Annotated in this window: 46 protein-coding genes and 13 pseudogenes (1 of these 59 only partly in view); 32 read left to right on the plus strand and 27 right to left on the minus strand. The window is 69.2% G+C overall.

Annotated features, from left to right (window positions below):
* Positions 1-500, minus strand: the 5' portion of a protein-coding gene (locus RBJ77_RS34245) for an MFS transporter (protein WP_372348535.1). Its footprint begins 856 nt before the window's first position; the window shows 500 of its 1,356 coding nt (coding positions 1-500); the start codon lies at positions 498-500; its stop codon lies beyond the left edge, outside the window.
* 124 nt (positions 501-624) lie between these two features.
* Here RBJ77_RS34245 and RBJ77_RS34250 point away from each other — a divergent pair, with 124 nt between their 5' ends.
* From RBJ77_RS34250 to RBJ77_RS34260, 3 genes are all read left to right on the plus strand, one after another.
* Positions 625-1,488, plus strand: a complete 864-nt coding sequence (locus RBJ77_RS34250) for a LysR family transcriptional regulator (protein ID WP_372348536.1) — start codon at positions 625-627, stop codon at positions 1,486-1,488.
* Positions 1,489-1,618: 130 nt separating this feature from the next.
* Positions 1,619-1,819, plus strand: a complete 201-nt coding sequence (locus RBJ77_RS34255) for a hypothetical protein (protein ID WP_372348537.1) — start codon at positions 1,619-1,621, stop codon at positions 1,817-1,819.
* Positions 1,816-2,136: a transcriptional regulator gene (locus tag RBJ77_RS34260; protein ID WP_372348538.1), complete on the plus strand. Its 321-nt coding sequence runs from the start codon at positions 1,816-1,818 to the stop codon at positions 2,134-2,136. The genes RBJ77_RS34255 and RBJ77_RS34260 overlap by 4 nt, the downstream gene beginning before the upstream one ends.
* A gap of 1,212 nt (positions 2,137-3,348) precedes the next feature.
* On the opposite strand, the gene RBJ77_RS34265 is transcribed toward RBJ77_RS34260, so the two are convergent.
* Both RBJ77_RS34265 and RBJ77_RS34270 read right to left on the minus strand, forming a co-directional pair.
* A complete protein-coding gene (locus RBJ77_RS34265) occupies positions 3,349-4,806 on the minus strand; it encodes a sensor histidine kinase (protein WP_372348629.1) in 1,458 nt (485 codons plus the stop codon).
* Positions 4,807-4,850: 44 nt separating this feature from the next.
* Positions 4,851-5,583, minus strand: a pseudogene (locus RBJ77_RS34270) (response regulator transcription factor).
* Between the two features lie 128 nt (positions 5,584-5,711).
* Between RBJ77_RS34270 and RBJ77_RS34275 the strand changes: the two are divergent.
* From RBJ77_RS34275 to RBJ77_RS34285, 3 genes are read left to right on the plus strand one after another with little or no spacing between them, the layout of a single operon-like run.
* Positions 5,712-7,082, plus strand: a complete 1,371-nt coding sequence (locus RBJ77_RS34275) for a ferric reductase-like transmembrane domain-containing protein (RefSeq protein WP_372348539.1) — start codon at positions 5,712-5,714, stop codon at positions 7,080-7,082.
* Between the two features lie 8 nt (positions 7,083-7,090).
* Positions 7,091-7,525, plus strand: a complete 435-nt coding sequence (locus tag RBJ77_RS34280; protein WP_372348540.1) for an FMN-binding protein — start codon at positions 7,091-7,093, stop codon at positions 7,523-7,525.
* Positions 7,518-8,345 (plus strand): FAD:protein FMN transferase, encoded by an 828-nt coding sequence (locus tag RBJ77_RS34285; RefSeq protein ID WP_372348541.1) that lies wholly within the window; start codon positions 7,518-7,520, stop codon positions 8,343-8,345. Before RBJ77_RS34280 ends, RBJ77_RS34285 begins: the two co-directional genes overlap by 8 nt.
* An 8-nt stretch (positions 8,346-8,353) precedes the next feature.
* Here RBJ77_RS34285 and RBJ77_RS34290 read toward each other — a convergent pair whose 3' ends face one another.
* The 7 genes from RBJ77_RS34290 to RBJ77_RS34320 form a co-directional block, all read right to left on the minus strand.
* Complete coding sequence (locus RBJ77_RS34290; RefSeq protein WP_372348542.1) at positions 8,354-9,643, minus strand: MFS transporter; 1,290 nt, start codon at positions 9,641-9,643, stop codon at positions 8,354-8,356.
* Between the two features lie 111 nt (positions 9,644-9,754).
* Positions 9,755-10,498, minus strand: coding sequence for a sulfite exporter TauE/SafE family protein (locus RBJ77_RS34295; protein WP_372348543.1), 744 nt, complete (start codon positions 10,496-10,498; stop codon positions 9,755-9,757).
* On the minus strand, positions 10,495-10,863 hold the full coding sequence (locus RBJ77_RS34300) for a rhodanese-like domain-containing protein (RefSeq protein ID WP_372348544.1): 369 nt from the start codon (positions 10,861-10,863) through the stop codon (positions 10,495-10,497). The genes RBJ77_RS34295 and RBJ77_RS34300 overlap by 4 nt, the downstream gene beginning before the upstream one ends.
* Positions 10,864-10,951: 88 nt before the next feature.
* Positions 10,952-12,310: a rhodanese-like domain-containing protein gene (locus RBJ77_RS34305; protein WP_372348545.1), complete on the minus strand. Its 1,359-nt coding sequence runs from the start codon at positions 12,308-12,310 to the stop codon at positions 10,952-10,954.
* A 229-nt stretch (positions 12,311-12,539) separates the two neighbouring features.
* Positions 12,540-12,806: a metal-sensitive transcriptional regulator gene (locus RBJ77_RS34310; protein ID WP_372348546.1), complete on the minus strand. Its 267-nt coding sequence runs from the start codon at positions 12,804-12,806 to the stop codon at positions 12,540-12,542.
* Between the two features lie 151 nt (positions 12,807-12,957).
* Positions 12,958-13,542 carry a rhodanese-like domain-containing protein gene (locus tag RBJ77_RS34315; RefSeq protein WP_372348547.1) on the minus strand — a complete coding sequence of 195 codons (585 nt, stop codon included), beginning with the start codon at positions 13,540-13,542 and terminating at the stop codon, positions 12,958-12,960.
* 103 nt (positions 13,543-13,645) lie between these two features.
* Complete coding sequence (locus RBJ77_RS34320; protein ID WP_372348548.1) at positions 13,646-15,034, minus strand: rhodanese-like domain-containing protein; 1,389 nt, start codon at positions 15,032-15,034, stop codon at positions 13,646-13,648.
* A 419-nt stretch (positions 15,035-15,453) separates the two neighbouring features.
* Between RBJ77_RS34320 and RBJ77_RS34325 the strand changes: the two genes are divergently transcribed.
* The 3 genes from RBJ77_RS34325 (at position 15,454) to RBJ77_RS34335 (ending at position 17,970) form a co-directional block, all read left to right on the plus strand.
* Positions 15,454-15,717 (plus strand): metal-sensitive transcriptional regulator, encoded by a 264-nt coding sequence (locus RBJ77_RS34325; RefSeq protein WP_255967599.1) that lies wholly within the window; start codon positions 15,454-15,456, stop codon positions 15,715-15,717.
* Between the two features lie 269 nt (positions 15,718-15,986).
* On the plus strand, positions 15,987-16,937 hold the full coding sequence (locus RBJ77_RS34330; protein ID WP_372348549.1) for a DMT family transporter: 951 nt from the start codon (positions 15,987-15,989) through the stop codon (positions 16,935-16,937).
* A gap of 82 nt (positions 16,938-17,019) precedes the next feature.
* A complete protein-coding gene (locus tag RBJ77_RS34335; RefSeq protein WP_372348550.1) occupies positions 17,020-17,970 on the plus strand; it encodes a LysR family transcriptional regulator in 951 nt (316 codons plus the stop codon).
* Positions 17,971-18,138: 168 nt separating this feature from the next.
* On the opposite strand, the gene RBJ77_RS34340 is transcribed toward RBJ77_RS34335, so the two are convergent.
* Complete coding sequence (locus RBJ77_RS34340; protein WP_255965978.1) at positions 18,139-18,318, minus strand: DUF6480 family protein; 180 nt, start codon at positions 18,316-18,318, stop codon at positions 18,139-18,141.
* Between the two features lie 223 nt (positions 18,319-18,541).
* Between RBJ77_RS34340 and RBJ77_RS34345 the strand changes: the two genes are divergently transcribed.
* Positions 18,542-19,357 carry an oxygenase MpaB family protein gene (locus tag RBJ77_RS34345; RefSeq protein ID WP_372348551.1) on the plus strand — a complete coding sequence of 272 codons (816 nt, stop codon included), beginning with the start codon at positions 18,542-18,544 and terminating at the stop codon, positions 19,355-19,357.
* A gap of 53 nt (positions 19,358-19,410) precedes the next feature.
* On the plus strand, positions 19,411-20,109 hold the full coding sequence (locus RBJ77_RS34350; protein ID WP_372348552.1) for an SDR family NAD(P)-dependent oxidoreductase: 699 nt from the start codon (positions 19,411-19,413) through the stop codon (positions 20,107-20,109).
* Here RBJ77_RS34350 and RBJ77_RS34355 read toward each other — a convergent pair.
* Together RBJ77_RS34355 and RBJ77_RS34360 are read right to left on the minus strand one after the other, a co-directional pair.
* A complete protein-coding gene (locus RBJ77_RS34355) occupies positions 20,098-20,682 on the minus strand; it encodes a lipocalin family protein (protein WP_372348553.1) in 585 nt (194 codons plus the stop codon). The two genes, RBJ77_RS34350 and RBJ77_RS34355, sit on opposite strands and share 12 nt — an antisense overlap.
* A 203-nt stretch (positions 20,683-20,885) precedes the next feature.
* A complete protein-coding gene (locus RBJ77_RS34360) occupies positions 20,886-22,223 on the minus strand; it encodes a nucleotide disphospho-sugar-binding domain-containing protein (RefSeq protein ID WP_372348554.1) in 1,338 nt (445 codons plus the stop codon).
* 143 nt (positions 22,224-22,366) lie between these two features.
* Between RBJ77_RS34360 and RBJ77_RS34365 the strand changes: the two genes are divergently transcribed.
* Positions 22,367-24,433 (plus strand): glycosyltransferase family 4 protein, encoded by a 2,067-nt coding sequence (locus tag RBJ77_RS34365; RefSeq protein ID WP_372348555.1) that lies wholly within the window; start codon positions 22,367-22,369, stop codon positions 24,431-24,433.
* Between the two features lie 625 nt (positions 24,434-25,058).
* Complete coding sequence (locus RBJ77_RS34370) at positions 25,059-25,859, plus strand: SDR family NAD(P)-dependent oxidoreductase (protein WP_372348556.1); 801 nt, start codon at positions 25,059-25,061, stop codon at positions 25,857-25,859.
* Between the two features lie 119 nt (positions 25,860-25,978).
* Here RBJ77_RS34370 and RBJ77_RS34375 read toward each other — a convergent pair whose 3' ends face one another.
* Positions 25,979-26,560 (minus strand): TetR family transcriptional regulator, encoded by a 582-nt coding sequence (locus RBJ77_RS34375; protein ID WP_372348557.1) that lies wholly within the window; start codon positions 26,558-26,560, stop codon positions 25,979-25,981.
* Positions 26,561-26,731: 171 nt separating this feature from the next.
* Between RBJ77_RS34375 and RBJ77_RS34380 the strand changes: the two genes are divergently transcribed.
* On the plus strand, positions 26,732-27,472 hold the full coding sequence (locus RBJ77_RS34380; RefSeq protein ID WP_372348558.1) for a hypothetical protein: 741 nt from the start codon (positions 26,732-26,734) through the stop codon (positions 27,470-27,472).
* Between the two features lie 357 nt (positions 27,473-27,829).
* Here the strand turns inward: RBJ77_RS34380 and RBJ77_RS34385 are convergent, their stop codons facing one another.
* Entirely contained in the window at positions 27,830-28,795 is a 966-nt protein-coding gene (locus tag RBJ77_RS34385; RefSeq protein ID WP_372348559.1) for a helix-turn-helix transcriptional regulator, read from the minus strand.
* Positions 28,796-28,887: 92 nt separating this feature from the next.
* Between RBJ77_RS34385 and RBJ77_RS34390 the strand changes: the two genes are divergently transcribed.
* Positions 28,888-29,256 (plus strand): VOC family protein, encoded by a 369-nt coding sequence (locus RBJ77_RS34390; protein WP_372348560.1) that lies wholly within the window; start codon positions 28,888-28,890, stop codon positions 29,254-29,256.
* Between the two features lie 212 nt (positions 29,257-29,468).
* Here RBJ77_RS34390 and RBJ77_RS34395 read toward each other — a convergent pair whose 3' ends face one another.
* On the minus strand, positions 29,469-30,197 hold the full coding sequence (locus tag RBJ77_RS34395; protein WP_372348561.1) for an SDR family oxidoreductase: 729 nt from the start codon (positions 30,195-30,197) through the stop codon (positions 29,469-29,471).
* Between the two features lie 75 nt (positions 30,198-30,272).
* Between RBJ77_RS34395 and RBJ77_RS34400 the strand changes: the two genes are divergently transcribed.
* The gene (locus RBJ77_RS34400; RefSeq protein WP_372348562.1) at positions 30,273-30,650 is read left to right on the plus strand and encodes a MerR family transcriptional regulator; all 378 of its coding nucleotides are present in this window, start codon (positions 30,273-30,275) and stop codon (positions 30,648-30,650) included.
* Between the two features lie 208 nt (positions 30,651-30,858).
* Here the strand turns inward: RBJ77_RS34400 and RBJ77_RS34405 are convergent, their stop codons facing one another.
* A complete protein-coding gene (locus RBJ77_RS34405; RefSeq protein WP_372348563.1) occupies positions 30,859-31,407 on the minus strand; it encodes a hypothetical protein in 549 nt (182 codons plus the stop codon).
* 1,243 nt (positions 31,408-32,650) lie between these two features.
* On the opposite strand from RBJ77_RS34405, the pseudogene RBJ77_RS34410 reads away from it, so the two are divergent.
* The 3 genes and pseudogenes from RBJ77_RS34410 (at position 32,651) to RBJ77_RS34420 (ending at position 36,730) form a co-directional block, all read left to right on the plus strand.
* A pseudogene (locus RBJ77_RS34410) lies at positions 32,651-33,075 on the plus strand (YsnF/AvaK domain-containing protein).
* A 400-nt stretch (positions 33,076-33,475) separates the two neighbouring features.
* Positions 33,476-33,700 carry a hypothetical protein gene (locus RBJ77_RS34415; RefSeq protein WP_372348564.1) on the plus strand — a complete coding sequence of 75 codons (225 nt, stop codon included), beginning with the start codon at positions 33,476-33,478 and terminating at the stop codon, positions 33,698-33,700.
* 2,823 nt (positions 33,701-36,523) lie between these two features.
* Positions 36,524-36,730 carry a hypothetical protein gene (locus tag RBJ77_RS34420; RefSeq protein WP_372348565.1) on the plus strand — a complete coding sequence of 69 codons (207 nt, stop codon included), beginning with the start codon at positions 36,524-36,526 and terminating at the stop codon, positions 36,728-36,730.
* Between the two features lie 157 nt (positions 36,731-36,887).
* Here the strand turns inward: RBJ77_RS34420 and RBJ77_RS34425 are convergent, their stop codons facing one another.
* The gene (locus tag RBJ77_RS34425; protein ID WP_372348566.1) at positions 36,888-37,202 is read right to left on the minus strand and encodes a hypothetical protein; all 315 of its coding nucleotides are present in this window, start codon (positions 37,200-37,202) and stop codon (positions 36,888-36,890) included.
* Between the two features lie 693 nt (positions 37,203-37,895).
* On the opposite strand from RBJ77_RS34425, the gene RBJ77_RS34430 reads away from it, so the two are divergent.
* From RBJ77_RS34430 to RBJ77_RS34440, 3 genes and pseudogenes are all read left to right on the plus strand, one after another.
* Positions 37,896-38,276 (plus strand): DUF6233 domain-containing protein, encoded by a 381-nt coding sequence (locus RBJ77_RS34430; protein ID WP_372348567.1) that lies wholly within the window; start codon positions 37,896-37,898, stop codon positions 38,274-38,276.
* Positions 38,277-38,758: 482 nt separating this feature from the next.
* Positions 38,759-38,920 carry a hypothetical protein gene (locus RBJ77_RS34435; protein WP_372348568.1) on the plus strand — a complete coding sequence of 54 codons (162 nt, stop codon included), beginning with the start codon at positions 38,759-38,761 and terminating at the stop codon, positions 38,918-38,920.
* 160 nt (positions 38,921-39,080) lie between these two features.
* A pseudogene (locus RBJ77_RS34440) lies at positions 39,081-39,380 on the plus strand (NUDIX domain-containing protein); the annotation flags it as partial.
* 78 nt (positions 39,381-39,458) lie between these two features.
* Here RBJ77_RS34440 and RBJ77_RS34445 read toward each other — a convergent pair.
* A complete protein-coding gene (locus RBJ77_RS34445; RefSeq protein WP_372348639.1) occupies positions 39,459-39,623 on the minus strand; it encodes a hypothetical protein in 165 nt (54 codons plus the stop codon).
* Between the two features lie 1,165 nt (positions 39,624-40,788).
* On the opposite strand from RBJ77_RS34445, the pseudogene RBJ77_RS34450 reads away from it, so the two are divergent.
* From RBJ77_RS34450 to RBJ77_RS34470, 5 genes and pseudogenes are all read left to right on the plus strand, one after another.
* Positions 40,789-41,577: pseudogene (locus RBJ77_RS34450) on the plus strand (helix-turn-helix transcriptional regulator).
* 32 nt (positions 41,578-41,609) lie between these two features.
* Entirely contained in the window at positions 41,610-41,885 is a 276-nt protein-coding gene (locus tag RBJ77_RS34455) for a DUF3291 domain-containing protein (protein WP_372346496.1), read from the plus strand.
* Between the two features lie 4 nt (positions 41,886-41,889).
* Positions 41,890-41,988, plus strand: a pseudogene (locus RBJ77_RS34460) (DUF3291 domain-containing protein); the annotation flags it as partial.
* A 237-nt stretch (positions 41,989-42,225) separates the two neighbouring features.
* Positions 42,226-43,405: pseudogene (locus RBJ77_RS34465) on the plus strand (PP2C family protein-serine/threonine phosphatase).
* A gap of 649 nt (positions 43,406-44,054) precedes the next feature.
* A pseudogene (locus RBJ77_RS34470) lies at positions 44,055-44,237 on the plus strand (MerR family transcriptional regulator); the annotation flags it as partial.
* Positions 44,238-44,335: 98 nt separating this feature from the next.
* On the opposite strand, the gene RBJ77_RS34475 reads toward RBJ77_RS34470, so the two are convergent.
* The 3 genes and pseudogenes from RBJ77_RS34475 to RBJ77_RS34485 all read right to left on the minus strand — a co-directional run.
* Complete coding sequence (locus RBJ77_RS34475; protein WP_372348569.1) at positions 44,336-44,791, minus strand: SpoIIE family protein phosphatase; 456 nt, start codon at positions 44,789-44,791, stop codon at positions 44,336-44,338.
* 1 nt (position 44,792) lies between these two features.
* On the minus strand, positions 44,793-45,377 hold the full coding sequence (locus tag RBJ77_RS34480; RefSeq protein ID WP_372348630.1) for a response regulator transcription factor: 585 nt from the start codon (positions 45,375-45,377) through the stop codon (positions 44,793-44,795).
* 303 nt (positions 45,378-45,680) lie between these two features.
* Positions 45,681-46,002, minus strand: a pseudogene (locus RBJ77_RS34485) (IS5/IS1182 family transposase); the annotation flags it as partial.
* A 1,697-nt stretch (positions 46,003-47,699) separates the two neighbouring features.
* On the opposite strand from RBJ77_RS34485, the gene RBJ77_RS34490 reads away from it, so the two are divergent.
* The 3 genes and pseudogenes from RBJ77_RS34490 to RBJ77_RS34500 all read left to right on the plus strand — a co-directional run bounded on the left by RBJ77_RS34490 (position 47,700) and on the right by RBJ77_RS34500 (position 49,731).
* Positions 47,700-48,014 carry a hypothetical protein gene (locus RBJ77_RS34490; protein ID WP_372348570.1) on the plus strand — a complete coding sequence of 105 codons (315 nt, stop codon included), beginning with the start codon at positions 47,700-47,702 and terminating at the stop codon, positions 48,012-48,014.
* Between the two features lie 259 nt (positions 48,015-48,273).
* A pseudogene (locus RBJ77_RS34495) lies at positions 48,274-48,613 on the plus strand (transposase); the annotation flags it as partial.
* 134 nt (positions 48,614-48,747) lie between these two features.
* A pseudogene (locus tag RBJ77_RS34500) lies at positions 48,748-49,731 on the plus strand (GNAT family N-acetyltransferase).
* Positions 49,732-49,770: 39 nt separating this feature from the next.
* On the opposite strand, the pseudogene RBJ77_RS34505 reads toward RBJ77_RS34500, so the two are convergent.
* The 4 genes and pseudogenes from RBJ77_RS34505 to RBJ77_RS34520 form a co-directional block, all read right to left on the minus strand.
* Positions 49,771-50,017 (minus strand): annotated as a pseudogene (locus RBJ77_RS34505) (IS5/IS1182 family transposase); the annotation flags it as partial.
* A 523-nt stretch (positions 50,018-50,540) separates the two neighbouring features.
* Positions 50,541-50,858: an SAM-dependent methyltransferase gene (locus RBJ77_RS34510; RefSeq protein ID WP_372348571.1), complete on the minus strand. Its 318-nt coding sequence runs from the start codon at positions 50,856-50,858 to the stop codon at positions 50,541-50,543.
* Positions 50,818-51,189: an SAM-dependent methyltransferase gene (locus tag RBJ77_RS34515; protein WP_372348572.1), complete on the minus strand. Its 372-nt coding sequence runs from the start codon at positions 51,187-51,189 to the stop codon at positions 50,818-50,820. The genes RBJ77_RS34510 and RBJ77_RS34515 overlap by 41 nt, the downstream gene beginning before the upstream one ends.
* A gap of 61 nt (positions 51,190-51,250) precedes the next feature.
* Positions 51,251-51,346 (minus strand): annotated as a pseudogene (locus RBJ77_RS34520) (SAM-dependent methyltransferase); the annotation flags it as partial.
* A 623-nt stretch (positions 51,347-51,969) separates the two neighbouring features.
* Between RBJ77_RS34520 and RBJ77_RS34525 the strand changes: the two are divergent.
* Positions 51,970-52,305 (plus strand): SsgA family sporulation/cell division regulator, encoded by a 336-nt coding sequence (locus tag RBJ77_RS34525; RefSeq protein ID WP_372348631.1) that lies wholly within the window; start codon positions 51,970-51,972, stop codon positions 52,303-52,305.
* 689 nt (positions 52,306-52,994) lie between these two features.
* Positions 52,995-53,773: pseudogene (locus tag RBJ77_RS34530) on the plus strand (SigB/SigF/SigG family RNA polymerase sigma factor).
* Between the two features lie 2,173 nt (positions 53,774-55,946).
* Here the strand turns inward: RBJ77_RS34530 and RBJ77_RS34535 are convergent.
* On the minus strand, positions 55,947-56,192 hold the full coding sequence (locus RBJ77_RS34535) for a hypothetical protein (RefSeq protein WP_372348573.1): 246 nt from the start codon (positions 56,190-56,192) through the stop codon (positions 55,947-55,949).
* Between the last annotated feature and the right edge of the window lie 209 nt (positions 56,193-56,401).

Raw genomic sequence — 56,401 nt, forward strand, 5'->3', positions numbered from 1 at the left:
ATGGCGTTGCGCAGGTTGTGTGGTCCGACGACCTCGTTGACGAAGGCCTGCCGGGCCGGTTCGTCGATGGCGGTCGCGGTGCCGAGCGCGCAGGCGATGAGGTAGACGTGCCATACGGTCACCTGGCCGCTGAGGGTGAAGCCGGCGAGGGCGGCAGCGGTGAGGCCCATGGCCGACTGGGTGATGAGCAGCACGCGGCGTTTGGGCCAGCGGTCCGCGATCCAGCCTCCGGTGAGACCGAACAGGAGCGTGGGCAGAAACTGCAGCGCCGTGGTGATGCCCACCGCGGTGGCGCTGTCGGTGAGGGTCAGTACGAGCCAGTCCTGCGCAATCCGCTGCACCCAGGTACCGGTGTTGACGAGGAGCCGGCCTGCGAAGAAGAAGCGGTAGTTCCGCTCCCGCAGCGAGCTGAACAGATGGCCGCGGCGCGGGTGGCGAGATCGATGTGTCGGGGAGGGGGCGGAGGGCAGCGGGTCGTCGGGACCGGGCTGGCGGTTCACGGGTCAGTCACCTCATGAAGTCGGTGTGCCCCCATCGTTACCGCCTGTGAGTCATTTCGAAATGGAATCCAAGCTATTACAGTGATTGCGTTCCTCAATGGGTGAGACGGACGGGGCAGGCCGCATGTACAGCGTTGAGCATCTGCGCACCTTCCTCGCGGTGGCGCAACTCCTGAGCTTCACCCGGGCCGCGTCACAGCTGGGCCTTGCGCAGCCCACTGTCAGCCAGCACGTCCGCAAACTCGAAGACGCCGCAGGCCGGCCCCTGTTGGTACGCGACACGCGCAGCGTCGCGCTGACCGACGACGGTGAGGCGATGGCGGACTTCGCCCGGACGATCATCTCCGCCCACGAGCGAGCGGTCGACTACTTCACCGGCTCAGGGCTGAGCGGACGACTGCGCTTCGGCGTCACTGACGACATCGCCCTCACTCAAGTCCCCACCGTCCTGCGCGACTTCCGCAAGCTTCACCCGGGCATCGACCTGGCGCTGACGGTCGCCCAGGGGCCGGCGTTGCAGCGCCGCATCGAGTCGGGGCACCTCGACATCGCGCTCGTCAAGGCCGAACCGGGGGAGGGGAAGGGGCGCCTGGTCCGCCGTGACCGGCTCATCTGGGCGTCCGTCCCCGGCATCGAGGTGACACCGGACCGTCCCGTCCCGCTGATCGTCTACCAGGCCCCCAGCCTCAGCCGTGCACTCGCCGCCCGCGCACTCGACGCCGTCGGCCGACGCTATCGGGTCACGTGCACCGTGCAGGGGGTCAATGGTGTCCTCGCTGCGGTTCGCGCCGGACTCGGCATCGCCATCTTCACGCACAGTCTGGCCCCGGGCGACCTCGCCGAACTCCCGCCCGGTGCGGGCCTTCCGGAACTCGGCGAGATCGACCAGGTGCTCCTCACGAACCCCCGTGCGCGGACCGAACCGGTCGAGGCATTGGCGAACGCGATCCTGTCCAGGGCGAATCCGATGCGGGGGATGGGGCACTGACTGACCGTGCCGGAGAGTTCCTCCTGCGACGACTGGATCTCCCCCTCGGCATTGATGGCCGCCGCCCGACTCTCCGATCAACAGCACGGAGCAGAACCCGAGCGGGCTCGCTCGCCGCGCAAGGACCGGGGTGGCCCTGCGGTTCGACGTGCTGCCGAAGCGGGCGACCGTGCCGCTCGCCGTCGGCCTGCCCGTGCTGCTGCTGGGGGCACCGTTCGCGTTCCGCGTCACCGGACGTCCGGTGTGCCTCATCGCGGCCTCCCTGATCAGTGCCGCCATGTCCGTCGGCTGCCACGGTGCCTTCGTCCGCCTGCACCGGAAGACCTCGTGAGCGCCGAATCCCGCGACCCTCTGGAGGGCTTTGACACCACCATCCACGCCCCGAACCGGCTGCGCATCTGTGCCCTCCTGGACACCGCGGGCGAGGCGGAGTTCGGCTTGGTCCAAAAGCAACTCGACGTCTCCGGCTCAGCGTTGAGCAAACATGTCACCGCGCTGATGGACGCAGGCTACGCCGGGCAGCGCAGAGCGGTCCGCGACACCCGACAGCGCGTGTGGCTTCACCTGACCCGGCGAGGCCAGGATGCCTACCACGGGCACGTTGCGGCGCTGCGGGCGATCGTGGGGCCGTCGGATCCGGCACTTTGACCATCCATGGGTTCAGGAAGGGCCCTGGAAGAGGGACTGCCGCGGGGGGCGGACCTGGCGGAGGTAGCCCAGCGGGGTGGTGTTCAGGTGACTGCGGAAGGCGTATTGCAGGGATACGCGAGAGCGCATTGTTCGGGAAGGTGTTGAGCACACGCGCGGCCAGGAGCTGGGAGGCCGACGACGCGATCAACGGCACGTCGCGGACCGCCGGTTCGGCCAGCATGTGGTCGCGTAGGTAAGCGATGGTCTGTCGCAGATGGCGGCCTGCGGCGGGGGAGACCGGGCGGTCTCCGGTCAGCCGGACATGCTGGGAGCCGGTGCCAGGGAGGACGGCGGCAACTTGGTCCAGCAGTGTGGGGTCGAACATGATGAGGTTGTAGCGGGCGTGCTGGATGACACCCCTGTAACCCTCGCTTCCCGCGTGCACGTTCCCCAGACAGACCTTGCCGATGGGGCGGGCGTCGTGACTCATGTCGTAGTCGAACTCGAGCCGGTCGATGCTCGTCGATCCGACGCTGTACCGGGAAACCTGTGCCCTGGTGTGCTCGGCGGTGCCGCCGATCCGCATCTTCGTGTACGCCCTGCTGAGGAATTCCTCGGTGAGCGCGAGGTCCTCGCTGTCGAATCGAAGCGTGCTCATGTCTGTCCTCGTTCGTATGGCACCCCACAACTCCGCTGCTTATGTGCCTCTTTCGTGCCGCGGAGTGGTGCGCGCCTGGCAGACGAGTTCTCTCCCGTGCACGTTACCGGCCCTGGGAGATCGCACGCCGAGGCTTCGCAATCTGGATGTTCCCTGCCCTGATCTGCCCAGGACGCCTCTTCGTTTGGCGTGCTGTGCGACGAGACGGGCTGCGAAAGGGTCTACGTGGACGAACCCGCAGTCCGCTGAGGTGGTGCTGGGAGAGATGGCCATGATGACGGTGCAGAATGCCGAAGATACGTGTCTTGCGGATGCCTTGTTCTCCACCCGAGAGGCTCACGAGCGCGTCCAGAAGCTGCTTGTGTGGGTTCGGGAGGCGAGCGAGCGAGCCCGCGAGATGCAGGAGGAGGTCCGGCGACTGCAGGAGGAGGCACGCATGCGGGCCGAATCTCAGGCGGAGTCCGCTGTGGAGATGCTCGCGCGTGCCCTGAGAATGCAGGAGCACTTGCGCCCCTTGTGGGCACCGCAATAGTGGCTCGAACCCTGTTCGGGGGTATGGACCTGGAGAGGCGTCATCGCCTGCCGTGCGGCGCAGGTCCCCCCTTGCCGGCCTGGTCGTCCGAACAGGCACCGTCGGCCAGGCGCACGGTGAAGGTGGTGGCGCCCGGCTCGGTCGTCACGGTCACCGTTCCGCCGTGCGCGGTGGCGACGGCGTCGACGATCGAGAGGCCGAGGCCCGTTCCACCACCGTGTTCGCCGCGCGGACCGTCTCCGTGCACGAAGCGTTCGAAGAGGTTCTCGCGCAGGTCGGCCGGGATGCCGGGGCCATTGTCCGTGACGGTCAGCCGTACTCCGCCGTCACCTGATGCGGCCCGGACGGTGATGTCGGTGCCGGGCGGCGTGTGCAGGCGCGCGTTGGCGAGGAGATTCGCGAGGAGCTGCTGGAGGCGGTGCGCGTCGCCGCACATCGTGATCGGTTCCTCGGGCAGCTCCAGGGACCAGTGGTGACCGGGGCCTGCCGCGCGGGCGTCGGCGACGGCGTCCAGGACGAGCCGGGTGAGGTCCACCTGCTCGCGTTCCAGCGGGCGGCCCGCGTCGAGGCGGGCGAGCAGGAGCAGGTCGTCGACCATCGCGCCCATCCGGGTCGACTCGGCGGCGATGCGCTCCAGGGCACGGGTGATGTCCGGCGGGACGGGGCCCGGGTGCAGCAGGGCGAGTTCGGCGTGGCCGCGCACCGAGGCGACGGGGGTGCGCAGCTCGTGGCTGGCGTCGGCGGAGAAGCTGCGCAACCGCTCCTCGCTGCGGTGGCGCTGGGTGAGGGCGTTCTCGACGTGGCCCAGCATGCGGTTGAGGGCGTGGGTGACCTGGTCGACCTCTCGGCTGCGCGGAGGGGTGTCGGGAGCGCGCGCGGGCAGCGCTACTTCGCCGCTGCCCAGCGGGAGTTCGCTGACCCGGGTCGCCGTGGAGGCGATCCGGCTGAGCGGGCGCAGCGACCAGCGCACCCACAGGGCGCCGGCCACCCCGGCACCGATCAGCACCAGGCCGAGGACGATCGCGGCCACGAGTTCGAGGCGGTGCACGGCGGCCTCGACGGGCTCCAGCGGGAACCCGGTGAGCAGGACGTCGCCGTCGCGTCCCGGCCAGGCCGCGACGCGGTAGTCGCCGAGCGAGGAGAGCTCGACGCTGTGCCCCGTACCGTTCGGAGGCAGAGCGGCGAGAGCGCGCGCGTCCGCGGTGGACAGATCCACCGTCAGGGCGCTGCTGGAGCTGTCGGCGTGGACCACGGCGGCGTTGGTGACGGCGCCGTCCACGAGGCGGACGCCGAGGGTGCCCGTGGCCTGTCGGCGGGTGTCGCCGTGTTCGTCGCCGTCGTGGTCGTCGTGGGCCGTACGGCTGTGTTCGAGGCTCGCCGCGAACACGCTGCCGGTGTCGGACAGTTGCTGGTCGAGGCGGCCGGTGAGGAATCCGCCGAGTTCCAGGACCGCCGTGCCCCCGACGGCGGCGCAGCCGACGGTGAGCAGGACGAGCATCCCCGCGGTGAGCCGGGCGCGCAGCGTGTGCAGGCGCGGCCGTTTCACCGGTCCACCGGCTTCAGGACGTATCCGGCGCCGCGCACCGTGTGGATCATGGGGGGGGCGGCCCGCGTCGATCTTCTTGCGCAGATACGAGATGTACAGCTCCACGACGTGCGCCTGACCGCCGAAGTCGTAGGACCAGACGAGGTCGAGGAGCTGGGTCTTGCTCAGGACGCGGCGCGGGTGGCGCATGAGGCAGCGCAGCAGCTGGAACTCGGTGGGGGAGAGATCGATCGGGGCGTTGTCGCGGGTGACCTCGTGGGCGTCCTCGTCCATCTCCAGGTCGCCGACGACCAGCATGGACGCAGCTGCCCGTTCCCTGGTCATGCCCGCCCGGCGCAGCAGGCCGCGCACCCGTGCGACGAGCTCACCGAGGCTGAACGGCTTGGTCACGTAGTCGTCGCCACCTGCGGTGATTCCGGCGATGCGGTCCTCGACGGTGTCCCGGGCGGTGAGGAACAGCACGCACACGTGCGGCTGCTCGGCCCGCAGGTCACGCAGCACGGACAGTCCGTCGCGGTCGGGCAACATGATGTCCAGGACGACGGCGTCGGGCCGGAAGTCGCGGGCTTCGCGCACGGCGGCCCTGGCCGTCGCCGCGGAGCGCACCTCCCAGCCCTCGTAGCGCAGGGCGCCGGTGACGACCTCGGCGAGGTCGGGTTCGTCGTCGACGACGAGGACGCGCACAGGCGTGCCGTCGGGGCGGGTCAGGGCCGCGGGGCGTTGGTTCATGGCCCTTCCAGAGTCTCCCGGATTTCTCTGAGTTTCCTGTGAAGGCGGCCTCAGGCGCGGGACCTCAGAGCCGGTTCAGAGGTTGCCGCACCACAGTGGGCAGCTCGAACGCGCAGGAGGAGCCGCACATGACCACCACCACGCACGGTCCACCACCGGCGCGGCACCGTACGCCCGCTCCGCGACGGAAACGGTCTCCCGCCGTGCCGCTGCAGGCCGCGGCCTGGGCGGGCGGCCTGGCGGTGCTGGCGCTGTGGTGGGCGGACACCGGATCCGTGGTCGGCGTGGCCGGCTGGCTGACCGGGGCGGGCCGCATCACCGGTCTCGTCTGTGGCTACACGTGTGCTCTGCTGGTCGCTCTGATGGCGCGGGTGCCGTGGCTGGAGAACGGGGTGGGCAGCGACCGCACCGCTCGCTGGCACGCCGCCGCGGGCCGTTGGACGATCGGCCTTCTCGTCGCCCACATCGTGCTCATCACCCTCGGCTACGCGGCGCAGGCGCGAGTGGGCCCGCTGCCCGAGTTGAGCACGATCGTGTTCGACCTGCCGGAGATGCTCAAGGGCGCGGCGGGGGGCGCGGTGCTGCTCGCCGTGGGCTACACCTCGGTGCGCGCGGTACGGCGCCGCATGCGCTACGAAACCTGGTACTACCTGCACCTGCTCACCTATGCCGCGGTGTTCCTCGCCTTCTCCCACCAGGTGGCGCTCGGCGCCGACTTCGTGGCCGGGGCCACCGCCCGCACGGCGTGGTACGTGCTGTACCTCTCGGTGGCCTGCCTGGTGCTCTGGTTCCGGGTGCTGATGCCCGTGCGGCTCAATCTGCGACACCGACTGCGCGTCGAGGTCGTCGTGCGGGAAGCGCCGGACGTCCACTCGGTGTGGATCCGAGGGCGACGTCTGGACGAACTCGGCGCCGAGCCGGGGCAGTTCCTGCGCTGGCGGTTCCTGTCCCCGGGTATGTGGTACGCCTCGCATCCCTACTCCCTCTCGGCGGTGTCGAGGGGCGACCTGCTGCGCGTCACGGTCAAGGCACTCGGGGACCACAGCGGTGCCGTCGCCACCTTGCCGAGCGGTACGCGGGTGTGGGCGGAAGGCCCGTACGGGGCCCTGACCGCCGGACGACGCCGGCGGGGCAAGGTGCTCCTCGTCGCGGGCGGTACCGGCATCACCCCACTGCGCACACTGTTCGAGACGCTGCCTGCCGCGCCCGGCAGTCTCACTCTGCTCTACCGGGCACGTACCGCGGAGGAGTTGGCGCTGCGCGGCGAACTGGAGTCGATCGCGGCCGGCCGCGGGGCTCGGCTCCTGTATGCGCTCAACGGTCCGGACCACACGCGTTCCCCGTTCACGGCGGACCGGCTGCGGACGCTGCTGCCCGACATCGCCCGGCACGACGTGTACCTGTGCGGGCCACCCGGCATGGCGAACGCCGCGTACGACGCCCTGCGCGCGGCAGGCGTCCCAGGCACGCGCATCCACCACGAATCCTTCGAACTGTGAGCCCCGCCATGCGTTCCCACTCCGTCCGCCGCACCGTACTGACCTGCGTGGCGACCGTGACCGTGCCGGTCCTCGCCCTGTCCCTCAAACCGCACCACGTGACCCACGCCGTGCCCACCCCGTCCACGGCACCGGCGACGGGCGGCACCGGCAGCAGCTCCGCCGGTAAGCGCACGATCACCGGCTCCACCGTCCAGACCCGCTACGGGCCCGTCCAGGTCGAGGTCACTCTCGACGGATCCAGGATCACCGCCGCACGCGCCGTACGAGCGCCTGACGGCGACCCGCGCAGCCGGCAGATCAACGCCTCCGCGATACCGGTACTCGTCCAGGAGACCCTGGACGCCCAGAGCGCCCACGTCGACACAGTCTCCGGAGCCACCTACACCAGCGAGGGCTACACCAACTCCCTCCAGAGTGCCCTGGATCAAGCGCATGGCTGACCCCACGGGACTCCACCGGGTCGTCCACACCATGGGCACGGTCTTCTCCCTCACCCTGCGCGACGAGCCAACCCCTCTTCTGCGCAGTGCACTTGATGACGTCGAGAGCCTGCTGCACCACGTCGACGCGGTCTTCTCCCCGTTCCGGCCGGACAGTGCCGTCTGCCGGATCCGGCGGGGCGAACCAGTACCGCACCGGTGGGACGGCGAGGTGCAGCAGGTGCTGACGATGTGCGCCGACGCCGAGCGTCGCTCCGGAGGCTGGTTCTCGTCGCGGCACTCCGGGGCCTTCGACCCCTCCGGTCTCGTCAAGGGATGGGCGGTGGAACGCGCGGCCCGTCTGCTGCGGTCCGCAGGCGCCGAGCGCCTCTGCCTCAATGGCGGCGGAGACGTCCAACTGCACGGCGGCCCCTGGCGTGTGGGCATCAGCCATCCGCTGGCGCCGGGCAGACTCGCGGCGCGCGTCAAGTCCGTCGCGGGCCCGCTCGCCGTCGCCACGTCGGGTCCGGCCGAGCGCGGCTGTCACATCGTCGACCCGCACACGGGCGAACCCCCGAGCTACGGGCTCGCCTCCCTCACGGTGGTGTCCACCTCCCTCACCGAGGCGGATGTCGCCGCGACATCCGCGTATGCCATGGGAGGTGACGCTCGTGCCTGGTTGGAGGAGTTGCCGGGTGTGACGGCCTTCGCGGTCGAGACGGACGGTTCGACTTGGATGACGCGTCACGCCCCTGGCAGCTTTCAGGTGCAACGCCGATGGGACCGTGCAGCGTCTTCTGCTGTCACCATGCCCGTCCCGTTCCGGCGATGGCCACGCTGACGTGGCGTTCACTCCGCGTGCGGCATCTTGTGGGGTGGGGTGCGGTCGGTGATCCAGCGGGCGGCGAGGAGGCCCGAGGCGGCGGTGAGTGCGGCGGCGGTGATGACGGTGGCGCTGAGTCCGAGCGTGTCGGCGAGGACGCCCGCGACGAGGGCGCCTGCCGCGTAGCCGATGTCGCGCCAGAGGCGGTAGGTGCCGAGGGCGTTGACGCGCCAGGTGGGGTGGGCGTGGTCGGAGACGCAGGCGATGAGTGCGGGGTAGACCATGGCGGTGCCGAGGCCGAGGGCGACGGCCGACAGGATGCCCGCGAGCAGGGGTTGGTCCAGGAGGGCGAGGGCGAGGACGAAGCCGGCGGCCTGGACGAGCATGCCGGTGACGATCAGGGGTTTGCGGCCGATGCGGTCGGCCAGGTGGCCGGTGGGGATCTGGCCGATGCCCCACAGGATGGGGTAGAGGCCCTTGATGAGGCCGACGGCGGCCAGCCCGAGGCCGTGGTCGGTGAAGAGCAGGGGGAAGACGCCCCAGGTGAGTCCGTCGTTGAGGTTGTTGACGAGGCCGGCCTGGCTGGCGCCGCGCAGTGAGCGGTCCCGCCAGGAGGTGCGGGCGAACGTTGCCGCCAGGCCGGGCTTTTCCCCGGTGGGCAGGGGCTTGGGGTGCTGGGCGAGTTCGAGGGCCACGTGGGCGGCGGTGTCCCGGACGGCGAGGGACAGGGCGAGTCCGGCGACGACGAAGACGACGCCGAGGAGTTCCGGGACGGGGCGCAGGCCGTAGCCGGTGGCGAGGTAGCCGGTGAGCAGGGCGGTGACGCCGACCGCGGTGTAGCCGGCGGCTTCGTTGAGTCCGGTGGCGAGTCCCCGTCGGGCGGGACCGACCAGGTCGATCTTCATGTTGACGGTCATCGACCAGGCCAGACCCTGGTTGAGGCCGAGCAGGACGTTCGCGGCGACGATCCAGCCCCACGAGGGCGCCCAGGCGAGCATGAAGGGGACGGGGACGCCGATCAGCCAGCCCGTGAGGAGGAGTCGCCTGCGGCGGAAGCGGGCCGTCAGGGCTCCGGCGGCGAGGTTGGTCAGGGCCTTGGTGGCTCCGAAGGCGATGATGAACGAGAAGACCGCCAGGTCGCTGGTCAGGCCGAAGACGTCGGTGCCGATGAGCGGCACGGTGGTGCGTTCCAGGCCCACCAGACCGCCGACGGCGATGTTGACGACGACGAGGAGGGTGAACTGGAGCCAGTTCTCCCGCAGTCCGAGGCGCACGGCGGTTGCGGCGGGCCGTGTGGTGTGTGCGTTCGTGGTCATGCGTGGGTGTCCTTGAACGGTGCGGGTGTGGCTGCGGTGCGGTAGGTCCTGGCCCGGCCGGCTCAGGGCCGGACCAGGACGGCGCCGGTGGCAGCGGACCCCTGGAGGAGGTCAGACGAACGCGTCGACGAGCATCAGACCGGCGACCGCGAGGAGCACGTAGGCGAAGATCCGCCGGAGCGTGTCGCCGGTGAGCCGTTGTGCGTGGCGTTTGCCGTCCCAGGCTCCGAGGATCGCGGCCGCGGTGAACGGCGCGATGACGGCCCAGTCCAGGTCCACGGCGGTTCCGGCGCGGGCGCCGAGGGCGGCCAGCGAGTTGATGGTGATGACGAGGAGACTGGTGCCGACCGCCCTGCGCATGGGCAGGCGCAGCACGCGGACCAGGGCGGGGACGGCGAGGAAGCCGCCACCTACGCCCAACAGTCCGGTGATCGCGCCGAGTCCCGCTCCGGCGGCGCCCGCCTTGACGGTGCGCACCTCGCCGACGTCCGGGGTGTGTGCGGGCCGCAGCATGCCCATGGCGGCGACCGAGGCGACCACCGCGAAGGCGACGGTCAGCGCCGCCTGCGGCAGGTGACCGGCGGCCGCCCCGGTGAGCATGGCGGGGGCGACGCCGGCCGCCGCGAACAGCAGGCCGGTCCGCCAGGCCACGTTGCCGTCCCGGGCGTGTCCGGCGAGCGCGGTCACGGACGTCACGGTGACGATGATCAGGCTGGCGGTGATCGCTTCCGCCGGGCGCAGACCGAGCAGGTAGGTCAGGGCGGGGACCGCCAGGACACTGCCGCCACCGCCGAGTCCACCGAGGGCAAGTCCGACGACGGCGCCGGCGACGAGCGCGAGGATGAGGGCGCTCACGCCACCGAGCCGTTGTTTCCGCGAGTGTCGACGACCGGGTGCCCGGCCGCCGCCCATGCCTTCATGCCGCCCTTGACGTCCACGGCGTCCAGCCCGCGCGCGGAGAGCAGTTGGGCGGCCTTCTGCGAGCGGTTGCCGCTGCGACAGATCACTATCAGCGGCCGCCCCTGGGCGGCCTGCGGCAGGGCGGAGTTCGCGGCCAGGCCGGACAGGGGTGCGTACACGGCGCCGGGCGCGTGCCCGGCGCTCCACTCACCCCGCTCGCGTACGTCGAGCAGGACGGCTGGGGCGCCGTCGCCCTGGGTGCGCCGGTGGGCCTCTTCCACGCTGATGCGCTGTGTGGTGTTCCGGGAGAACAGGGACATCACAGAACCTTTCGATGAAGCGGTGTTACTGATGAGGGGCACTCGTCGGCTGGGTGCGCAGCGGTGCCGGGCCGCCGGGGTGGACCGGTCAGTCGGTGACGACGGTCAGACCTGCGGCGGTGGCGGCGTCGAACCCGTCGTCGACGGCCACCACGTCACGGCCGGCGGCGTCGAGCAGGGAGGCCGCGATCCCGGCGCGCATACCGCCGGCGCAGTGCACCCACACGGTGCCGGCGGGCACTTCGTCGAGGCGCTTGTGCAGCTCGTGGACCGGGATGTGGACGGAGCCCTCGATGTGTCCGGCGGCCCGCTCCGAGTCGCGTCGCACGTCGAGTACGACGGTCCGGGCGGTGTCCCGTCCGGCGAGCCCGGCGAAGGTGGAGCGCGGGAAGGACGCGAGCTCGGTACCCTCGGGCACCCAGGCGCGCGGGGTGCCGGTCGCCGCGGCGGCGGGCCGGTCGATGCCGACTCGGACCAACTCGCGCTGGGCCGCGGCCAGTTGCTCAGGTGACTCGGCGAGCAGGGTCACCGGCTTGCCCCACGGGATCATCCAGGCGAGGTAGGTGGCGATCTTGCCGTCCGCCTCGAAGTTGAACGACCCGGCGACGTGTCCCTCGGCGAAGGCGACCCGGTTGCGCAGGTCCACGACCCACTCGCCGGCCGCCAGCCGGGAGGCGATCTCGGCGGCGTCCGCGACGGCCGGGGGCGTCAGGTCCACCGGGTCGGGGCCGGAGGCGTTGACCGGGCCCATGTGCGCGTAGTAGGCGGGGACGTCCTCCAGCCCGGCCAGGAGCTCGGCGACGAAGGTGTCGACATCGGTGGTGAGCGCCGTATTGGCGGTCTTCTCCCGGCCGATGGTGGTGTCGTCGCCCTCGGCCTGGGCGGAGGAGCAGAAGCTGCCGAAGCCGTGCGTGGGCAGGACGGCCGTCTCGTCGGGGAGCTCGGCCGCCAGCCGGTGCGCGGAGGCGTGCTGGGCGCGGGCCAGCTGCTCGGTGAGGCGGGGTTCGACCAGATCGGGGCGGCCCACCGTGCCGATGAGCAGCGAACCGCCGGTGAACGCGGCCACCGGTGTGCCCTGCTCGGCGAGCACGTACGCGGTGTGGTGCGGGGTGTGCCCGGGGGTGGCCACCGCCCGTAGTTCGATGCCTTCTTCGACCGTGATCGTGTCGCCGTCGGACACCGGGGTCCGGGCGAACGACACGTGGGCCCCGGCGGGCACCAGGTAGAGGGCGCCGGTGATCCGGGCGAGCTCCAGACCTCCGGTGACGTAGTCGTTGTGGATGTGGGTCTCCACCACGTGGGTGATCCGCACACCGCGTCGGGCGGCCGCCGCCAGCACCTGGTCGATGTCGCGCGGCGGGTCCACGGCCACGGCCGCCCGCTCGCCGCCGGCGAGGTAGTGGCGGTTGCCGAGTCCCTCGAGCTCGATGGTGTCGACGAAGAACACGTGCTTGCTCCTTTGCTGGGAATTACCCCCGGGGGTATCTGTCCACCAAGGTAACAGGAATACCCCCGGGGGTATTCTGTTCGAGTGTGTGAGAACTCGCACCAACGCCGGCCGAACCCGTGCAGGACCGGCGGCGAACCACTGGCGGGCGGGCCGAGCGAGCGCACCGCGCCGCGGGCAGCAGCGCCCCGTGACACACATCCGCCGTGCGCCACAGCCGCCCGCAGGCTCACGCCAGGGAGAGGAACAGCCCCTCCAGTTCCTTTTCCGTCATGGACGGGGACGTCGCGCGCCCGTCCGCGCGACACTGGCGCATGCCGCTTGCGACGATCTTGAATCCGGCCCGGTCGAGGGCGCGGGAGACAGCGGCGAGCTGGGTGACGACGTCCGCGCAGTCGCGGCCGTCCTCGACCATGGTGATGACTCCCGCGAGCTGGCCCTGGGCACGGCGCAGCCGGTTGAGGACTGCGCTCACCGCCTCTTCCTGCACCTTCACCGGGCTTCTCCATCGTGCGTGATGACGTGTGGCGTGCGGCCCCCGGCGACGTGTGTCAGGGGTGCATGCTCAGCTCCCGGCGCTTCTGCGGACCCAAGGCGGCGGCGGTGCGCGTCCGGCGCCGGCCCGGAGGCGGCGAGGACGAGGGCGATCACGACCGTTCCCGCAGGGAGGCGACCACCGTGCGGATGTCGGTGCGCGGGCCGCGGTTGTAGGGCAGCTTGGAGAGCATCATGCCCATCGCGCAGGTGTTGCTGAGCGCGGCGAACGTCAGCCCGGCGCCGATCGCGGTACCGATCAGGTGCACGCCGGGGACGAAGAAGCCCACGACACCGGTGACCAGCACGACCGAGCCGGCGATCAGACGGACCTGGCGCTCCAGCTCCCAGCGCTGCGGGCCACGGTTGACCGGGGCACCGGCCGCTTCCCAGGCCGTCATGCCGCCGTCCAGGACACGCAGGTTCGGCAGGCCCACCTCGGCGAGCGCCTGCTCGGCCTGCGAGGCGCGGGCACCGGAGCGACAGATCAGCACGACGTCCTCGTCGAGGTGCCGGCGCAGCTCCGCACGGTGCTCACGCAGGGTGTCCAGCGGCACGTTGTAGGCGCCGGGGACGTGGCTGGTCTGGAACTCGCCCGGGGTGCGCACGTCCAGCAGGCGGGGGGTGTTTCCGTTGTCGATCAGGTGCTGGAGGGCGGTGGGGGTGAAGGAGGCGGTGCGGGCGGTGTCGGTCGTCATGAGAGCTCCTTGGAGGGAAGGCGAGGAAGGCACGGAAAGGGGGAGGGGAGTGGTGCGGCCGGTGGACCCGCGCGGGCGCACCGGCAGGTCGTGACGTACCGGGTCAGGCGGCGGCGGGGGTGGTGAGCAGGGCCCAGGCGGCCCAGCCGCCGAGGACGTCGGAGACGTCCTCGAAGCCCTCGTGTCGCAGCAGGCTGGCGGCGATGGAGGAGCGATGACCACCCGCGCAGTGCAGGACCAGCGGCCGGTCGCGCGGGATCTCGTCCAGCCGGTGCGGCAGCTCGCCGAGGCTGATGTGCAGGGCGCCCTCGATGAACCCGTTCTCGCCGCGTTCGCCGCAGTTGCGGACGTCGACGACGACCGGCGGGTTGGCGCCGCCCAGCTCGGCGCGGAGCTGGGCCGCGGTCAGGCGGCTGGCCGCGGCGACCTCGTCGGCCATCGACTCCAGTGCCTCGTCGGGGGAGGCCAGGTAGCCGGCCGTGCGGTCGAAGCCGATCCGGGCGAGCCGGGTGACGATCTCCACCTCGCGGTCCTCCGGTGCGACGACCAGCACCTGGGCGCCCAGCGGGAGCACCGTGCCGGCCTGCTCCGCGAACCGGCCGTCCGCCGGAACGTTGACCGCGCCGCGCAGATGCCCTGCGGCGAACTCCTGCGGGTCACGGGCGTCGACCACCACCGCGCCCGCCTCCCGCCGTGCGGCGAAGTCCGCAACGCTGAGCGCCCGGGGCGCGTTCTCCGGGTCGAACAGCTCCCGCTGCCGACGGTTGAGGTCCGCGTCGTAGGCGAAGTAACCCGGAGCCGCGGACTGACCGGCGGTGACGATGGCCACGAAGTCCTCACGGCTCATCGGGGCACACGCGTAGTTGGTGGCGCGCTGCTCACCGATCGTGGACTGACGCTCGGTGGAGAGGTTCTTGCCGCAGGACGAACCGGCGCCGTGGGCGGGGAAGACCCGCACGTCGTCGGGCAGCCCCATCAGCTTGTTCTGCACACTGTCGTGCAGCATCGCGCCGAGCTCGTCAGCGGTGACCCCGACCGAGGCCAGCAGGTCGGGACGGCCCACGTCGCCGATGAACAGCGCATCGCCGGTCAGCACGCCGTACGGCACGGCATCGTCGGCGTGCTCGTACACCAGCACGCTGATCGACTCCGGGGTGTGACCCGGCGTTTCCATGATCTTCAGAGTGACGTCGCCGAGGCTGATCGTGTCGCCGTCGGCCAGCTTCCCAATCGCGTACTCGGTCTCGGCGCGCCGCCCGTAGCCGATCCACGCGCCGGTACGGTCGGCCATCTCCAGGTGTCCGGCGACGAAGTCCGCGTGGAAGTGGGTGTTGATGACACCGACCACGGTGAGCCCGCGGGCTTCGGCATCCGCGAGGTACTCGGACACGTCCCGGCGGGGGTCGACGACCACGGCCTGACCGGTGGACTCGTCGGCGATCATGTATGACGCCTGCGACAGGCACTCGAGGTAGTACTGCGAGAAGAACACGGAAACCTCCGTAAAGCGTTGGACGGTATACCCCTGGGGGTATGTCTGAGGGCGTGAGGCACCCCTCCCGAGAGGTGGGGTGCGGGCGGCGGCTGCAGGGAGTCGGGGTGAGCGGGGTCGACGCCTCAGGTGTCGCCACGGATCGGGCTGGGGTTCCGCCTCGCCGCGACGTTCACCGCGTCGGGAGTTGCTGCGATACCCCCTGGGGTATTACGTGGACGACCGTAAATGGCTCCCGTCGTCGCTGTCAAATACCCCCGGGGGTATTCACGAAGGTGGTGGGCAGGTCGACGGCAGGGCGTCCCGGGTGAGGGTCGGCTGCCAGTTGGCACTCGCTCGGCCGCGGCGGCGCGACAGCTGGGACTTATACCCCATGGGGTATTCTGGGGCTTCTTGTCCAGGAGTGGAGGAGGGTTTCGATGCAGGTGGACGAAGAATCGATGCAGCCCGTCCTGAACCGTCTGCGGCGGGCGCAAGGGCAGTTGACCGCCGTGATCACGATGATCGAGGCGGGTCGTGACTGCAAGGACGTCGTGACGCAACTCGCGGCGGTCTCCCGGGCGTTGGACAGGGCCGGCTTCAAAATCGTGGCCAGCGGAATGCGTCAGTGCCTTGCCGGGGACTCCGACACTCCGCCCATGTCTCAGGACGAACTGGAAAAGCTCTTCCTCGCCCTCGCCTGATCCCGGCCACCACAGCGGCAGAGCCGGTGCGTGGTTCAGCCGTGGCGTCACCCATGGCGGGTCGTCAACGCGAAGGCGGCGTGGTCAGGCCCTTTACTCCCTCAAGCCGCCCGCAGGAAGGTGACCTGCTGGCCCAGGCTCCAGCTGGTCGACGGCAACGAGGACGCCATGCTCGCTCTGGAAGGGAGGCACCGCCTTTAAGAGAAGCTTTCGAATCTGCCAACAAATACTAACTGGAACTTTCGTTACGGAAGAGGCACCGTGAACGGGTGAGCAAACCTCGATTCTTCTCCCCCCACCTCTTGGCACTGGCCGGGACCGTGCTGCTATGGGCCTCGGCGTTTCCGGCGATTCGTGTGGGGCTCGATGGGCTCGGCCTGGCAGCGCTGTCGTTCCTACGCCTGGCCGTAGCGGCTGTGGTCCTGCTGGTCGTCGCGCCCTTCGCCGGAGTACGGATACCGCGCAGGCGCGACCTGCCGTTGATCGCCGCGTGCGGACTGACCGGCATGACCGCGTACCAAGTGCTCCTGAACTGGGGCGAGACCCACGTCGAAGCCGGCACTGCCAGCTTGTTGATCGGGGCGACGCCCGTCTTCAGCGTGCTGCTCGCCAGCGCATTCCTGGCGGAACCACTCACCCGCAACATCGTCGTCGGCAGCCTCGTCGCCATCACCGGCACGGCGGTGGTCACCCTGGCCGACGGGGTGTCCGGCTTCACCGGTGCGGCCTTGGTCGTGCTGGCAGCGGCTGTCGTCCAGGCCGTCTACCACTTCTCCACCAAACCGCTGTTGCGCCACTACACGGGTTTGGAGGTGGCCACCTACGCAATGGTGGCGGGGACGGTGTTCGCTCTGCCGCTGGTGCCCACCACTATCAGCGCCGCGGCGCGAGCCCCGGCATCGGCACTGGGAGCGGTGCTCTTCTTGGGGCTGCTCCCCTCCGCGCTGGGGTTCGTCATCTGGGGCTATGCGGTCGCGCGGCTGTCGCTGGCGGCATCCACAGCAGCGCTCTACCTCGTACCGCCGGTTGCCCTGGTCATTTCATTTGTCTGGCTGGGTGAAGTTCCCCACCTGATCGAACTCCTCGGCGGCGCGATCACCATTGGCGGGGTGGTTCTGATCAACCGTCGCACCCCTGCACCCGCAGACCCGGCATCGAATCGGAACTCTCCTCGCAGCGAAGAGCCTCTGGAGAACGACGTCTTCATCGGTCGTCGATAGAAACGCGGCGAACGCGCTGAGCAGCGCCCCTCGCGGGATTCGGTCACAATTCCCTGTGTACTCGCACCCATAGGAATCATTCATGCTCGATGTTCGACGGCTGCGCATCCTGCAGCATCTCGCCGTCTACAAAACGGTCGCGGCGGCGGCCGAGGCGTTGCAACTGACAGCGCCGGCAGTCTCCCAGCAACTCGCCTCACTCGAACGCGAGGCGGGGATGCCGGTGGTGGAGAAGAACGGACGCACCCTCCGCCTGACCCCGGCAGGCGAACTGCTCGTCAAACACGCCGACGTCATCCTTGGTGACCTCGCCGCAGCCGAAGCCGACCTCGCCGCCCTCAAGGGCGGCCGCCGCGGCCTCATCCGAGTGGCGTCCTTCGCCTCCGCCGCCCGCACCCTGATGCCCCTGGTGTACCGGCTGATCGCCGAGCACGCCGACGAGCAGGCGCGAACCCTCGCCGTGCAACTGACCGTCCAAGAGCCTGACTTGGCGATCGCGGCACTGGGCAAACGCCAGACCGACGTTGCGCTGGCCCACAGCTACACCATCCTGCCGCGTGACTTCCCCGCCAGCAGCCGCCATGACGTCCTGATGGACGACCCGGTCGTGCTCTGCCTGCACCCGGATCACGCCCAGCAACTGGGACTAGCTCCCGGGCAGACGGCGGACCTCACCCGGTTCTCCCGCGAGCCCTGGCTCACCCCAGCTCCCGAAACCTCCTGCTACGACATGATCCAGCGCGCCTGCGGTAGCGCGGGCTTCGTTCCCGACATCCGGGTACGCAGCGACGATTTCGCCGTCTTGGCCGCTCTCACCGCGGCTGGCGCCGGAGTGGCCCTCGCGCCCCGTCTCGCTCTTCCCGAACACCATGGACTCAGCCTGCACCCCCTGGTCAGCCCCGTCACCCGCACCCTCTTCACCGTCATCCGGAACGGCACGGAGCGCCGGCCCGATGTGCACCTGCTGCGGACGCTCATGGAGCAGGCAGCCTCCCGACTTCCTGGCTCCGCACACTCTCCGGAAGAAGCCTGACCGGAGCCGCCGGTCACCGCCCGCTCCACTTTGATGCGGCCCGCGCGAGGAAGCAGGCAAGCGCAGCGGGAGGCACCGGCCGCCGCACGAGTAAGCAGGCAAGCGCAGCGGGCGGCACCGGCCGAACCTTCGTAGCGGCCACGACCGCTCGAAGCCGGGGCACCGAGGTCACAGGCCCCAGATGCGTGCCACGAAGAAGGCGGCGACGAGTACCGAACCGGCCACGATCAGCCACAACCACCAGGAGGGATGTTCCCAGACCCCACCGTCGGCCCGCTGCTGGTGTGCCTCGGCCGTTGAGCCCTCCACGGGCGGTGTCTCCGTGGGCGGGATGAGTGAATCGGTCATGCTTCAACGGTCCTCCTCCTCCAGGGCGGCCGCATGTCGAGGAGAAAGATTGGGGTCACCGCAACCGACAACCGGGAATCTGCCGAACACCTGGTGTCCGGGTTGCGCGCGACCTCGGTTCTCGCGCCGCCGCCAGATGAACCGACACAGGGGTGCCGCGATGGGGGACCTTGCGTCGCGTGTACGGGAGCCGTTGGAGCCGCTGCGTCAACGGGCGGGAAAGATGCTGTTCGCCCGTGTCGCCGGTCCCGACGGCCCCCGCAACCGCGCGCTGATCCACGAAACGCCCGGCCCCAGATGGTTCCCGTGCGACAGCCCGATCCGCGCCGTGCACGCCGACAGCGCCATGTTCATCGGCGGTCTGTCAGCGCTGCTGCTGCAGACCCTGCATCCCGCCGCCATGGCGGCCGTCGCCACGCACTCCGGATTCCGCGGCGACCCGTGGGGACGCCTGCACCGGACGAGCACCTTCCTGGCCACCACGACCTTCGGCCCTGCCGAGACCGCCCAGTCGGCCTGCGACCGAGTGAACGCGGTGCACGAACGCATCCGGGGGGTGACGGACCGCGGCGTCGCCTATCGCGCATCCGACCCACATCTGCTGGAGTGGATCCACATCGCCGAAGTGGATTCCTTCCTGCGAGCGCACCAGCGTTTCGCCTCCCGTCGCCTGACGGTGCGGGAATGCGACGAGTACGTGCGTCAGATGGCGCGCATCGCCCGGGCGCTCGGTGTGCCCACGCCCCCTGAGTCGACCGGCGACCTCCGCGCCCGCCTCGCCGCCTACCGCCCCGAACTGCGCGCCACGCCGGAGGCGCTGGAAACCGCGCGCTACCTGCTGTTGAGCCCTCCGCTGCCTGCCCCTGCCCTGCCGCTGTACGCCGCTTTGGCCTCCAACGCGGTTGCCCTGCTGCCCCGTTGGGCGACCGCGGAACTTCGCCTCCCGCGCTGGGAGCCCGCCGAGCGCTGGGCGGTCCAGCCGGCCGGCCGCCTCACCACGGCCCTCATCCGATGGGCGATGCACGATCCCGCCGGCTAGCCGACGGGGATCGGCCCGATTCGATACGCACGATGCGCGGAAGGGCGTCCGAGATGGATGTCGACGGAGCACGCATTCTCCTGCCCGGAGCCACCGGGGAGGTCGGCAGAGCGCTGGCGCACCGCCTGTACAGCGCTGGTGCCACCTTGCACCTTGCCGGCCGAAACGAAACAGAACTGCGGGCGCTCCAAGGCCGACTTCCAGGAACCGGCGCGAGCAGCTTCGATGCCTACGACCTGGACTCCTGCGCCGCCCTGACCCGCCGGGCAGCCCAGCGGATGGGCGGCCTCGACGCGGTGGTGAGCTGCATCGGAGTCCCTGCCTTCGGCGCCGCGGACACCATCAGCGAGGCCGTCGCCGAACACCTGATGACCGTCAACGCGCTCGCCCCCATGGCCTTTCTGCGCGCCGCACTTCCGCTGGTAACAGCAGGCGGGGTCCTCGCGGCCGTCACGGGCGTGGTCGCTGAGAATCCGCCTCCGAAGATGGCCGACTACGCTGCCGCGAAAGCCGCCCTCGCCGCCTGGCTGCACGCGGTGCGCAAAGAGCAGCGGCGGCATGTCGCAGTCGTCGATCTCTGCCTGCCGCATCTCGACACCGGCTTCGCCGGCCGCGCGGTCGCGGGGCAGCCGCCCAAGCTGCCCCGCGGCCTCGCGGTCCCGGCGGCGGTGGATCTGATCATGAGAGAGCTGACCGGTCCGGAAACCGTTGCGCGGGCGAGCGGCCCGGCACGCCGGGAATCAGCAGAATGAGGCGGTGGGCACGGTCGCGGCGTCCTGCCGGGTCACGAGGAAGTCGCACGCGTCGAGCCCCGAAGCGTCGATGGAGGCGAGGATCGCGGACCGCTGCCCGGCCGGCAGCTCCGGAGTGCGGGACAGCACGAAGCCGGACTTGCGGTCGCTGTCCGTGATCACGGCCCAGCGGTAGTCGGGGTCGAGGCCGGTCACGATGTAGTTGGCGTCTTCGCTGTGGCGGTAGGAGCCGCCGGTCTTCACGAAACTGACGTTCAGTCGGGCGCCGGAACTGTCAAGGGCCTTGGCTTCTCCGGTTACGCCGCTGGCCTTGCCCAGCCACGTCGTGCAGCTGTTGCGGACGCCGACGGCCCCCGATGCTGTGAGCGTGTAGACCGCGTGCACGTTCTTGGCGCACTGGATCTCAAAGAGCCGCGGAACGGCGGCGATCTGGTACCAGGTCCCCTGATAGCGGCTGACGTCGACCTGGCCGACAGGCGGGGGCGGCTGCGGAGCCGCGTGGGCGGCCGGGGCGGCGAGCGCGATGCCGAGCAGCGCGGCGGGCAGAGCGGTGGCGTATCGGGAGAGCGGCACGAATGTCCCTTCGTGGACTGATGACAGGTGATGGCTGCTGGTCGTTCCGACGGGCGTGAGCCGCGCTGCCGGCCGGACCTTGCAAGCGCACCGTTCGACACCCCTTCCGCGCAGGGCACCGGTTCGGATTCAGTGCATTCACTGCTATTTCTCGCATCCGTAGTAAAGAGGGCAGACCACGGATGGTCCGGCAGAGCGGCGGCTCAGTGCACCGGGGCGGGCCGGTTCATCGTGGCCAGCAGGTGGGCGGCGGCGTAGTGGGGGCCGCGTGCGCCGAGTTCGGACGCCCACCGCGCCATGTTGGGGCGGACGGTGGCATGCAGGGCTGCCAGTGCCGTCGGCACGTCCTGCGGCGCCAGGCGGTTCGGGTCCCGTACGACTCCGACCCCGGCCCGCTCCGCGTCGCGCGCGATGGCGAACTGGTCGCTGGAGAACGGCAGGACGAGTGCCGGGACCCCGGAGCGCAGGCACTCGGTGAACGAGTTGTTGCCGCCGTGATGGACCATGGCGTCCACGTGGGGGAGCAGGGCCTGCTGGGGGACGGACGGCGCGAGGACGACGCGGTCACCGGCCAGATCGGCGAGGGCGGCCGTGCGTTCGCCCGCCGCCACGACGACAGCTGTACGGTCGTCGTGGCGCACAGCCCCGGAGACCACCGTCCGCAAGACATCGTCGCGGGCCGCCAGGAACGTGCCGAGGGCGACGAGGACGACCTTGTCGGCCCTGCCGCGGAGCCGGCGCAGCCGCCGCGACCACTGACCGTCAAGCTGCTCGGCCGGGTCGGCCATGTGTCCCGCGTACACGTGTCGCGGGCCTGCTTGCGGCTCGGGCAGCCACGGCAGGTGCGGATAGGAGTACACGACGGCGTCGGGTGACGTCAGCGCGAACGCACGGCCCACCGCAGGCGCGTGCGGAGCCTTGTCACGGACGAACTCCTCGAACAGCGCGGTGAACGCACGGTCGTTGTCCCTCGCCACCGCCGTCAGATCCGCGAGCAGCCGCGTATCGGGGCGCAGGGCGGCAGGCCAGTCGTAGGGAACGCCGAACCAACTGTCCGTGCCCCCGAGAACGTAGGTCGGATGCCCCGGGCAGAACGTCGCGTACCGGGCTCGCAGACAGTGCAGGGCGAGGGTCGCCGCGTAGCTGAGCTGGTCCACCACGTACCAGTCGGGGCGCAGACGCTCATCCAGAACGCGCAGCTCCCCGAAGACGGTGTCCGGGTCGGCCAGCATGTCGGCCCGGCGGTGACGGGCCTGCGTCGTCAGAGCGGCGACCGCGCCGCGCCGGGTGGCGTCGAAGAACTCGCCCAGCCGAGCCGCTTCCACCGCGTCCTGCTCCGTGGCTTCCGCGACGCCCGTGTTGGCGTTGCGGGTCACGGCCAGGGGCACGAAACGCACGCCGGCCTGCTCCGCCATGCCCGCGAACGCCGGCGAACAGGCGAAGTGCACCTCTGCGCCGCGGGCCCGCAGCGCAGCCGCCAGAACCGACAGCGGCCGGGCGTGCGAGAAGAAGGGAGGACTGATGATCACAATGCGCGGCATGACCATCCTTCACTCCAGGTCCGACGGCCGGATGCACGGAGTGCCACGGGGCCCGTCGGCGTCGATGCCCCGTCACCAGCTGCATCCGGGTGAAGCCCCCTGAGAGAACTCGCAGCGTCGTCCATCCGCATGAAGGAGACTGCGTGTCGACCTCAGCCCAGCCGTGCGAACCCGCCTCTGGAACGCTGTGCCCGGAAGGCCGGGATCCGCTGGTCAGCGCGCGCCACGCCTTCTTCCGCGGCACGCGACGGCACGGTCCGGCCACCCGCACGGACCGGCACCGGACCGGCGATCTGCAGCGGCTGCTCGACGCCGAGTACGCGCCCCGCTCGCGCCTCACGCCGGCCGGACCGGCCACCGCGCTCAGCACCGAGGACATCACCGTCGCGCGCCTGCGCCATCTGTGCCGCCTCGCCGTTCCGCTCACTCCCGGGGCGCTCCTCGCCCACGACCTGGGCGGGACACGGCTCACCGCGGTCCTGGCCGAGATGTGGCCGGAGACCGTACGCGGCTACGGCAAACCGCACGCCGAATTGGTACTGCGCCATCATCTGCTGACGCGGGCGGAACCGGATGCCGCCCGCATCGCGTTCCTGCTGGACTGCGCGGAATCGGCGGGCCTGCACCCCCTGACCGCGGCCGAAGCGTCAGCCCGGTCCACCGCGGACGACCGCCCCACGCGGCACGCCCTCTGGCGCTACCTCCACCGCTTGTCCGACGGCCCCCGCCATCTCCCCGCGGCCGCACACGCGAACGACCCCTACGAGCAACTCCTCCTGGCCCCACCCACCGCACTGACAGCCGATCCGTGGCCCGCGCGCGGCATCGTCGTCGCCCAGACCATGCTCCAGGGCGACCTCGACGCGCCCGGTCAAGGACTCAGCGGTGGCCTGTCCGTGCTCCTGGGCGGGCTCGGCGACCGGCTCGCCGAGAACGAGCACATCGGTCAGGTGCTGACCGTGGTGACCGCAGGCCACGACGGCCTGGCACGCGACCCTCGTCTCCTGTATGAGCGCGGCCCGGACCACTGGGTGCTGCGTCTGCCGGTCGACACGGCCACCACACCCCCGCAGGACGTGTGGCCGGCCCACCGCACGGCGCTCAGTTGGTGGGCGACCCGCCTGTTGGGCGTCCTGCCCCGCCGCGTGGACGTCCTGCACGTGCGCTACGCCGACGACAGCAGCCTGGCCCTTGCCCACGCGGCCGAACGGACGGGAGCCCGCCTATTGTTCACCGCCACCCCGGACCCTCATCGAACGGTCGCGCACAAGCACGCCGACACCGATGCGCGGGACCCGGAGCGCGCGCACCTGCTCCGGAGCGATCTGCACCGCATCTTCTGCGCCGACCGCCTCGTGGACCGTGCCGACGAGGTGATCGGCATCCCGGGCCCCTCCGGAACCCAGGACCTCCTCCACCATTTCCCCGTCCTCGAGGACCGCTACGGGCCCACCGGGCCCGCCGCCCCGCCCGAGGGAATCGCTCCGTACGTGCCCGCGCCGGACGAGAACGCGCTGCGGCAGCGGATGCTGGACGACCTGTTCGCCGACGGCAGTCGCGGCGACACGCTGTCGCCGGACGACCGTGGCCTGCCGCTGATGCTGTGCGTGGGACGCCTCCACCCCGTCAAACAGCAGGATCTGCTGGTCCGCACCTGGCTGACGACGGAACTGTGGCGCACGACCACGCTGGTCGTCGTCGGCGGCAGCGACGAACAGCCCTCCGAGCACGAGCGATCGATGCACGCCACGGTCCGCTCCCTGCTCACCGGCCAGGACGCGGCGGCCGCGCGCCTGGCGATGGTCCCCGCGATGCCGAACGGCAGCGTCAGACGCCTGGAGCGGGCCCTCGCCGACACGGACAACGGCATCGCCGCCTGGTACGTGTGCCCGAGCGCCAAGGAAGAGTTCGGGATCGCGATCCTGGAGGCGATGGAGGCGGGTCTGCCGGTCGCGGGACCGCGCCGCGGCGGAGTGGCGCACTATCTGCGTGACGGCGTTAACGGCATCCTGCTGGACACGTCCTCCTCCTCCGCTCTGGCCCGCGGACTCCACCGGATCAAGTCCTTGCCGGAGACTCGACGGAGCCACATCGCCCGCGCCGCACACCACACCGCCACGACCCGCTACGCGCTCGGGGACATGGCCGACGCCCTCGCCACGGAATACCTGGCGACGGCCAAGGCGAGGCACACCGACAACGACGAGTGACCGGACCACGAGCAGCGGCCTGCACACCACCATCTACGCGCTCCTTGGCCTGAGGGCTTTGCCGTTCGCCATCGGCCTCTCCGGCAAACGCAGCCTCGAGGTGTCCTGAAGCCGGATACGTATCCCGAGGAGCGCACACGTTGCCCTACGGGACGGACGCGGCCGACACACCTGGAGGAATGAAAGACACAAACCTATGGACATGCAGTTGCACGGCTGACGGGCTCTCGTCACCGGTTAGAGCGCCGCACCCGGCCGGGCGATCGCCGATGCGCCCGCCCGAACCTGCTGCCTGCCCTGCACACGAGGTCAGACTGCCCGGAGCCCGGAGCCCGGAGCCCGGAGCCCGGAGCCCGGATCCGGTCCATGTCCCGGCCCGCGACGATCCGCAGGCGGGGCCGAGCGGGACCGCACTGGCCTCTCCGGCCCGCCCCGCAATCAACCCGCCCTCGCCCCGTAGCCCCCAGCTGGCGCGGTTACGGCGAGGACACCCCTCGAATCCACCACCTCGACACAGCGGGAATCTCGCCCGCTCGCGCAAGAAGTCTACCGGTGTATACTTAACTGTATAGGCACACTTCCCGGACGCCGAGGCGCGGGGGAGTCAAGGAGAAAGACACAGAACATGAACCTCAATCTGACCGGAAAGCGCGCGCTCGTCACCGGTGCGAGTCTCGGACTCGGTGAGGCCACCTCGAAGCTGCTGGCGGCCGAGGGTGCCACCGTCGTGATCCACGGACGCGACAAGGAGCGCACCGAGCGGGTCGCGCGGGAGATCCGTGAGGTCGGCGGCAGCGCCACCACGGTCCTCGGTGATCTGGCCGACGACGACAGCGCCGCCGAGGTCGCCCGTGCCGCCCTCGACGGCGGTCCGGTCGACATCCTGGTCAACAACGCCGGTTTCTATCGGCACCTGTCCTGGACCGAAGCCACCCCCGACGAGTGGCGTAACACCTACAACGTCAACGTCGTCTCCGGCGTGCGAATGATCCAGCACCTCGTCCCGGCGATGCGCGAGCGCGGCTGGGGCCGGGTCATCACCATCGGCGGAGGCCTCGCCTCCCAGCCGATGAACACCCACCCTCAGTACAACGCCACTCTGGCAGCCCGCCACAACCTGGCCGTCTCCCTGGCCCGTGACTTGAAGGGCACCGGCGTCACTTCCAACATCGTCTCCCCGGGCGCCATCCTGGTCGAGGCCACGAAGGAACTCGTCACCCACATCGGACCCGAGCGCGGCTGGGGCGACACCTGGGAAGAGATCCGCCCGAACGCCGTCGAGGCGCTGATCCCCAACGACCAGGAGCGTTTCGGCGAGCCGGACGAGATCGCCGCCGCCGTCGCCTACCTGTGCAGCGACTACGCCCAGTACGTCAGCGGCGCCACCATCCGCGTCGACGGCGGCCTCATTCGTTCCGCGTTCTGAGCAAGCCGCGGCGAGACAGGGACGGACGACCGGACAGGGCGGGGCGAGCGCCGAGAGGTGCTCGCCCCGCCCTGTCCGGTCGTGTGAGCCGGGCCGATCCGACTCCCGGGCTCAGTCGGCTACGTGGCGGACTCCTGGGTAAGAGGTTCGAGCATCGCCGCCAGCAACTCGGCGACCTCGTCGTCATCGGCAGCGGCGAGCGCGGTCGTGCCGACGACGGTCCGCATCAGCCAGGTCCCGGCGACCAGAGCCAGGCCGAGCTGGGCCCGCACCTCCGCCCCGGGTCCTGCGAGCAGTCCCGCCAGTCGGGCGCCCACATGCGCCTCCACGCCCTTGCGCAGGGCGTCCGTTGCCTCCGGGTCCGACACCGAGCGCAGCATCAGCAGGAACGGGTCCAGGTCCTCGGAATCCGTCCCGGTGCGCTCCGCCAGGGTGTGCGCCATCGCCCGGGACAGCTCCCGACGCTCTTCCCCGACCACCGTTGGCGGCTTGAAGGCCCGGTCCACCGCCTCCGCGAACAACCGCTCCTTCGAACCGAAGTAGCGGTTGATCATCATCGCCGTCACCCCGGCCCGCTCAGCGATCTGCCGGACTCCCGCCCTGGCGTAACCGTGCTCGGTGAACTCCACCACCGCCGCGGCGAGAATGGCCTCCCGCGTCGCGGCACCATCACGCTTACGACCGGCCTGAACAGCACTCATGCGCAGGAGCATATCGGGGCTCCCAACCATGACACGGGCTCGGCCACCCGACCCGCGCGAGACTTGGACAGCGCCACATGGGACGGCCCGCCGCACCACGGCGGTGAGCGCGACGGATCGAGGACCGCACTGTATGCCCAACTCCGGTGCGCAGGCAGCATGATGGCCACCATGCGAAGTGGAATCGGCGAGCGGTTGCGGCGGCTGTGGTCGTGGCGCGCGGGCAGTGCGTCAACGAGCCTGACGAACAAGGCCAGGGTCACCACTTCCGGCGAGCCGTGGGACGCGCATCCCTTCAGTATCGGCTTGCCCACCTCCACTGACGAGGTCCAGGCCAAAGCGGCAGGCACCGACGGGCCTCAAGTCAGCGGAGAAGGTGGCCGGGACGAGGAGACGCATCAACTGGCCATGCCGTCGTACCGCCCGGCCGTCGTGGTCTTCTCGACCAGGGGACCGGGACACGTGCAGCTACGCTTCGTAGGGTTGAAGGGGCGCTCTTCGCGTCTCTACCGGCTGTCGGGCGACGGGACCCCCATCACCGCGCGGATTCCGCTGCCGGTAGGGGCCAAGACGATCAGGTTCCGAGTGACCACTGCCGGCGGCCGAAACGCATGGACGGCATCTACGTCACCCCTGCGTGCAGTCCCGCGCTTCCAGGAGGAGATCAACGGGACCGGCTCAGACCTCGTCCACTTCCGAGGCGGACCCGGTCCAGGCGTGCTGCACTATGCAGGCCCGAACCGGATCCAGTTGGAAGCGTTGGACGGCAGCCTTGTCTACAGGGGCTCGGTGGTAGAGGGGCGGGCCGGGGAGCATGCCTTCCAGTGGCCGGGCCGCGGCTACTACCAGGTGCGCTCCTCCGGTGCGTGGAGTCTGTCCATCGCGTGCCCGAAGACGGACCACTGCGATTGATCACGAAGAGCTGACCAGCGAGAGGCTTGACGCAGGGACGATGCGGATCACCCCAGGTGGGTGTTCTGGGCGGGCCATGATCCGCGACCACACCTCCTACGAACACCGTTCCCCGCTCCTGCCGCGGCTTGACGACGGCTATGGGGAAGTCGTTCAGCCTCGGCGCTCGGTGAGACGGGCGAGTGGTACCGACCTTGTGGAGGGTGGACGGCTGCACCTAGATGCCTGCCCTCTATGAAGCCTGGCGTGGCTATTGCAAGGCGGACCCAGGGGACACAGCTGCGGTTGATTCGAGTGAGGATTCACTGTCCCGCCGCATCGCACTTGATTGAGCGGGACTGCCTTAGCTGTTGCGGGTCAGGACGTTGGTGACGGCGCATAGTGGTGGGCAAGGTTGGTGACGAGGTCGCTGAGGTGAGCCCTGGCTTCGGATGGGCCGTGCACAGTGATGGCGCTCCCGAACGGCAGCAGTTCTCGCACGTCTTCCAGGTGCAGGAAGCGGATCATTACCTTGTGGCCGGTCGCGGAGTCTTCATGGTCGTCCCGGACGAGTCGTTGGCCAAAGATCCGTTGCGCTCGCTCGATCTGGGTCTGGTCGATGGTGGCGCTGACCTCTATCGCGTGGTTGTGTTCCCACTGATCAATGAGCGTTGCGGCGACGGTGGCCAGGGTCTGGCTCTCGCGGATCCGTCGTGGCTGGTCGACTTCCTTCCACGTCGTGATCCGTTCGAGTCGGTACATCCGTGGCACTCGGGCACAGTCGGCGACGAGGTACCAGTTGCCGGCCTTGGCGAACAGCCCATAGGGATCCACGACCAGGTCGCGTGGGCCTGACGCGCGTGAGCTGTCGTACTCGATCCGTAGCCGGCGACCTCGCCGCAGTGGACCGATCAGCGAAGCCGGAGCCGTGCCGGAAGCTCGTGCCTGACGCCAGGGACGACTGTCCACGTGCACCACGTCGGTGAGCGGCAGGAGCTCATGAACTCGACGTGGCCGTGTAGCGGCGATCTTGGAGAGCGCTCGCCGGCTTTCGACCGATGCGTTGAGCTCCGCACGTTGCTTCTCATCCAGCCCAGTGAGCGACAGGTGATCGCGCTCGCCCGGCGTCAGTCGCGTGAGGTCGAGCCCGGACCCGGGCAGCATGGCCACCCCTCCGAGGCGGCCCCGTTGTGCGGTCACCGGCAGACCGGCGTCGCGGAGCCAGTTCAGGTCCCGGGTGACGGTTCGAAGGGACACCCCCAGCGCCGAGGCAAGTTCCTGTGTTGTCACGGCATTCCTCGATGCGAGGAGCAGCATCAGGGAGAAGAAGCGATCTGGGGTCACACTCCAAGTCTTCCAAGAATTGCGACACGATGCGGCGCATATCCCGGTCAGGCTGATGGATGAGTACCCACGACCTGCGAGAAGGAACAACCATGACCACGTCCGTCCTGTCCATCGTCTACGTGAACGACGCTCCCGCCGCAGCTCGTTTCTACGGCGACCTCCTCGGCATGAGCCCCTCGTTCGAGACTCCGGGATACATCACCTTCGACCTCGGGCCCGGGGCTGGCCTCGCTCTGTGGTCCGGCCAGTTCGAGGATCTGTCACCGGACATCCCGCGCACCAGTGAGGTGTGCCTGGCCGTCCACGAGGGTGGGCCCGACGAGGTCGATGCGATCTTCAAAGAGTGGCAGTCCAAGGGCGTCACGATCCTCCAGGAGCCACGTGATGCCGGGTTCGGGCCGACCTTTCTCGCAGCCGATTCTGACGGGAACCGTATCCGCGTGGCGCCGCGGGACTGAAGGCCGCAATGCTGCAGGCGCGCACGATTGGTGTCGCGCCTGCCGTCCTCGTCTGACGTCGAGGAGAGCGTCACCAACCTCGATCCCCCGCACACCCAGCCGCCGACGCGAGGCCACAATGTGGAAATCTATAAAGGCTGATGAAGCCTCAGCCGAGCTCAGCCGACGAGCCTCAGACGCATCCGACCGAAGTCAGTGCGGTCCGAGGGCCTTCAGGTCGTCGTCAGTGCTGCCAGAGCGCGGTCCATCGCGGCGTTGAACTCCTCCGGTGCCAGCGTCAGCCGGGATTTGACGTCCCGGCTCCACTGGTCGGCGAGGACCTCGGCGGCGCCCGCCTCGACGCCGTCGAGTGCCGCGTCGGCCAGGTCCGACGGCGCGATCTTGTCCACGGGCCAGCCCGCGGCCATGTCGGTGTCGGCCAGGCCGAGGTGCACCGCTGTCACGAGCGTGCCCTGCTCTGCGAGCTCCAGGCGGACGCCGTTGGTCATGGCCCAGGCGGCGGCCTTGGTCAAGTGGTAGGCATTGGCGCCCTTGCCTCCGAACCATGACATGGCGGAGAGGACATTGACGACGGCGCCCCCGCCGTTCCTGGCGAGCGCCGGCGCGAAGTCCCGGATCATTTCCAGGTGGCCGAACACGTTGGTCTCCAGCTCGTGGCGTACCGCGTCGAGCGAACCGGTCACCAGGTCGGTTCCTGTCTGGATTCCGGCGTTGTTGATCAGCAGTGAGATGTCCGGGGCAGCCTCGGCGGCGGCCCGCACGGATGCGGGGTCGGTGATGTCAAGAGGCAGTACTTCGACGCCGGGAAGATCCACGGTCTGCGGTCGGCGGGCTGTCGCGTAGACCTTGCGGGCGCCCCGTTCGAGCAGGCGCTGGGTGAAGGCGCGGCCCAGGCCGCGGTTGGCTCCGGTGACAAGGGCAACCGAGTTGTTGATGTCCATGCCCGGTACGCTAAAACCTGACGTTGACGTCAGAGGCAAGTGCTGATCGTCAGGGGCGGGGTGGGAGGAAGCGTTATGAGCGTCACCGAGGTCGCGGCAGAGCGGCTGATCCGCATCGGCGAGGTGGCACGAAGCGCCGGTGTCTCCGTACGCGCCGTGCGCTACTACGAGCAGCAGGGCCTGCTCACCCCGGAGCGCAGCCCGTCCGGCCAGCGCCTCTACCGGCAGGACGCCATCGCCCGGGTCCGCTTCTTCCAGCAGATGTTCGCCGCCGGCCTGACCAGCCGAAGGATCACCGAACTCCTTCCGTGCTGGGACTCCGGACACACCGACGCCGAACAACGCGCCATGCTGCGCGCCGAGCGCGACCGCATTCAGGCCAAGGCGGACGAACTGCAGGCCGCCCTGGACCGCCTCGACGAGGTCATCGCGATCACGGACACGCACCCGTAGCTGTAGTCAGACGGACGGCACCAGGCGTCTGTGACGGGAGTGCCAGGTGTGCCGATCTTCGTCGCCCGCCATCTGCGGTTGCGGGATCTCCAGCGGGATCGAGGAGGGGCTGAATTGGATGGAACCCTCCAACGGCGTCATTCCCGTGATCGCCTACGGCAACGGCGGAGAGTCGTCCGCAATGCCATCGCAAGGCACGGCGTCCGCGTCAGCCAGTGATCCAGCGAATGATGCCCAACGTGATGGCGGTCAGCGCGATCAACGAGCCCAGGACGGTCAGGGTGATGGTTACGGCCTCGAACTTGCTCGTCTTGTCGGCGTCGATCCTCTTCGTGAGGTCCTCCAGCGAACTCAGGCGACTGTCCAGCTTGTTCACCGAGAAGAGCTCTTTGAGATGAGACATCTCCTTGATGAGTTCTGCGTTGTCCGCTGTCTCTTTCGTGATCTTTGAACTGAGGGCCTGCTCGCTGGCGGCGCGCTCGTCGAGGACCTTGAGGAGGTGGTCGCGCATCTCCGGGTCGGTGACGGTGTTCACGACCTCCTGGCGGAAGTCCCGCACTTGTTCGGTGGGGCGCAGCGCATTGATGCGCTCCAGGATAAGGGCTTTGAGTTCAAGGAGCGTTGGCAGGATGCCGACCTGGATGTGCGCGCTCTGTTGCGTGTTGAGGACCCCGATGACCTTGCCGGATTGCGCGGTCATCTCGACGTTCAGGACGCCGAACGACTCCGGGTGATCGATGGCATGATTGATCGTCACCAATGAAGCCTGCAGTTCGGACAGGGACTGAGTCTCCAGCTGTTCCCGGTGAGGTTCAGCTTTCTGAGGCGAGGCTCGAACACGCCCTTTGTTATGGCTTCTGTTGATCGTTCGCCGCCGCGCTCGCACGCCTCCTCCGATGCCCACGATTCCCCCTGCTGGTCGGTTCTGCGGTGGCCACTGGTACTGCGCGCCTCACTCCCGGCTCTCTTCCAGGAATTCCTGAACTCCATTCCTGCTCTGCGTGGGAATGGGGCTCCACTTCGGGCTGGGCCACCGAGCAGTGCGGCGCCCGCCGGCTAACCGGCACCGCTCGACCTGTTCGCCCCGGGGGCTGGGGCTGCCCCGGACGGAAGGTGACTGACAGCGACCATCGCGACCACGAAGTGGCAAACGCCAACCATTCATCCGAATGGCGGTCACGGGTGTGCTTGACCTGCATTCGCCCTCGCCCCATTGCAGGGCGCCGCCGACGGCGCCCGAGCAGGTCGCGGTGCTACGGAGAGTGAAGCCACTGGTTGCGTGCCTCGCCGCGGCGCCGCGCGATGGATACGAGGCACATGGCCACTCGGCGGCCGACAGCCGCCCCATGTCCCGGAGGGAGTGGTCACGCATGACGCAGGCGAGATCAACAACCCCGATGCCCTTGTCGGCCTGACGGCCTATGACCGCACCGGGAGAAGATCGGCAGCGTCGAGCGGGTCTATCTGACGACACGACCGGCAGGCCCGACTGGGCGACGGTCAAGACAGGACTGTCTCGGCATGAAGGAGACCTTCGTGCCACTGGGCGGCGCCTCCGTCAAGGACGACAGGCTCCAGGTGATGTACACCTAAAGGAGGCGGTGAAGGACGCGCCCCGGGTCGAGGCCGACCAGCATCTGGACGAGTCCGAGAAGCGGGAGCCTACGCGCACTACGGCCTGACCGGCGACCCGCCGCCCGACCGGCGACAGCGGCAACCGCGCGGCACGCCCGGCTCGGTGCGCCCGGATCCGCGATCCGCCGGCGCGGCCGGTGCGGCACCGCAGCCGGCGAGTCCCATGGCCGGCACGCCGCCGGCGCCGGCGCCCGCGAACCCGCGATGCGAGGCGCACCGGAGGGACCGGGCAAGCGGATGACCTCATCCGCTCCGAGTGAGCGGCTGCGGGTCGGCGTCGAGGAGGCGGAAGTCGGCCGCGCCCGGCTGCGCAAGGTCGTCGAGACGGAGACGTGACCACGTCGGTCCCGGTGTCCCACGAGGAGGTGCGCGTCGTACGTGAACCGATCCGTGACGGTGACGCGCAGCGCACCACGATCGGGGAGGCGGAGACCGAGGTGACCCTGCACGCGGAGCGCCCGTCGTTCGCAAGGAGGCCGTGCCGGTGGAGCGCGTCCGGCTGGAGACCGAGAAGGTCACGGAGACGAGGGAGGTCTCCGACACGGTGCGCAAGGAGAAGATCGAGTACGAGAATCCGAAGGATGACGGCGGCATGCCCGGTGAGGGCAAGTTCGGCCGCAAGGCCGCGCCACTGACCGGCTCGCACATCGAGGACTGGGCCCCGGTCACCCGACCGGGGCCCAGCCGCGAGCGGGGTCATCCACACGTGCCCGCCACCCCGCACCGAGGCCGTCCATCCGCGTCGAGCGCTTCACACAACCAGCTGTGGCCGCAGGCCTCCGTTCAGTAAGTGAGGCGGCTGTGAGCCTGCTGGACCCACCTCGTTCGCGGTGAGGCCCAGCCGTGCATGATCGGGGGCGCCGTAGGTCGAGCATCCGGCATCGGGGAATGCCTCCCGCCCCACGCGAGGAGCAGAGAACCCGCAGGGCCGAGGAGCTGCCATCGACGACTCCGACCGGTACTTCCGAAGGAGGCGGCGGGGGAGTCGCGGGGGCCGACGGGGTGGTCCCGGCACCCCCCGTGATGCCGCTATGCCGTGCCTCCGCCCTCCAGGGCCGAGCAGGCGACGGAGCGACATGGTCGGCAGTCCACAACGCCGCAGCCGCGCCGCGACGGGCCGGCCGACAGCCACGACCCGACCGCGTCCGAGCGCTGCGGCGCGCCTCCCGACCAGAACCGTCACGGAGGCCATGGCGCCGCATTTCCGTGGGCGCACGTCGGCGCCGTGCTGCGCCGCCGCGGCCATCGGCGGCCTCGTCTTCACGGCGGTCGCCACCTACTTCAACGCCGTGGTGGCGCAGGACCAGCTGACGCAGTCCCAGGCCGACGCGGAACGCGACCGACGCGGGCAGGCGATGAGGGTCTCCTACTGGACCGAGAACCCGGTCGCGACACCCTGCGGTTGCACATCATGAACAGGTCGCCCGATCCGCGACCGGCGTGTCGCTCGGCCTGTACGTGGAGAAGGTCGTGCCGGACGACGCGTCGAAGCGGGTGAAGGAGCCACGGCGATACGCCTCTACGTCGAACTGCCGAACCTGGCCCCGTGCAGCGAAACGGTCCTCACGCCTGCGCCGCTCCGCTGGCAGTGAGTTCGACAAGTCCGGCAAGCGAGCGGCCCAGCGACGGGGTCGTGTCGATGCAATGGATGGGATTCGTGACAGGACTCCCACGAGTGGCTGCGGCAGACGCAGACTTGTGTCGTTCCTGGAGAACCTGCCGGACGTGGTGGAGGAGTTCGAGACCGAACCTGCGAGCCGGGAGCAGGAACGATCAAGGTTCGTGCGTTGCGGGTCAACGCGGAGGTGTCGGGAAGCGCTCCCCGCCAAGAAGGCGGCACTGCGCGAGGACATCTGAACGCGACGGGTGCACCTGGACCGAGCTGAATCCCGCCCTGTTCTCTCCTCGGCCCACACCGTCTCAGAGCTGTCTCCGAGCCGATCGAGATCGGCCCCTACCCGTCGACCTTGACGTGAACGTGACAGATCCCTCGGGTTCGCCCCTCGCCGGTTTCGGGGCGCCCTGCCCTGCCAGACGGATGCGCTGACCTGTGCGGATCCCTGGCGGGAAAGCGCGCCTGATCGTGCGTGACGTCTGGCGCGGCCCCGGCCCGCACAGGTCCCGCAGTCCAACGCGATGAGTCCCCGGCCTTCGCAGTGCAGAGCACGACTGAACTGCCAGGACCGGCGGTCACGCCGGTCTCCGATGCGCCTCGGGACACAGTCTCGGAGCGCGGCCGTGGCGGACGTGCCCGCACAGGCTTCGCAGGGGCCTTTCGCCGGTGATTCTGAGAGGGATGACGTGCAGCCGTCCGCGGCTTCGGCCGCGCCGTCGAGGCGACTTCTGGTCTCGATGTCTTTCCGCTTCTCGCGAGGGTAGGCGTGCCCGTTCCCTGGTTCGCCGCGAGCGCCGTGGTCCTGCCGCTCGGCCGCCTTCTGGTCCAGCCGAAGTGGTGACCTGCGCCGGCAGTCGCCGAGCGTTCCTCACGAGTCGCCGCGCCGTAGCCGGTCCGCTCGACCGAAGCCGAGACGACGCCACCGCGCTCGCGTCGCTGAACCGGCTCGCTCGCGGGCTCTTGGCCAGGGTGGAGCCGCGACCAACTGCCGCAGTTCCGGCGGTACATCAGAGCGACGGAGGCGAGCGGCAGGCGGAGGCTTCGGACAGCTGCTGGCGCATGATGTCCCACAGCGTCCCCTGGAAGGGCGGGGAGCCGGCGCACATCTCGGAACAGGAGGCAGCCCAGGGAGTAGAGATCGATCGGTGATCGAAGCGGCCCGGAGAAGCACTCGCGCCATGTAGGCCGGCGTCCCGACGATGCGCCCCTCGGTGGTGATGTTGTGCTGCGGGGTGTGCCTCGGGCGATGCCGAAGTCCACCACCTTCGCCGACCCCGCACAGGATCACGTCCGACGGCTTGATGTCCCGGTGAACAAGTCCGGCCGCGCGTGCGGCGGTCAGGGCTGCGCGACACACGAGGCAGTGCCGACGGCTGCTCCGCCGGCGCCAGCCGCCCCGTGGCGATCCGGGAACTGAGCGGCCGGGCCCGGCACGAGCTCCATCACCAGGTAGATCAGCGGGCGGCCCTCGTGCCAGGCGGTGGAGCTGAAGCTGCATGGACGGTCACGATAGCTTCGCGCGCGCGAGCCGGCCGGCCGCGGCCGCCTCGCTGCGCGGCGAAGCGAGCTGCCTCCTGGCTGCTCTCCCGCGCTCACGGTGGAGTATCTTCACGGCGACGTGCCGGTCGACCCGAGGGTCCCGAGCCTTCCAGACCTCGCCGAAGCCGCCGGTTCCCAGAGAGGCTCACGAGCTCATAGCGGCCTTCCAGAACGTCCCCGCCCGCACAAGCGTCCCCTTCCCGCACGCCGGCGGCTCCGAGCCCGCCCCTGACCCAGGGGGCCACACAGCCGTCACGTTACGCCTGGCACGCCCAACGCGGAGGTCATCAATGGCACGCCGTCAGGCCGTCCGCACCTTTGCAGGGCCGACCTGACGGCCCGCTCGATCCTCGCAAGCGGTGGGCCGCACGGGATGGCTCTGGCCACCGCCGCACGTGGCCGGGGCGTCCAGCGCAAGCTTGCTGAACGCGTCGCGTTCCAGCAGTGCCGCCGCCCGGTCCCGCCGCCGCAGTCTCGCGTGCAGGGCTCTCCTTCGCGAAGTCACAGAGCACGCGGCATGAGCTCTCCAAGACCTGCGCAGGGTCTCAACACCTGCCCCGCGCGTCGGCCACCTAGGTCCGTAAGTCGGATTCCCGCGGACGCGTCGGCCCAGACGAGAATGAACGCGTGAACTCTCCTGCGCTCGACGTGGATTCTTTTCTCAGCCAGCGCCGCTCACCGCACGCATCGCGACTCACGGCCCGACAGTGCGCCCGCCTGGTTTCTGTGGGAGGACTGGAGCCTTCTGGATCCTCACGGGACCGTGGGCCGTGACTCTTCGATCACGCGTCACGTCGAACCCCAGGGTCGCCCTCGTGGTCGACGTCTGCGACATCGCAACGGGCCTGCGTCCGCCAGGTGATTGCCCGGGCGATGCCGAGCTCGTGCCCTTCGACGTACCGCGAGGCCGGCGCAAGCTCGTCCGCTACCTCGGCGCGGACGAGTCCCATTGGGACGAGCGCTTCTGTCCGCTACCTTCACGACAGTCCCAGTGACCGGGGGACTGTGTGGCTGCGGCTGGTACCCGAGGCCCTGACGGCAAAGGATTTGAGTTACTCCGGCGCCGCATGACCCGTCGTCGGCCGTGCTCGCCGAACCGTGGGTGGGTGAGGAGGCCGGCCGGACAGTCCTGCGAGGGCTGCTCCAACGCACCGAAGACGGCTCAGCTGTCCTTCAGGTCGGCGACTCGCGGGTGCTGTTCGATGTCGGCTCACCGCCACCGCCCGACAACACCTGGGTAGAGATCAGCATCGAGGCGTACAAGGTGGAGCTGTACCCCTACGTGCCCTGACCGGTCGAAGAGGCCTGACATTGGTCAAGATCGCATGTCAGGGCACACCGGTTGGTGATCCTGTCCCATGGAAGTCAGGGCGATGTCATCGAACTGTGAGTGGCGCAGATCCCTTGCAGTGCCGGGTCACCATCTGGCGCGCAGCACGCCGTCGCTGTCAGGCAGGGCGGCATGAAACAACGGATGTCGCTCGTCGAGACTCAGGGGCAATGCGCAGGCCGCTTGCGCGCCCGCGACCAGGATGGCGAGCGTGATGGTGATCGGTCTCGTCAATGGTGACGTGGCGGATCATTCCGGTCGGCTCTTCCCAGACGAAGTCCATGGACGCATCAGCGGGCAGCGCGGCAAGGACCGCGTCGACATCAGGGCTGAGGTCGGGCCAGACCGTCAGGGGCGCGCGAGGACCGAGCAGGGCGCGAACTGTGTCGAGATTGCCCGTGGTGAGGCGGTGCCAGCGGGTCGCGTTTCGCACGTGGGTCTCTTCAGGAGCAGGGTCCGCGACGAGGTGAGTTCGGTGCGGACCCGTCCCCAGAAGTCTCGTCGGCAGCCTCGGTCACCTCAGGTTCCTCAAGATCTGCGGCGTAGGGGAGGCGTTGATCGGTTGTGCGAACAGGCCGAGTTCACGGATCTGGGCGACCGCTCTGTCGCAGGGTTGGTCGCTGCTGACGTACACGTACTGGTCCCACCCGACGTGGATGGTGAACGTGTCCTCGCGCTCCAGCCTGCACCAAGCACCCCCGTCGCGGAGCATGACGCGCACTAGCTCCAGGGCGGCAGACAGTGAAACTTCGGCGCCGTCGTGGTAGCCGGTCAGGTCCGGCGGGAACAGGCCGGCGAGGCCGTGGTCTTCTGCCGGTTCCGCCAGGCCGAAATTGACGAAGCCGGTGACCTCGGGGTCACGGATCGCCAGCGTGTCGATGCCCGCCTCCCGGGCGAAAGCGGTGATCGCCTCAAGTAGGCCGCCTCGACCGGTCCGTGATCGCTCACGGTGTCCTCGGCTCCCGTGTAGTACCCGTGCTCGTCACGGTCAGCGGGGATCGATACTTGGTTATCTGGTGTGCGAAGGGCGGCGGCACGAGGCTCCCTGATCTGGTGAGACGGGGCCTCAGCGTAGTTCGACCACGGCCGCACAATCCGCCAGTACGTCAGCGGGATGCAAGGTTCGATGACACAGCACAGTTGCGGTGCTGGGCCGGGGTTCTCCTATCGATCTAGACTCGAACACGTGAACGATTCTACTCCGCGTGCCCGCCTCGACCTGCTGCGCTTCCTGGAGCGTGTGCAGGAGCGGGACCTGGCGCGCACCCGCCGTTGGATCGCGGACGAGGAGCGACGGCAGGCGGAGCATGCCCGCGGCGTGGCCAACCGGCCACCCGAACCGGACTGGCTCATCGAACGAGGCTTCGGCGACCAGCCGGCCACTCATGTCCACGCAGCTAGCTGCTGGTGCGCGCAAGGGGACCGTCTTCGGGGTGTCACCGAGGATCAGGCGCGGCGGGCCCTCGCCGAGGGGTACCGCCGTGCGCGGAGTGTCGGCCGGACTTGATGCTCGGCTCTCTGTAGTCGGCGCACTCCCAGGTGCAACACTTGCGGGTCTCGGGCGCTGAATGATCAGTGTTCCCCGGCTGTCGGCGGCCGGGGAGCACCTGACCTCGCCTGTCCGAAGCGCAAGGCGGAGATCCACATGCCACAGCCGGTCCGTGGTCGCACCTCTGGAGGTATGCCCACCGCGCCGATCATCGTCCACCCGCCGCTCGGAACCGGGGGCAGGCGGGTGACGGCGCGCGGGCAGATCCTCGGCCTCGCGCACTCCGAGACGCGGACGTCATCGAGTTCCTGAGGCGGGCCGGACTCCCGGACGCCGAGCTGCTCGATGACCCGTCATGGGTGAAGTGAGTGGCGCGGCGGCCTGCGCCCACCACTACGTAGCGGCGTAGGCGCGCACAAGCATTGTTGCGGGCGGTGAGCCGCTACCATCGCATTCCTTGTCACCGGTGGGGTGATCTGTGATGGGGGACAGATGGGTACTTGATCGGCCTTCTCCTGATCGTCTTCGGCGCCCCGCTCGTCGGTCTCGTGGGCAACTGGATCGAGGACGCCGGCCACGGAGCTGCTGGAAAGGTGATCTCCATCGGCGGGTACATCGTGGTGATCGGCGCAGCCGCCTGGCTGATCATCAGCAACCTGTGATGCCACCAGCCGTCAGCCTCAACCCGCGATGCCACTCGCGCCGTGGGACTCCAGCGCACGGAACCGAACTGTCAAGCGAAGTTGATCCGGCTTCACCTCGTACCAGCGGCGCCGGATGGGGTCTTGACGTGGAGGTACGGTCCGCGGGAGGTACAGGGGAATGAGTTTCGACTGGCGGCGTACGCCGTGTGCATCGAGGAAGGGCAGGTACTGCTTGCCCGTCACGTGTCCCCGAAAGGGGAAAGCAACTGACCCTCCCCGTGGCCGGGTCGAGCATGCTGAGGATCCGTTCGATGCGGTGATCCGGGAGGTCGCGGAGGAGACCGGCCGCACCGCGCTGGTCGAGCGCCGTTGGGGTGGACTCCCGGTGATTCCCGCGGCCGAACGTAGCCGTCCCCGGCGGACCCGAGCATCAGAATGTCGGCGTCTTCTACCAGGTGCGCGTATCACCGCAGGCCAACTGCGCCCGGAGCCGAACGGCGAAGTCGCCGAGTCCGTCTGGACCCCGATTCCCGACGTCATTCGCCTGCGGCGATCGTCACTGGTCGACATCGGCCTCGCTCTGGCCCAGATGCTTCCGGCGACCGGCCATGTCGCTGCCGTCCCGGTCGGTGGCCTGATCCAGCACTGAGGCCCCATCGACATCCGAGTCGGCCGCTCCCCAGGCAGTCTGGCGCGCCGCTGGAGCGGCCGGCACATCCACGACTTGTCCTGCGTGGAGCGAACAGGCCACCTCAGCCCCGCAGAGGAGCCGGATCACCGGCCAACGAACGTGCTGAGTCCGGTCGTTGTGGCTGCCAAGGCCATCTCACGGCCCTCTTTCCACCGCCGTCCTCTCGCGCGTGGCGTGGCGTTCACCAGCCGCTTGTCAGGGCCTGATGCAGATCTCAGATCCAGTGAGAGGAGGGCTCACCCTGGTGCTTAGAGTGCGAACATGGCTGTCCCTGAGATCATCCCCATCGCCCATGAGCCGGACCGTCGAACGAACGCCGTCGGCCGGTTCAGCGGCGGCCAGCTCTCGCTTCGGTCACCTATGCATTCCGCGATGCGTTCGTGATGGGGGACGGCTGGGAGGAGCAGAAGCGACTCTTCGCCGTGCTGCACAAGTTTGACCACGACGGACACCACCAGGAGTCCGACATCTGGTGCGCGGGTACTTGGGCAGAGCAGATCAGGCGTCCGCAAGACGAGCGTTCCGTGGTTGCCCGCGCGGAAGCCTGGCTGGCCTCCGCCCTTGCCTCGCCTTCCTGAGCGTGAGTACTGCGATATTGCAGTCCGCCGTTCCAGCTCGGCGTTGATGGTGTGGTGTTCGGCCTCATCACGGAGTGCCATGGCGAGGGCGAGGACGGCGAGGACGACTGGCTGAACTCTATCCAGATCGATTGGGCTTCTCGGCTCCATGGAACGGTGAGTACGACACCTGAGAGGCCGAGCGGTCAGTTGGTGCAGGACCGGCGAAGTCAGGGAGAACGGCGAGGAACGTTTTCACCAGACGCCGCAGCTCACCCGCCGCCTGTGGCGGAAGGGGCGGGCAGGCAGCTTTCAGAACTTCCTGCTCGTCGGTTGTGCAGAAGGGGTCGCACAAAGGGCAACCGCCATCGCCGGAGAGAGCGCGCTGGAGCGGTGGGCTGTTCGTGACCACTGCTGCAAGGCCTGGGGTATCGCCCCAGGCCAGAGCCGATCGTGTTCGGGGCGGGAGACCGCTCCGGCAAGCTTCCCGGAGCCACGTGGTAACCCGCCGCTGCAGGCGTACGGAAGATGAGCAACCAGGAGCCCACGGCATTTCGGTGCGGGAGAAGTGTTCGGCCCGCATGGCGGTATGCCTGCGCTGTTCTATATCCAATCTGTGTTGTTTCTAGAATGGTCGCGTGACGGATGACATTGATGCGATCGCGGTGCTCCAAGACCCCGTGCGGCGCCGACTGTACGAGTTCGTGGTGGCGCAGGGGCGTGAGGTCGGCCGCAACGAGGCCGCCGAGGCGACCGGGGTGGCGCGGACGCTCGCGGCACACCACCTGGACAAGCTGACGGCGGCCGGGCTGCTTGAGAGCGGCAGTCGCCGCCTGACGGGCCGGTCGGGGCCTGGAGCGGGGCGCCCGGCCAAGGTGTACACCCGCACGCGCGCCGAGCGGTCGGTGTCTCTGCCCGGCCGGGACTACCGGACGGCCGCCGAACTGCTCGCCGAGGCCGCCGAGGAGGCGGGGCTCGATGTCGGGCTCGGTGCGGCCGCGCGCGCCGCCGGGGCGAGGCCCTGCGCGGGTCGGCCGCGCCCTGTGGCGATCTGGGTGCGGCGATGGAGCTGCTCAGGGCCCGCGGCTACGAGCCGTACATTGCCGAAGCCGAAGCCGAAGCCGAAGCCGAAGCCGAAGCCGAAGCCGAAGCCGAAGCCGAAGCCGAAGCCGAAGCCGAAGCCGAAGCCGAAGCCGAAGCCGAAGGCGCCGGAGGGGCAGGGTGACGGCGCGGGGCTCGCGGTCGTGCGTCTGCGCAACTGCCCTTTCCATGCCGTCGCCGAGCGCTTCCCACCCCTCGTGTGCGGCATGAACCTCGCTCTTCTCGAAGGGTTGATCGGATCGGACGGCCCGGTCCGTGCCCGCATGGACGCGCGGCCGGGGGAGTGCTGCGTGGTGCTGGAGCATTCTAAAAATAACGATCATTGACATAGAAATGAGGGACGTGTTGGGATGAGGCCATGACTCAAGCCGTGCCCGCCGCACACCTCGCCGAACTCAATGTCGTCACGCTCCGCCACCCCTTCGAGGACCCGCGCATGGCGTCGTTCGTCGAGTTGCTCAACCCGGTCAACGCCGAAGCCGACGGCGCCCCCGGCTTCGTGTGGCGGCTCGTCGAGGAGGGGGCCGAGGATGCGACCGGCTGCAGCCCCGCGGGCGAGGACGTCGTCGTCAACCTGTCCGTGTGGGAGTCCCCGAGGCCCTGTGGGACTTCACCTACCGCAGCGGACACCTGAGGTGATGCGACGGCGCCGCGAGTGGTTCGACCGACATCTCGAAGCACACCTGGTCCTGTGGTGGATCCCCGCCGGGCACATCCCGACCGTCGACGAGGCCTTGGAGAGGCTCGCGGACCTCCGGTCCCACGGCCCCTCGCCCCGCGCGTTCACCTTCGCCTCGTCCCATACCGCGGCCGAGGCAGCCCCGCGTACCTCGTGCGGCCGGACGTGCGGCCCTCACTCGCCGGTGCCACCGACGGGTGACCGAGCGGCCCGCCCCGGCTGCGGAGTCCTCGCCACGGGGCGAGACTGCCTGGGCGGCCGTCCGTACGGGCGGCCCGGGGAAAGGAGTGCCGGTGTGACGGATCCCGAGACCGCGGACAGCGCCCTGGGCGAGTTCCTGGCCGATCCGCGGAACGCGGCCCTGGACCTGACGACGACCGTGGCCCACTGCGCGAAGGTGCTGGGCCTGCACGGCGCGGTCGTCTACCTCGCCGACCTCCAGCAGCGCCAGCTGGCTCCCTTGAACGAGGTGGCACAGACCCTCCCCGTCGACGACTCGCTCGCCGGCTGGGCCTACCGCACGCAGGCGCTGCGCGTGGAGGAGTCGGAACTGGGAGGGATGATCGCCTGGCTGCCCATGGTGGACGGGGCGGAACGGCTGGGCGTCCTCGCCGTGCGCTCACCCGCACTCGACCCGGTCACCCTCCGGCGCAGCCGGACCCTTGCCCACCTGTGCGCCATGATGGTCACCTCCAAGCGCGCCTACAAGGACACCTACGTCCGCCGGGCCCGGACCGAGCCCATGCATCTCCCCGCCGAGATGCTGCGCGCCTACCTCCCGCCCCGCACGATCGGAACCACCCACGCCGTCTCGACGGCGGTCATGGAACCGGCCTACGAGATCGGCGGGGACGCCTTCGACCACGCCCTGACCGAGACGACGCTCCACGCGGGGATCCTCGACGCGATGGGACACAACCTCGCCTCCGGGCTGACCACGGTGGTGTCCCTGGCCGCCTGTCGCAACGCGCGCCGCACCGGAGCCGACCTGGCCGAGCTGGTGGAATCGGTCGACCAGGCTCTGGCCCAGTGGCTGCCCGACCAGTTCTGCACCGGGGTCCTGACCCAACTCGACCTCGCCATCGGCGAGTTGCGGTGGATCAACTGCGGTCACCCCGCGCCGCTCCTGATCCGCGACCAGCGCCTGATGGTCGACGCGATGGAACGCGACGCCGACCCGCCCTGGGACTGGCGGCCGCCGTCGCCGCACCGCCGCGGAGCGTCCACACCCTGGAACTGGAGCCCGGCGACCGCGTCCTGATGTACACCGACGGCGTCACCGAAGCCCGCACCGGGACGGCGGAGAACTCGGACTCGACCGGTTCGCCGACTACATCATCCGTGCCACCGCGACCGGTGAACTCGCGCCGGAGACCCTGCGCCGTCTCATCCACTTCCTCGTCGACGCCCAGGACAACCGGCTGCGTGACGACGCCACGATCGTCATGTTCGAGTGGCGTCCGTCGACCCGCTGAGCATTCGCCGGCCGCTCGCCGGCCCCGCCGGCGGGTGGCCACGAGGAACTGCCAGTTGCGTACGAGGAGTTGCCGTGCGGCGGGGACGAGCACGGGGCATCTCGGCGCCCCGGAAGTGCTCCGGACCCGACAGCCCGTGCACCCTGCCAAGGCGAGGGAGTTCGCGTTCTCGCTCGCCCAGCACCGGGCCGATCTCGGAGGTCACCTATGTCCGTACCGTCCATCGGCCGCGGATTCAGCAAGGCCCGTCCGGGCTTCGGGAGTCGTGCCCGTGGACGTCCTGGTCACCCACATGCCGGGATGGCGGGAGTACGCGCTCGCCGAGGCGGGGACGCGGCGCAAGCCGTCCCGACGGGTGTCCCTGCCTTGGTCGCGCTGCTGTGCACGGCGTCCGCGGCGTACAGGGACGCTCCTGCTCATCCGGCAATCGGTGGAAGTGCTCGGCTATCAGGGCTGCGATCGCCCCGGAGTGGAGTGGCGCGAAGGCCTGACGGCCTGGCCGCGCACAGGAGAGATCGTCCCCATCCTGCAGGTGCATTGCCGAGCGTCGATCGCGCGCCGGGAGCGTTGCGGGAACTGCACCAGGGACGTCACTTCGACACCCTGGTGGTGCAGATCTGACCTGACCCGGTGACGAGGGAGACCTCGTATGCGTATCGCAGACGCCGCGGCCGCAGCATGCACCACGCCCCTCGCGCTGTGCTTCTTCTGCGAGGAGCGTGGTCTCCTTCCGCCACCGCACCGTACGGCGACCGGCCAACGGGTCTATGACGAGCGGGACCTGGCCCGGGAACGGGTCGTCCGGCACCTGCTCTCCCTCGGCCTGATCGTGGAGGACGTCCGCGTCCGCGCCAGATCCTGGCGCCGGAGCCGTCAGCCCCTGCCTCAGGCGAGGGCGGTGGCCTTCTGCGCACGGCCAGGAGGGCGATGTCATCCTCGGCGTCCTCGCTGTAGTGACGCAACAGCGCGTCGCGCAGGGACTGCGGGGTGCGGGAGAGGGCGGCGGCGCGCCGGCAGAAGGTCCTCCAGGGACACGGCCAGGTCGATGCGGGGCCGTTCGATCAGTCCGTCGGTGACCATCAGCAGCAGGTCACCGTCGTCGAGCCAGGGCGGGCGTGGCGGGCTTGTGATCGAGGTTGAGGCCCAGCAACGGGCCATGGACGGGCAGAGTAGTCCGCGCCGCCGTCGGGTGAGATGACGAGCGAGGGGCAGGTGCCCGGCGTTGACGATGTCCATCGTGCCGCTGCGCGTGTCCAGGACCAGAAGACACATCGTGGCGGTGATCTCGGGGTGAAAGTGCACGAGCAGGCGGTCCATCAACTGCGGGATGCGATGCGGTTCATGGCCCTCCAACGCGTAGGCGCGCAGGACGTGACGCAGCTCCACCCTATGACGGTCGCCGCGGCCAGCGAGTGCCCGGCCACGTCGCCCACGGCAGCAGTACACCGCGTTCGACGGCGAACGCGGCGTGAGAAGTCGCCGCCCAACTGTGCGCGGTCCATGGCGGGTACGTAGCCGACCGCGAGGTCGATCCCCTCCAGCGCCGCCAGTTTCTGCGGCCGGGGAGGAAGGCGTGCTGGAGGTCGGAAGCGAAGCGGCGTTCGTCGTGGGCGGCCTGTTCCTCGCGTCGTGCGAGGAGTACCCGCTCCACGGTGGACAAGAGCTCCTCGGGCGCGACGGGAGACGCCAGATAGGCGCTGGCGCCGCCCTCAAGACCGCGGATGCGGTCACTGCCGTTGGCCTCCGCCGAGATGTGGACGATGGGGATAGGAGGCAGCTTGGGGTCCGCGGCGATCTGCCGGGCGAGCTCGAAGCCGCTCGTCACCGGCAGCCGCACATCGATGATCGCCATCTCCGGCGGTAGTTCGGAGCGGTGCAGAGCCGTCATGGTTTCGGAGGCCGAGGCGGCTTCCGCTGACTCGGTAGCCGGCCCGGCGGAGCACACTTCCCAAGGCGAGCCGGTTGGGCTCATGGTGCGTCGACCACCAGAATCGTGGCGTTCGGCCCTAACGTGGATCTCGCAATCGTCACGCGCGGAAACTACGGGGCTGGACCGGGCCGCACAAGCCCCGCAGCCCTCGTGTGGGTGATCTCCGTCCCGTCTGTTCGCAGAGTCGGCGCTATCGGGACCCGCCCGGACATCGAGTTCGGGGTTCCGGGCTCCCGGAACCCCGGGCCTTAAACATCCTGTCACGATGCGGCCGTTGTAGTCGAGCGCTTCCTCGTGGTCGAAGCAGGATTCTGCGTCTGGCCCGCAGGAGTCGCAGTCGGCCGGGCGGTTGCCCGGCAGTGGCCGGCGGACGATTACGACGCGGCGGGAGTCGGCATCGACGACCTGGTGGTTGGTGGAGTATCGACAGTTCTTCGACTGCTCAGCGACGGTGTGATCGCGGGTGGGCGCAAAGGCGAGTTCGTGCGCCAATACGCCGCCACCAGCAGCACCGGGTCTTCCAATGACAGGCCCCACGGTCGCCCGAGTTGCGTCTCGTTCGCGATCTCGTGACGCACTACCGTCACCAGCCTGCCGAAACGGCGCTGGGCTCAGCCCGGTGAGCGGGCTCTCAGGACGGCTCCGACGCCGTGATCGCACCAAGCACACCGTGATCATTCCACTGCTTCAGGTTCTCCCTGCTCGGACGCGATGCGGCAACGTTCGACCTGCTCGGCCACGTGATCCATGAACCAGCGCATGATCTCGTAGGGGATGACGTATGCTCGTCATGGCTGTGGATGTGGACGGTGGGTTCCTGGTGCGGATCCTCGTCGGGGATCACCGCCACCACGAAGGCCGTCCCAGGCAAATGGGTTTCCGCACTGGGGATCTCAGCCCACGCCGCCGGCGCGAACAGCCTCGCTCAGCTCCACACACCATGCGATCGTCCACGGCAAGGCGTAGTGGAACTGAAGGCATAGTGACGACCCGCATGGACGCGCAGCTCTGGCATGTCCGCAGACTGTCACAGCCCCGCGTCGACGGCTCGCGAGTATCCGGCTCAGCACCTGACCTGGTCGTCAACCGGCCTTTACAGGTCAGCCCTTGGTTGGCGAATGGTGCCAACTGCACAGCCTATTCAAGGGTGTCGTGACTGAGTTCGACAGTTGGCGGTGTGCTGGGGTCTATCACGGGCAGTTGCGACGGTGAGGTAGCCCAGACCCGGCTTCAGAGTGGAAGGGCCATTTCGTGTTCGAGGAGTTCGCCACCAGGACGGTGCGCACCAGTGACGCGTCCGTCTTCGTTCGGTACGGCGGGAGGGCCCGCCTCTCCTGTTGTTGCATGGCCACCCGCGAACGTCGGCGACTTGGCACCGGGTCGCGCCCGTCCTGCGCGCCGCGGCTTCAGCGTCGTCTGCCCCGACCTACGCGGGTATGGGCGCTCCCGCGGCCCGGCGCCTGCTTCGGATCACGTTCCGCACTCCAAGCGCGCCGTGGCCAGGACATGGTCGAGGTCATGCAGACGCTCGGCCACCAGCGCTTCGGTCTCGTCGGCCACGACCGGGGGTCGCCGTGGCCCTCCGCCTGGTCCTGGACCGCCCCTCCGCAGTGACCCGAGTGGCGTTCCTGGACGGCCTCCTCTGAGCGAGCACCTGACCCGCGCGGATGCCCGGTTCGCCACCGCGTGGTGGCACTGGTTCTTCTTCGCCCAGCCGGAGATCCCCGAACGCGTCATCAACGCCGATCCGACGCCTGGTACCGCGGTGACCCCGAAGTCATGGGGCAGGAGAATCACGACGAGTGGAGGGCCGCCACCCGCGATCGAGACGTCGTCCGCGCCATGCTGGAGGACTACCGCGCCGGGCTCACCGTGGACCTCCACCACGAGGAAAGCGGGACCGTGCCCGGGGTGCACGGATCGGCTGCCCGGTGCCGGTTCTGTGGTCGCTACGAGACGACTTGGAGGACCTGTACGGGGACCCGCGCACCATCTGGCGCAACTGGGCCGACGATGTCCAGGGCTATGGCATCGACTCCGGCCATCATGTGAGCCGAGGAGGCGCCCGCTCTCTGACGCTCTGGGCGACTTCTTCCATTGCTGACGCCGCCTGCGGAAGATGATCGCTGGGAGGAATGGAACATACGCTCGAAGTACCATCCTCGCAAGGCTCTCCGGCCGGTACTTCCCCACCTTCGCAGTGGCGTGGTCGGACGGAGACATCCCTGTAGAGAGGCAGAGCGCGATGACTGTGGCTGAGAGTTGGTCGCGTGCGATGAGTCTTCTTCGGGAGCACGCGCCGGCCGATCACGCGGATCTGCCGGGGCCGCTACGGAGCAGATGCTCGCGGCAGCTGAGGAACGGATGGGCATCTCCTCCATGGGGACCTGCGCACGTGGCTGTTGCGGAACAGTCTCGATCTCGCCGGAGGAAGACGCCGACGACGACGTGATGTGCTGCGGCTTCGACGGGTTCGACGTGGAAGCTTCTTTCTGGGCATCCGGGCGATGGAGTAGTCTGTACGCGAACCGCTCCAGGCCCGGTGGATTCGACCCGCCGGATCAGCCGGACCACCCGTTCTGGCGCACTGAATGGATCCCGTTCCTTTCGGACCAGGACGGCTGGAGGGGAAAGTTCGTCGATGTGCGGGACGGGCGCGTGTCGGCAGATGGTTCGTAGGAGCCCACGGTCACGGGCGAGTACGAATCTGATGGCCCGGTATTTCGACTCCGTGGAAGAAATGCTGGCGAGGATCGCCGATGGACGCTCCCGGTCTGTCGGTTCACCGAAGGGCGACTTGCTTGGTCGTGAGACAGCTCCTCACCGGATGATCGGCCGTCGCCGATCCGTCCTCGCCCTGGAACGGCGATGAGATGCATCAGCGCCGACGCTCCAGGGTGAGGTAACGGCGGCGAGGGCGGTCATGCGGTAGAGCCCGCTGCGGGACTGCCAGCGGCGTGGCATGCGCGCTCCCGTTCTCGCCGTCGGCGACGGAGCCCTGGGCTTCTGGAACGCGTTGAACGAGTATTCCCGAAACGCGCCACCAAGGGTAGCTGGGTTCACAGGACGGCCAACTGCCTCGACAGCCTCCCGAAGTCAGCGTCAGCCCACGCGGCAAAGAAGGCCATCCAGAACATCTACAACGCCGGGGACAAGGAGCGTGCGGCCGCCGCGGTCAAGGCGTTCGCCAAGCAGTACAGCGCGAAGCCCCCAAGGCCGTCAAGAAGATCGTCGATGACGAGGATGAGCTGCTGACGTTTCTGCGATTCCCCGCCGAGTGAATGCACCCACCTTGTCGCCCTCGTCCGCGCTGGGGCCCGCTTTGAACGCGGCCAGCTCGCTTGACCGGTCGCAGACGACCGCAGCGTGAATAGGGTGGCGGACCTGCCTCGAAGTTCGAGAACATCCGGTCATGTTGGATGGCACGGCAGGACAGGGCCTTCCGGTCGGCCTCGGGTTCCGGCCGTATCGCGGCGACGAAGACCACGGCGCCATGGCCGCGGTGCGGCTGGGTGTGTCGAACGGGACCGGGTCGATGTCCATTCGGTAGTGGAAGGGCTCCCGACAGCGGCGGAGATCGCCGAAGCTTCTGCCAAGTCGGAGGAGCCGTCCAAGAACCAGATCCTGGTGGTGATCGACGAGAGCGTCGTCGGCTGCGCGACGATCCGGTGGTGGCAAGAGCGGGACGATACGTGGCTGTACCTGCACCGCGGCTACTCTTGCCCGAGCATCGCGGCCAGGGCATCGGCTCAGCCATGCTGAGCTGGGCCGAAGAGCGGATCCGCCAGCTCGTCAATCAGCATGGAACGGCGCGGACGGCGGTGATCGGCGCGAACGCCGTGGCCTCCGAGCAGGACGCCACGGCACTTCTGCGGGCAGCCGGCTACCGACATGTCTTCAGCCTGGTCGGTGAGCTGGAGCTGGACGATCTGCAGCAGGTGCCCGAGCCGGGCAGCGAGCTGCCAACCGGGATACGGACAGGGCCGATCGGGACAAGCCACTACCGTGCAGCCTGGAGGACGGTCGTCGATTCGTACGCGGACCGCGGTTTCACTCAGAGATGGCCTTTCCAGGACTTCGTCGACACCGCCGACCCGGCATGCTGGAGGGCTGCCTGGAACGGGCAGGACATGGTCGGCGTCGCCCTGTGCTCCATCCGCCGTCACGACCACACCGTGGGCGAGGTGGAAGAGCTGAGTGTCCGGATGGACCAGCGACGCCTCGGAATCGGCCGGGTCCTGCTGCTGGACGGGCTGCGGAGCCTGCGCGAGCAGGTGCAACGACCGCTCGGCTGTTCACGGGCACGGCAAATCCGCACCGGTCCTACGACCTTTACGAGAGTGTGGGGTTCCGGCGGCGGAACGAGTACGTCCGTTACCGCAAGCCGCTTGCTTGATCGACCGGCCATGGGGCTGTCGGGCCAGTCCACAGGGTTTGGCGCCCGCCAGGACGGGTGGCCGACGACGGCCGTGACGTAGGCGTGGGCGGTGCCGACGGATACTCCGCAGCCGGCGGCGATCTGTGCGAGCGTGTCGTGCCGGTGTAGGCAGACGCGGCCGATCAAGGCCGGGCTGGTGGGGTGGCAGCTTGCAGCGTTGGTCACCCTCACGGATGAGGATGAGCATGGATACCCACTCGACCAGAGCGTGAGGCAGGTCGAGTGCAGCAGGCTGGGGTACCAACAGGGCTCCTGTGCCTATGGGTTGAGATCGTCGAGCACCTTCCTCAACGGCCCGGGAGCCCTGTGCACTGCGGTCCTCATCCTGACTCGGCCAGGGACACTCGATCAGGGGTCACTCTGAACGAGCTCAGTGATCAGCGAATGATGCCCAACGTGATGGCGGTCGGCGTGATCAACGAGCCCAGGCCGGCCAGGGATGGTTACGGCCTCGTCCTTGCTCGTTTTGTCGGGGTCGACTCTCTTCGTCAGGTCGTCCAGCGAACTCCGTTGACTGTCAGCTTGTTCACCGAGGAGAGCAGGCCTGCAGTTCGGACGGGGACTGCCTGCTGGCCGGTTCTGCGGGGTGGCCCATGGTGCTGAGCGCCTCACTCGTCGCTCTCCTTCCAGGGAATTCCTGAGCTTCGTGCCTGCTCCACAAGATGAAGGGAATACGCATCGGACTGGGCAACCGAGCAGTGCGGCGCGCTTCGCGTGCTGGGATCAAGGAATGTCGCACCCCATGCACATGCCGCGCCGCTCGGCGTTCACCGCTTGCGGGCCACGCCGCACATCGCGACGTCCACCGCGTCATCGGCGGGAAGTGTGGCGTCCGGGCGCCAGGCCGACGTGGCGACGACGCCCGGTTCCACGACGTCCAGGCCCGAGAAGTAGTCGGCTATCTCCTGCGGTGAGCGCAGGTGGTAGGTGTTCGCCGACTGCGCGTTGTACGCGGTCACGGCTGCGTTCAGCGCTTCGTTGGTGTTGATGCCGTCGCTCAGTGCGATGTAGCTGCGGACGGCAACGCCTCCAGAAGCGTGGCAATCAGTTCCGCGGGGCGGTCGGCGTCCGACAACGTGGCCCATGATGCCGAGCAGGGTCAGGCCGACCGGTCGGCTGAGAGTCCAGCGCGTGCGCCGCTTCGGCCAGAATCCGCTCGGGATTGCGCACGTCCTCCGACAGGTAGGCGCACGCTCCCTCCGGGGTGCTGGTCAGCGGGGCTCGGGCGTGGGCGAGGACGAGCGGGTCGTTGTCGACGTAGACGATCCTGCTGTCCGGGGCGATGCGCTGGGCCACTTCGTGGGTGTTGTCGGCGGTGGGCGGCCCGGTGCCGATGTCGAGGAACTGCCGGATGCCCGCTTCGGCCGCAAGGTAGCGCACGGCGCGCACGAGGAATCCTCGCTGGAGCCGTGCCACGGCCGCGAACTCCGGGAAGGTCGACAGAATGGCGTCGCCGAGCCTCGCTGTCGACCTGGTAGTTGTCCTTGCCGCCCAGGAGGTAGTTCCACACGCGCGCCGAGTGCGGGCGGTCCGTCTGCAGTCTGCTCTTCAGATCAGCGTTCATGTCATCCATGGGCACAGCTTCACACGGAGCAAGGAGTCGCAAGGTCAACTCGCGACAACGATGCCCTCTTCACGTCGCGTCGCCCTGCACCGGGAACAACCAGGCATGGCAGTGGCGCAGGGTCCGCCTGCTTCAACTGCTCGGTGATCAGAGTGATGAGTGACGGCGGGCCGGCACCCCTGCGCCGTGCTCTGGCCACACGGGCGTCGTGACGACGGCGTTGTCGGCACCTGACGCCGGCGCAGTGGACGGCACAGGGCCCGGGTGCGCCACGGCAGCCCCGAGCCTCGGATCCCCTGATGGAGTGCCCCACCGCGCGTGGACCGCCAGAGGAACCCGGGGCGCCTTCGGTGCGTGAGGCACCGCGAGAGGGGCTACGTGTGTCTCTCGGTCCGGACCGGTGGCCGTCTTCTTCCTCCCACGTCCCGCTTCAGGACCGCCCTATGCCCTTCCTGCGCGCCCTCCGCCACCGCTTGCACCAGGCCGTCGTCGCACTCGGTCGCCGCAACCCGCGACCCGCGCAGAGAGCGCGTCCCGTCTCCTCGCACCGGACGCCGGTCCTGCCCCGCATGCCGGTCTCCGCTTTTCCGGTCCGACTCCACTGCGAGGACGGCCAGTTGGTGCCGCTCCTGATGGCGCTCCGCTACGACCGGCACGACCCCTTCGCCGTTCGCCTCGCGTTCCACGGCCCCGGCGGGCGCAGCACGCAGTGGTGGCTGTCCAGGGACCTGCTCATGACCGGCTCCGAGCCGAACACGGTCCACGGTGACGTACTGGTGTGGCCCTCCTGGACGGTTCGGGCAACGAGGTACTGCTGCTGCGCCTGTTCCGACGACGCCAACGCACTCATCGAGGTCCGCCGCGGCCCCTTGAGGCACTGGCTCGCCCAGCACCTACATTGCCGTCCCTGCCGGATCGGAGATGGGCGAGGTGGACTGGTCGGAGGAGATGCGGCAGCTGGCGCGTGACCTGTGACGCAGCCACCGCCGTACCGCCTTTCCCGTGACGGGCCCCTTCCCCGGCCGGCCGGAGGTGGTGTCTGAGGGCCCTGGCAGCTGGGTAGGTGGAGGAGGGTGTGCTGCGAGATTGGTTGGTGGACGGGGCTGGGGCTTGGTGGGGGAGTGGGGAAGAGTGAGTCTCCTCGCACGGTATGACGGATGGGCTGGCGACAGGCGTGTGCCGGGACAGCAGCGACCGGCGTGCGCGACTCGGCGGGGCCCGCGATGGCCGACCGCCAACTCCACTTCACCCTGGGCCCGTCCGCCCTCCCTGGCGCGAATGCGCCGGCTTCTATACCCGCCTCGGTCGGGCATCCACGCGTCCTGCCCCTTGCCGAGGAAGGCTCACCTCCACCCGGCTTAAGCCGTTCTTCGCGCTGTGTCAGAAGCGGTCTTCGTCCGTGGTCGTCCAGCAGGGCACCGAACAGGGAGACGGCGAGGGTGATGCGCTCGCCCCGGGTGATGGGGTGACTGCGTGGCAGACGCGGCTGCCCCTAGGTCGCGTCTGTTGGCCTGGGGTGTTTAGGGCAAGGCTGCCGGGCAGCCGGGCTTTGAGTGCTTGGGACAACAGGCGCATCTGCGGGAGTGGTGCATCCAGATGCTGGGGCTGTCGCTGCTCACCGCGGACCTATCCGTGAGCAGCGACTGGAGGACCCCTGATGGCCACCCGCCACACCCACGATGATGCTCCCGACACCACCGAGGCGTTTCGCCGGCTTGCTGTCGCGCCGGCAGGGCCGGAACGCGAGCTGCTGGTGGAGGAACTGGTGACGGCCTGGCTTCCGATGGCGCACCGCCTCGCCACCAAGTTCCGGGACCGCGGGGAGAACCTTGAGGATCTCCGGCAGGTCGCGGCGATGGGGCTGGTGAAGGCGGTGGAGCGCTACGAACCCGACCAGGGCGCGTTCGAGGCGTACGCGATCCCGACGATCACCGGGGAGATCCGGCGTCACTTCCGTGACCACGGCTGGGACGTGCGGGTGCCGCGCCGCGTGCAGGACCTGCGCAACAAGGTCCGCACCGTACGCCGCGACCTGCTCAACCGGCCCGGCCACCCCGGTGAGCCGACCGCAGAAGTAGCGCTGCGCGGGCGGGTCTGACGGTGGATCAGGTCCGTGACGGCATGGAAGCCCTGAGAGCTACAGGGCCCTGTCCCTGGACGTCGAATTGACCGGGACGGACGACGGCTTCAGCCTGGCCGACACTCTCGGCACCGTTGAGGCGGCCTACGACCGCATCGATGATCGCGAAGCCGCCAAGGAAGGTCTGCGCGCCCTCCCGGAGCGCGAGCGCGAGATCCTCTACCTGCGCTACTTCGAAGACATGAGCCAGGCCCGCATCGGCGAGAAGATCGGTGCTCTCCCAGATGCACGTGTCCCGGCTGATCGCCCGGAGCTGTGCGCAGGTCCGCAACCATGCGCTTGGTGCGGCCGCTTAGCAGCCGCAGGTGCGCTCCCCGGGCCGGCGACGTCGTGACGTGCCGCAGCCCAGGGCTACCGTGTAGACAGTCGGCGCTTGGGACCACAGGCGCTCGCTCGCGGCCCTCATAGCGGCTGCGGCGCCCGCCGCCGTCCCATCGCGTGATCGGAACATCCATGAGAAATCCTGCGCACCAGCCCGTCGTGACGTCCCAGGCGCGCCGCCATCTGTGGCTCATCGAACTGGCCGGCACGGTCACCGAGCACGAACTGGGAAGCCTCTACGCCGCAACCACCACCGCGCTGGGCCGGCACGCGGGCGATTGCCTTCGCGCTGAGCCAGGTCGATCGGTGCGATGCCGCACTGGCCTGCCATCTTGTCAGCACTCCGGCGCACCCGCCCGGTGATGCTGATAGCGCCCTCGCGTCCGGTGACGCAGGCTGCTGGCCCAGCTGCCAGCAGCATCACGGCTGCCGGTCTACTCCGACTTGGCGGCAGCGCTGAGCGCCACAGCAGCGACATGAGACCTCGCGCCCGCGCGCCGGGGCGATCACCCGTGGTCTTCTTCGCGGTCTTCCCCTCCCGATCCCTTGAGCTGCTGTCCGCTACCGATCTGGCCGGCGGTGCGAACGCCTCGAATCCGAAGCCGTAGAGCTCCGCAATGCGGTGGCCGCGCGAGCCGTGAACCACTTCCCGATTGAACAAGTTCGTCAAGGCTGCGCCAGCGAGACCGTGGGAAACCCTGCGCCTGCGGGAGAACAGCGCGATGCGCGCGAGCGAGGCCGGCCCCGATCGCGGCTGCGGCGGGTGAACGGGAGAGCGGACTCGTCGCTGGTTGACGAGCCCGCCACCAAATCAACTACAGGTGTTCGTGCTGTACATCGAGTACCGCCACTTCGAGTTGACGGAGAAGAAGAAGCACTGGTCAGCCAGCGGCCGTACGCTCGATGTCCTGATCGAACTGCTCCCCGACGTACGTCAGTTATAGGTACTCCCCAGAGGCATGTGCGTGCTTGCGTACAGGGCCGAGGCAGGCAACGGTGAGGGAAGAGAGGGCACCGCGGCCGAGGCGCTGCGCGACATCGAGGCGGCGCGGAACGTGCCCGCCTGACGCCAACTCCGTGCCGGGATGGTTCGGGCCGGTGGGCGAGGCATCTGGTGGGCAGTCAGGCCGACCTGACTGCCCACCAGGATCCCGCCCACCGGAGATGCTGGGGTCTTGTCCTGGCGGCTGTGGGTGGCGTGGCTCCTGCTCATGCTGCGCCTCGTGGCGCGCCGCTCCTGGCAGAAGGCCTGAGCGTTCTCCCTCCAGTGCCGAAGATGTCGCACGCGACAGCGGCCCTCGGCGTCGCACTCGCGTCGCAGGGTCAGTGAAGTTCCCACGGCCAGACCCAAGTTCAGCACGGATCAGGGGCCGACCATCAGTCCGTCATCCAGGCCGTCCATCGTGGTGGCACACGCGGTTGGATCGGTGTCCGTTCCGTCTTGAGCGCCTCGCCGCGAGTGTGTGTGACAGGCGTGGGTATCCGGCAGGCAGGAGGACCACATGTCACACCTGCCGAAACATGAAGCGCCAGGTTGGGCCAGACCAGGATCCAGCTGGGTTCCAAAGTATGCTGGCCCATGCTCTGCCTCACCGTTGCACTGCTGGTCTGGCGCATCGTCGACGGAGACAGCCCAGGGAAGATCACGGTCACGGCGGGCATCGCCCTCGTATTCGTCTGTGTCTGGTCTCCAACCGGTCAGCAAGACGGCGCTCACAGAACGAAAACCCGCACCGCCCCCTGTAGCCAGCCGCATTCGGCGGGAGGCCGCGCGGAACGGACCCGGTGTGACGACGCGCAGGCGCAGGACCCGATCGACCGCGTATACCCACACATTCAGGCAGCGTTGATGCCAGGCGCCCCGTCGCGATGGGTGTCCCAGCGCACGACCGCACAGCTGTCCGGCGGCAGGAACTCCACGAACCTCGTGATCAGCCTCGCTCTCGCCCATCCCGCCGCGATCACCCCGTGCGCCATGCTCATCAGCGGCGACGTGGCCGCCCCACATCACCCGCCGCCGCATCGTCCGGCCTGCGCCGCACCCACCCGGGCGCGATCAGCCTCTCGACGAGCCGCACCCGGAGGCCGCCGACGGCCTCGCCCAGGCCTGCGCGCCCGCGAACCGCACACTGCTCAGACGCGGCCCCGTCAGCGCTGGGACGCCTTGCGCTGCAGAGCTTCGCGCCGGGAGCGGAGCTTCTTCTGGCGTTTCTGGCTGGCCTTGCGGCGCTCTGCGCGCTCGCGGGCGGCGGGGCTCCTGAGTTTGGTGTGGTCCGGCAGGCGGAACAGCGCCCACGCCAAGCCGATGATCAGCAGAAGGAACACGATGCCGAGTGCGGCTGCGGCCCCCGGCGGCAGGTCTCCGACCTGTTCGACTCGTGTACGGATGTTCATGCGTCCCCCGGGGTCCTACGCCCATGCTTGTGAAGCCGGACCTTAACAAGTGCCTTTGCGTCATGGACCTTCCCGCCCACGAGAGATGCGATGCCGTGGGCGCATGGGTATACAGCTCAGGGTCCTGCCGAGCCGAAGGTGCCGGTCATTTCGGACGAACGCGCCTTTCCGCCTGTTCCCATCGGCTGGCGGCGCCCAACCGAGAGGTT

Source organism: Streptomyces sp. KL116D, from assembly GCF_030766975.1.
Classification (GTDB): domain Bacteria; phylum Actinomycetota; class Actinomycetes; order Streptomycetales; family Streptomycetaceae; genus Streptomyces; species Streptomyces longispororuber_A.

Coding starts and splice junctions, on each gene's coding strand:
- RBJ77_RS34340 (WP_255965978.1), bottom strand. CDS start 18,318: ATGACCGATTCACTCATCCCGCCCACGGAGACACCGCCCGTGGAGGGC.
- RBJ77_RS34325 (WP_255967599.1), top strand. CDS start 15,454: ATGCAGGTGGACGAAGAATCGATGCAGCCCGTCCTGAACCGTCTGCGG.
- RBJ77_RS34490 (WP_372348570.1), top strand. CDS start 47,700: ATGGGCATCTCCTCCATGGGGACCTGCGCACGTGGCTGTTGCGGAACA.
- RBJ77_RS34510 (WP_372348571.1), bottom strand. CDS start 50,858: ATGGGCCACGTTGTCGGACGCCGACCGCCCCGCGGAACTGATTGCCAC.
- RBJ77_RS34350 (WP_372348552.1), top strand. CDS start 19,411: ATGGATGTCGACGGAGCACGCATTCTCCTGCCCGGAGCCACCGGGGAG.
- RBJ77_RS34300 (WP_372348544.1), bottom strand. CDS start 10,863: ATGTCCCTGTTCTCCCGGAACACCACACAGCGCATCAGCGTGGAAGAG.
- RBJ77_RS34360 (WP_372348554.1), bottom strand. CDS start 22,223: ATGCCGCGCATTGTGATCATCAGTCCTCCCTTCTTCTCGCACGCCCGG.
- RBJ77_RS34535 (WP_372348573.1), bottom strand. CDS start 56,192: ATGAACATCCGTACACGAGTCGAACAGGTCGGAGACCTGCCGCCGGGG.
- RBJ77_RS34430 (WP_372348567.1), top strand. CDS start 37,896: ATGACACAGCACAGTTGCGGTGCTGGGCCGGGGTTCTCCTATCGATCT.
- RBJ77_RS34370 (WP_372348556.1), top strand. CDS start 25,059: ATGAACCTCAATCTGACCGGAAAGCGCGCGCTCGTCACCGGTGCGAGT.
- RBJ77_RS34395 (WP_372348561.1), bottom strand. CDS start 30,197: ATGGACATCAACAACTCGGTTGCCCTTGTCACCGGAGCCAACCGCGGC.
- RBJ77_RS34280 (WP_372348540.1), top strand. CDS start 7,091: ATGCGTTCCCACTCCGTCCGCCGCACCGTACTGACCTGCGTGGCGACC.
- RBJ77_RS34335 (WP_372348550.1), top strand. CDS start 17,020: ATGCTCGATGTTCGACGGCTGCGCATCCTGCAGCATCTCGCCGTCTAC.
- RBJ77_RS34525 (WP_372348631.1), top strand. CDS start 51,970: ATGGCGCTCCGCTACGACCGGCACGACCCCTTCGCCGTTCGCCTCGCG.
- RBJ77_RS34345 (WP_372348551.1), top strand. CDS start 18,542: ATGCTGTTCGCCCGTGTCGCCGGTCCCGACGGCCCCCGCAACCGCGCG.
- RBJ77_RS34290 (WP_372348542.1), bottom strand. CDS start 9,643: ATGACCACGAACGCACACACCACACGGCCCGCCGCAACCGCCGTGCGC.
- RBJ77_RS34380 (WP_372348558.1), top strand. CDS start 26,732: ATGCGAAGTGGAATCGGCGAGCGGTTGCGGCGGCTGTGGTCGTGGCGC.
- RBJ77_RS34315 (WP_372348547.1), bottom strand. CDS start 13,542: ATGACGACCGACACCGCCCGCACCGCCTCCTTCACCCCCACCGCCCTC.
- RBJ77_RS34250 (WP_372348536.1), top strand. CDS start 625: ATGTACAGCGTTGAGCATCTGCGCACCTTCCTCGCGGTGGCGCAACTC.
- RBJ77_RS34265 (WP_372348629.1), bottom strand. CDS start 4,806: ATGCTCGTCCTGCTCACCGTCGGCTGCGCCGCCGTCGGGGGCACGGCG.
- RBJ77_RS34480 (WP_372348630.1), bottom strand. CDS start 45,377: ATGAGCCCAACCGGCTCGCCTTGGGAAGTGTGCTCCGCCGGGCCGGCT.
- RBJ77_RS34390 (WP_372348560.1), top strand. CDS start 28,888: ATGACCACGTCCGTCCTGTCCATCGTCTACGTGAACGACGCTCCCGCC.
- RBJ77_RS34285 (WP_372348541.1), top strand. CDS start 7,518: ATGGCTGACCCCACGGGACTCCACCGGGTCGTCCACACCATGGGCACG.
- RBJ77_RS34455 (WP_372346496.1), top strand. CDS start 41,610: ATGACTCAAGCCGTGCCCGCCGCACACCTCGCCGAACTCAATGTCGTC.
- RBJ77_RS34275 (WP_372348539.1), top strand. CDS start 5,712: ATGACCACCACCACGCACGGTCCACCACCGGCGCGGCACCGTACGCCC.
- RBJ77_RS34375 (WP_372348557.1), bottom strand. CDS start 26,560: ATGAGTGCTGTTCAGGCCGGTCGTAAGCGTGATGGTGCCGCGACGCGG.
- RBJ77_RS34415 (WP_372348564.1), top strand. CDS start 33,476: ATGGCGCCGCATTTCCGTGGGCGCACGTCGGCGCCGTGCTGCGCCGCC.
- RBJ77_RS34400 (WP_372348562.1), top strand. CDS start 30,273: ATGAGCGTCACCGAGGTCGCGGCAGAGCGGCTGATCCGCATCGGCGAG.